The organism is Halococcus salifodinae DSM 8989 (genome assembly GCF_000336935.1).
GTDB classification, from domain to species: Archaea; Halobacteriota; Halobacteria; order Halobacteriales; family Halococcaceae; genus Halococcus; species Halococcus salifodinae.
The window spans coordinates 1-57,481 of record NZ_AOME01000016.1 but is presented as its reverse complement, the minus strand read 5'-3'; the positions used below and the strand labels follow the sequence as shown (position 1 = coordinate 57,481).

Here is a 57,481-nt window from a genome sequence, read left to right as displayed (position 1 = left end):
ATGGTCGCGTCTCATGGTCCGCTGCCGGTACAGTCGCCGGATGCGCTTCGACGTGTACCTTCCGTCGCGGAGCTTCGATTGCAGGCGTGCAATCTCTTGAGTGGTCGAACGAAACCGCTCGAATTGGTCGCGTGCGGCGTACAGGTACTGCTCGCCAGTTGTGGTCGTACAGGCGACGAGATTGTTCGCGCCGATGTCCAGAGCAGCCGATTCGTCGGCTACTGGTGTTCCGAGTCGAGGGTGAAGATCCGCTACCTCGACCGGCTGATAGGCCCTGAACTGGCCGCGTTGCTCGTCGTACTGTATCTCTAACTGGCACTGCTTGCCGTCCCACCGTGGTTCGCCGCGCACTTCCAAGCGGAGCCGCCCGGACAGACCATACTCGTCCTTGAGATCTTTGCCGACTGGGATTTCGAGACGCGAGCGGTCGCCCCACTGAATCGTGTATTGATCGTTTCGACCGTACCAGCGGAGTTCACGCCCTTCGTCCTCGTTGCCCCAGTAGCCGGGCAAGCCTTTGTCGGGTTCGTCCGAATCGAAGAAGCCTTTCCACGCTTGGTCGTTCTTTCGAATGGCTTGCTGTGCCGATGCGGAGCCGAGAACACCGATGTATCGCTTGCGATAGTCTTCGGTCTCCCACACCGTTTCGCCGTCGAAGAGTTGTTGGCGGCGTTCGTAGGTGAGTTCGTTCCACAGCGAAGCGGTCGCATCCATCACGCGGCGAAGTAACTCCTCGTCCGTCTCGGACATCGGAACCACTTCGAACGTGTTGGTCCGTCTCACGGGATGCAGTCACGACCGGAACTAAGATAAACCTATGGTTTCCCATAGAAAACGTGTCGAAGTATATCAACATCGAAGTGCCGGACGAATCGGAGTACGAACGCCTCTCACGTGTGAAGAACGACCACGGGTTGACGTGGCGCGGGATGTTGCTTCGGGCCGCCGAGGAGCTTGAAGACGGTTGAGACCCAGCCATGTAGCCGCCAGTGGCGCTCGGACCCACGACGGAAGTCGGTGAGGCTTCCGCTTGCTTACTGTCACTCGTGGGTAGCTGACGTGCCGAACGCCGGAAGGGCCTTTGCCGCGCCGGGCCTGCGGACGGTATGCGCGGCCTCGACGACACCGACCGCGAGATCCTCGACCTTCTCACCGACGACGCCCGTCGGCCCTACCGCGAGATCGCCGACCGAGTCGATCTCTCGCCACCGGCGGTCTCCGATCGGGTCGACCGGCTCCGCGAGCTCGGCGTCATCCGCGGGTTCACGCTCGACCTCGATCGATCGCTGCTCGACGCCGGACGCCACGTCCTCGTCGAGCTACGCGTTCGGCCCGCGACGCTCGACGACGTCCGGGCGGCTATCGAGGCCGCGACGCCGGTCGAGCACGTCTTTACCACCGCCGACGCACGGATCGTCTTCGACGCCACGCTCGACGGCCGTGACGTTCGCGACCTCCTCGTCGAGACGATCGACCTCGACACAGTACGAGAGTACGACGTCCGGCCGCTGTCGAGCACGTCGTGGACGCCACGGATCGGCGACGCAGTGTTCGCGCCCGAATGCGTCGAATGTGACAACACCGTCGACGAGGAGGGGACGACGGCGCGACTCGACGACGAGCTGTACCACTTCTGCTGTCCGTCGTGTGAGTCGCAGTTCACCGAGCGCTACGAATCGCTCCGCGAGGGTGCGGCGGACTGAATCTCCCGAAGCAGCCTTCAGTCCGCGTGTGCCATCGTCCCCTCGTCGCCGCCGCTCGACTCGAAGAAGGTGACGTAGATCTCCGCGAGGAACACGGCGGAGAAGACGACGTTCAAGATCGTGGCGTACCCGCTCGGGGCCGTCCCACCGGCGCTGCCTGGCTGCGGGATCAGCCCCACGGTGGCCCACGTGTAGTGGATCACGACCCCCGAGACCGCCGCGAGCGTGAAGATCGAAACGAACAGCACGGCGGCGAGGCGCGCGCCGTAGTACTTCCGGTACATGTTCACGATATGGGGGACGATCAGGTCGGCGAAGATGAAACTCATCACACCGCCGAAGGGGATCCCGGCGTTCCAGAGCACCACCGCGAAGGGAATGTTCGCCACCGAGCAGACGAACGTCAGCACGCCGACGGCGACACCGATCACGCTGCCCAGCGCTACCCACGCGAACGTGCCCTCGGGCGCGAGCGAGAACAGGCCAGTCCAGAACGACTCCGGGACGAACGCCGCGATCAGCGCCGCGACCACAAAGCCCGCCGCGATGTCCTTCCAGAGCATGTCCCACTCGCCGATCGCGTTCCGGAAGGCGTTCTTCCAGCCCTCCCTGGTCAAGAGCTTGTCCCGCCACGTGTCGTCGGTGTCGCGATTCCGATAGGTCTCCTTGCACGACTGTGAGCAGAAGTACTCGGTTCCGTCGTCGGTCTCGACCGAGTAGGTGTCCTCTTCCTCGGGATCGACCTCCATCCCACAGACCGGATCGCGGGCTCCCTCGTCGCCGAGGTTCTCGCGCGCGGCCGCGAACCACTCGTCGGGGACGACGTACTTCGTGATCCCCGCGAGCAACAGGATCATCAGAATGCCGCCGAACACGTCGGCGGCGACGAACTGCCAGCCCAAGAGGATCCACATCACGAGCCCGATCTCGATCACGAGGTTCGTACTCGCGAACTGGAAGGCCCCGAAGGAAGCCTCCGGCGAGGCTCCTTTCTTGAAGATCGATTTCGTGGTGGCGACCGCGCCGAACGAACAGCTCGACGAGAGGAAGCCGAAAAACGAGCCGAGGCCGAGCGCGCGCAGGCCCCGCCCGCCGAGGAGATCGGTCATTCGCTCCTCGGTCACGAACGCCTGGACCGCACCCGCGATCGTGAAGCCGAGCACGAGCGCCCACCACGTCTTCCACGTCATCTCGGCGACGAACCGTCCCGCCTCGACGAGACCGTCGACGATAGCCATGTGTGCGGTAGGGCCTCCGAAGTTACGTGGATTCTGCCTTCGAGACCAAACCGCCGGGGGCGAGGGGGATGACCAGCGACAGACCCCCTCACATCAGATCATCGACTTCGGTTCGTTAGCCACAACGGACGAAAGCCGTCCTCCCGAAGAAAAGCCTGCAATGGCGCTCCAAGAGATCGACCACCTCGACGACGACGCGCGCGAGTGTCTCGACAACTGCCTCGAATCCGCACAGGTCTGTGAGTGGTGTGCCGACGAGTGTGCGAGTCACGGCGAGGAGATGGCGGAGTGTATCAGACTCTGTCGAGACGTCGCGGACATCGCGTCGCTCCATGCACGACTGATGGCGCGTGATTCGGCGTACAGCGAGGATCTGGCCGCGACCTGCGCGGACGTCTGTGAGGCCTGTGCCGACGAGTGCGAGAGTCACGATCACGACCACTGCCAGGCCTGCGCGGACGTTCTCCGTGACTGCGTCGAGTCCTGCCGACGGATGGCATCGTAACGACGCCACACACGAGACTAAACTGACACTTTTTCGGACAGATCCCTCACACGGCGTTCAGTCGGTCGGATCGGGGTCGTACTCCGGACCGACGGCCATCGAGAGCGCGCCTGGCCGGACCTGGAGGTCGAGTTCGTCGTGGGTGCTGATCTCGCCGTCGAGACTGAAGTCGATCGAGCGGTCGCAGCCCACGATCTGGAGTCGTCGGGCGAAGAGCCGATCGACGTGTTCGGTGTCTCGGCCGAGGAGCTGCTGGGCGATCGCCTCCGTGACGCGGTCGCTCTGTGGCATTTCCTCGATCACGGTGACGTCGAACAGCCCATCCTCAACGTTCGCCTGGCCGATGCGGTTGGTGAACCGCCGGGAGTTCCCCACCAGCACGCAGAGCGCTTCGCCCGACCACGACCACGTCTCGCCGTCGGCGACCGCCTCGATCGCCACGTCGAGCGGGTCGAACGTCGCCGCCTGCTGGACGCCCGTGATGACGAACGCGAGCGGGCCGAACCGTTCTTTGACGTCGGAGGTGGTCGCAGCGCTCGCGTCGGCGGTCAGCCCCGCGACGCAGGACTTCACGAACGGTTCGCCGTCGGCGACACCGAGATCGAGCGCGCGGACCGCGCCTTCATCGAGCATCGCGAACCCGTGTTCGATCTCCTCGATCCCGAGATCGGTCGCCACGATGTTCGCCGTGCCCGCGGGGAGCACACCGAGGCGAACGTCGTCGAGCGCTTCGGCCGCCACGAGCCCCTCGATCACCTCCTTCAGGGTGCCGTCGCCGCCGCACGCGCCGAGCACGTCGACGCCCTCGGCCGCGGCCTCGTGAGCGAGATCGACAGCGTGTCCTGCCCTGTCCGTCTCGCACACGGTGTAGCCACGCTCGTTGGCGAGGCGGTAGACCGAATCGAGATGGTCGCCCGACCCGCTCTCGGGGTTCACGACGACGCGCTTTTCGAGGGCGTCGGTCGACGCTCCGCCATCGGTTCGAACGGTGGTCGAGGATCCCATCGTGCTGTTCGGCCGCCGGTCTGTGGCCGGGGAAAATAAGTGGACGGACTGCACCCGCAGCGATCTACAGGTCGTCGACTTCGACCAGTTCGCGGATCCCGTCGACGCGATCCCGGATCGCCGCGCGTTCCTCGCTGTCTTTGTCGTCCCAGTGGCTGTAGACGAGCCCCATCCGGTGGTTCTCGCGGAGCGGGTCCTCGTTTCGACCCAGGAAGTCCCAGTAGAGCGCGTTGAACGGACAGGCGTTCTCGCCGACCGTCTTCGTCTTCGCGTATCGGCAGTCCCCACAGTAATCGCTCATGTCGTCGATGTAGTTCGCGGAGGCGGCGTAGGGTTTGGTCGAGAGTCGATCGCTGCCGAACACGCCCATCCCGACCACGTTCGGCGTCGTGACCCAGTGGTAGGCGTCGACGTACGCCGCGTGGAACCAGCGGTTGATCTCGTCTGGGCGGACGCCGTACAGCAGCGCGAAGTTCGAAAGCACCATCAGCCGTTCGATGTGGTGGGAGTACCCCCGTTCTCGAACGCTCCCGACGACATCCGCGAGGCAGGCCATCTCGGTGTCGCCGGTCCAGTAGAAGTTGGGAAGGGTGTGATCGGCATTGAGGAGGTTCGCGGTCGCGAGATCGGGCATCGCGCGCCGGTAGACGTGACGCATGAACTCGCGCCAGCCGATCACTTGTCTGAGGAACCCCTCGACGCTCGCGAGCGGGAGGTCGTCCTCCCGATAAGCGTCGAGCGCGCGCTCGGCGACCTCGCGGGGGTGGAGCAGACCGAGATTCATCGAAGTCGACAGCAGCGCGTGGTTCAGCGCCCACTCCTCTCCGAGCATCGCGTCCTGGTACGGGCCGAACTCCGGAAGACGATGCTCGACGAAATCCGTGAGCGCGTCGAGCGCCCCCTCGCGCGTGACCGGCCACACGAACGCGCCGGGATCGGCCCACTCCCCTCCGTAGGGCGGTTCGTCGTAGCCGCCAGCGAACTCCTCGTCGACCCACGCCGCGACCTCCTCGGTGAGGTCGTCGGGCTCGAATCGCGGTGGATCGGGCGGATCGTACTCGTCGCCAGGGAACTCCCGGTTCGCCTCGTCGTAGTTCCACTCGCCGCCGACTGGCTCGCCGTCCTCGATCAGATAGCCCGTCTCGCGCCGCAGCATCCGGTAGAACCCCTCGTGTTGGAAGCGTTCGTCGTCACCCGCCCACTCGTCGAACCGTTCGATCGAACACAGGAATCGCTCGTCGGCGACGAACTCGATCTCGCCGCCGCGCTCCGTGACGAGGGTTTCGAGCCGGTCGGCCGCGCCGTGTCCCGCGGGTGTCATCGTGACCAGGCTGTCGTCGGGGTGGGCGTCGAAGTGATCGTCGAGTCCGTCGCCGAACGTTTCCACCTGGTGGTATTCGACATCGTGGCCGTCGGCCCGGAGTTCGTCGCGGAACTGTCGCATCGCGCTGAACACCAGCACGAGTTTGTGAGGATGGTACGGCAGTTTCCGGGCGAAGGCGTGGGCTTCGATCATGAGCACCCGCTCGTCGGCGTCAGCGCGGGAGAGCGGGCCGACGTCGCGAGTAAGCTGATCGCCGAGAACCCAAGTCGTCATTTCGATCCCGACCACGACTGCCGACGCAGTGAGTGATTCACACCCACACGAGGCGCACCAACCGCTAAAGCGGCCCGGCCGCGGCGACGGCTTCGGCTTTTCGCCCCGACGTCTGCACTCGGTTCGGTGTATCGAACCCGGCCGGTTTCGGGGCCGACGACGGAATCGGCGGTCTTTTGGGCCGAACGAACGAACACGAAACGACTGATGACTCCCGATACCGACGCCCTCGACAGACGAACCGTCCTCCGTGGCGCGGCCGGCGTGCTGGCCGCGGGAGCACTCGCTGGCTGTTCCGGCGGCGACAGCGGGTCGAACGGCTCCGATGGCTCGGGAACGGACAGCGAGGCAGCCACCGGCGGGGACGCGACGAACGAAACCACAGCAGCCGATGGGGAAGCCACGTCCGAATCGACCGACAACGGGTCGTCGGGCAACGCTTCGAGCGCGAACGGGACCGCGGGAGCGAACGGGACCGGAGAAGCGAACGGTACCACCGGAGCAAACGCCACCACGGCGACGAACGGAACGGCGGGGATGAACGACACGTCCGCGACGAACGGCACGGCGGGGACGACCGTCGGGACGGGAGCCGTCGACGAGTATCTCGCCGAGGCGAAGGGGTACGACGGCTCGATCGCCGACGAGACCGGCTCCGATGCGATCGAAATCGCTGTCGGTGCCGGCGAGAACGGGTTCGCGTTCGGCCCAGCAGCCGTCCGCGTCTCGCCCGGCACCACGATCACGTGGACGTGGACCGGCGAAGGGGGAACACACAACGTCGTCTCCGAGGACGGCCCGCTCAACAGCGGCCAGCCGGAGATGGGCGAGGACGTGACCTACGAGGAAACGCTCGACTCGCCGGGCGTGTATCCCTACTACTGTAACCCACACCGATCGCTCGGGATGAAGGGCGCGGTCGTGGTCGCAAGCGAGTAGAACTCCATCGAGCGTCGCAGCACCGACCGCGATCCGGCCCGTTATGGGGCTCGCGACCCTATTATTTTACACATGGACGACGAGAACGACTTCGATGTCGTGGTGGTCGGCGGCGGGCCGGCCGGCCTCACGACCGCCCTCTACACCACCCGTCTGGGCCACGATACGGTGGTCGTCAACCGCGGCGGCGGGCGCGCCGCGATGATGCGTGACACCCACAACGTCATCGGCATCACCGAGGACGTGAGCGGCAACGGACTCCTCCAGGCCGCGATCGATCAGATTCAGGACTACGGCGCGACGTACCGCCGCGGCGTCGTCACGAACGTCGAGAGTGTCGACGGGCCGCGGGATTTCCGGGTCGAGACGGGCGAGGACGAGCTCGCGGTCGACCGCGTGGTGCTCGCCACCGGCTTTTCCGATGAGCACCCCGACCCGCCGCTGCCTCGTACTGGCCGCGGTCTCCACTACTGCCTCCACTGTGATGCGTACATGTTCGTCGACGAGTCGGTGTACGTGATGGGCCACGGCGAGTCGGCCGCCCACGTCGCGATGATCATGCTCAACTTCACCGACGAGGTCGATCTCCTGCTGCGGGGGCACGACCCCGAGTGGTCCGACGACACCGACCGCCAGCTCCGCGCGCACCCAGTCGAGATCGTCGACAGCGAGATCGAGAGCAAATTTTCGGACGAGCAGAGTCCAGAATGGCTCGGCGGGTTCGAATTCGAGAACGGAACCCGGCGGGAGTACAAGGGTGGGTTCGCGATGTACGGCTCGCAGTACAACAACGACCTCGCGGCGGGGCTTGGTTGTGAGCTCACCGATGACGGGACGGTCGCGGTCGACGACCACGGGCGGACATCCGTCGAAGGAGTGTTCGCGGTCGGCGACCTCACGCCGGGCCACAACCAGATCCCGGTGGCGATGGGCCAGGGCGCGAAAGCCGGGATCGCCATTCACTACGACCTCCGGCGGTTCCCGATGAGCATCGAAGAGCTCGAGGCCGCCGGTGGGGTCGACAGCGAGGACGTACCGGCGGTATCGGCCGATCTGCGATCGAGTTCGGCCTCCCACGCCGCCGGCGACGACTGATCAGCGCGGCGGATCGGACGGGCGCGGTGGATCGAGTCGGTGCGGTGGATCGACACCGCGGGTGGTATGTGGACGGGAGCAGTAAAGGAAATATGCAGGCCGAGTGCGATGACGATCGGAACCCGAGCCGACGAGCGCGCGACGAACGGATCGTGGGACGGTCGCGATGAAACGGATTCGACTCGGTAACGCGGTGTTCGAGGGGCTGAACAACAGCTACGTGATCGGGACGGAGCCAGACGCGAAGACGACGCTGATCGATACGGGCGTCGCCACGCCGGACGTCCGCGAGCAGTTGGCCGAAGGGCTCACCGAACACGATCTCGCCTTTGCTGATGTCGACGAGGTGGTTCTCACCCACTGGCACGAGGACCACGTCGGCCTCGCGGGCACGATCCAGGACGCCGGCGGCGCGACCGTCCGCGTCCACGCCGACGACGCGCCGCTGGTCGAGCAGGACGACGGGGCGTGGTCGGTGATGAACGAGCGCCAGCGCGACCTGCTCGACGAGTGGGGGATACCCGACGATCCTCGCGAGGAACTCCTCGCGTTCCTCGACAGCCACGGGGAGCTGACCGGTCCCGCGCCGACCGTCGAGCCGTTCACCGACGGCGCACGATTCGAGACGGCTGCGGGCACGCTCGAAGCGATCCATCTCCCGGGGCACGCCGCCGGCCTCTCGGGATTCGCCCTCGACAGCGAGCAGGGCCGAGAGCTGTTCAGCGGCGACGCCCTTCTGCCACACTACACGCCGAACGTCGGCGGCGCGGACGTGCGTGTCGAGGGGCCGCTCGCCCGGTATCTCACGACGCTCGAACGGATCGTCGACGGCGAGTTCGATCGTGCATATCCGGGCCACCGCGATCCGATCGACGATCCCGCGGGCCGCGCACGCGAGATCGCCGCCCACCACCGCGAGCGCACGGGACGAGTCGTCGACGTGTTGGCCGAAACGGGGCCAGCCGATGCGTGGACGGTGAGCGCACACCTGTTCGGCGATCTCTCGAGTATCCACATCCTCCACGGACCGGGCGAGGCGTACGCCCACCTCGATCACCTCGCGGCGGACGGCGTCGTCGAGCGGACGGATCGAAAGTACCGCCTCGTGGAATCCGATCCGAATCTCGACGCGCTGTTCCCGTCGATCGCCACCGCGTGAGCCGCCGGCTTGAAACGAGTTTCAGGGATTAGTACTGTTTTCAGAGTTCCCCACAGCACAGGTTGTCGATTCGTTGGAATCGCCGTGCAAGATACAGAGCGCATATTGATCACTGACTAGTCGGGGTCTGGCAAGTGGTCGGAGAGATAGATACAGGTGAATTCGAGCTTGTTTCACACAATTATTGATCGGATGATTTTCGCTTCGATCCGCCGAAGGTGATCCCCGATCGTCCCCCGTGACAGTCCAAGCTCGGCAGCCAAATCACGTTGAGTTGCACGACGAGGGATATCGTAGTATCCGGCGGCGAGTGCTGCCCGGAGGATTTCTTTCTGGCGGTCGGTGAGTTGCCCCGTTGGGTCATCCATCTCCGGTTGATACTCTCCCGCGCGTTTGAGAGTCACGTCCACTTCGTTAGGGAAACCAGCGATCAATTGTTGGAGGGCTGCATCCTCACCGAAGAGCGTGACTTCCAGCCCGTCAGTAGTCTCTCTCATCGGCCAGTTAATACTGATTGCTTCGGTATCGATACGTTCGAGAAGAGCTGTTTCGACCTCGCCAGGCTCGTAGTGCATATACGCCAGCCACGTCTCACCACCTGTCACAGTACAAGATACAATCCTCAGGATTTCGTCTTCTATCGTTGCGAGTCGGCTAGCATCGCCTCTAAACCGGGCAACCCCAACAACGGTACCGTCATCGAGAAGATTGAGATACTGTATCGCTTCCTGTGTCGCAACAAGCGCCCCATCGATCCAGACCTCCCTCGGATCGTTGAGGCCTCTCCGTATCGGTTGGCCGTTCTTTGATCGAATGTGTTCTTCCAAAGCGATGATGACGGTTATATATCTCACCATCGTCATTATTCATGTACTCGGTGGCACTGTCGGACCCGCCTCGAATCGTGCCTCAGATGAAGCGCTATCGTCGCCAACATGCAAATGAGATAGTGTGGTAGCTTATAAAGATAGCGTGCATGCTCGGCGTCATCCCTGAGAATACACGGCCTCTATCCCACTCTGATGGAGACTCGAAATATCAACACGAGAAACGCGAAAGCGGCTGGATTAATGACCGGTGGTGCCATCGTGGCGCTGCTCGGGATGCTATGGCTGGTTCAGGGACTCGGAATCGTCCAGATAGATCCCATTCTGTGTGCCGGAGACTGTGAACCCATCACTGGAAGATCAGTGGAGTGGACGGTCATCGGTGCGATAGCTTCGTTCGTGGGAAGCATCATTGTCCGGGCGGGGCTGAGTCGCGTAAATCGATGATGTTTCCTACCGGGATCCTCAGCGACAGTCACTAACGGGTTTGAAAATAACCCCTTCTTCCAAAACGGGACTGCTGAATACAGCCTCTGTATCTTGTGAAGGGTTTCTGACAGTCATCAGAGAGAATGCAAACCAAGGCACTGTATAGTTAAGGCGGATCGGCTGATTTCGGCGGGCTGAGGGATCAAGCTGATTGGGAGACTGAGCCAAGAACCGATTTGCCGACTGGTGAACTGGAGAGACGATCAGCGGCTTGGTCGAGAATCTCCGTCTGAACCTGAAACAATTCTCCAGAAAGCTACACTCATTCGGTCGAAATCGCTCATATAGACAGCCCCAAACCAAGGTATGGTTTTGGTTCCTAATCCCTATAGAAACAGTCCGTGAAGCGATCGTTCCGGCGGATAGCAAGCAGTTCCGCGGTCGCTTCCGCGTCGAAGCGAAGCGGCCGCCGCCACCACGGTCCCTTGCCCGAATCGCTCGATAGCTCGGTGACGATCCGGTTCGCGTCGGTACCGGCCGCACGGCCGCTCAACGGGAGCGCCGTCTCGTACAGCGCCGATCCGTCGGGATCGCCGGCAAGTAGGACTTCGGCGTCGAACGTCTCTCGCTTGACGTGAGCGTTCGAGGCGAAGAGTTCGCGGTCGGCGGGCGGGAGATCGGAATAGGCCGCGCCGGTCACGGGATCACGGGCGAGTTCGAACCCGCCGATGAGATACGCACCCCACTCGGGAGCCTGCCACGACGCCGGTTCGTCCACAGTCGCGAGTGTCGCGTAGAAGAAGGCGTAATCGCCCGTAGCGAGATCGGCGAGCGGGCGGGCCTTCACCCCGTGTGGATCGCCGTAGCTGTACCGTTCGCCGTAGGGGTACTCCGGGAACTCGGGGTCGAGATGCACAGGAGTGTCGAGAACGTCCGCCGGGAGGTCGGTGGCGAGATCGAGATCCGCGTAGGTCGGCACCGGCTCGGCGACCGGTTCGGTTTCGGGGATCGGCACGTACTCGAACCGACCGTCGGCCCAGACCGGTCCGCGAACGCCCGGGGTGTTGGTGTTGGCACCGACGTTGATCGCCACGGCCCGGCTCATGGCGTGGCCACTCGTTCCGCGGGCAAAAGCCTCGCCCTCGCCGACTGCAACGGGTCTCGTCGTTCGTTCAGTCGAACGAGCGCGGGACGGCGAAGCGAGCCAGCCACGAGAAGAGTGATTTTCGGGATCGATCGAGCTTGGCCGAAGCGTTCCGTCGTTTCGGCACCGGTGCGGTGAACTATTTATTCACACGGAGAGTTCATGGGATTTCTTTATGACGGCTCCCTGTTTCGAATGGAGTGTTAGGTATGACAGGTCGCTCGTCCCCAGCCGCCGGCCACGTAACGGTAGGGAACGGTGCGGAGCCAGTGTCGGTCGAGTCGGAGCCGATCACGACGGCCCGACAGCGGGTCGCGCTTCAGGAGCTCGGCAGGTTCGCGTACCCGGTCGAGCTCCGGACGCTCGCGGCGTACGTCGTGGCGGCACGCGATAACGTCCCCGTCGACACCGTCAGCGACGAGGCGCGCAAGCGGACAGCCATCCGACTTCACCACATCGACATCCCCGAACTGATCGAGGCGGGGTTCGTCGAGTACGACCCCGAAAGCCGGATGACGGTACGCACCGACACGCACACGAACGAGCGATACACCGAGATCGAGACCGAGTCGCGCCGTTTCGACGTCGCTTGAGCGACACTGACCACTCGGACGATGGAGTCGGTTGGCAGTACAACGACGAATCGGGTGTGCGCTCTGTCGAACCACGTCCGCTAAGTGCCCCCGAGACCAAGCGGTGCGTATGCACTACCGCGAACTCGGCGATTCCGGCGTCGAGGTGAGCGAGGTGGGCTTCGGCGCGTGGACCGTCGGCACCGACTGGTGGGGCGATCGGAGCGAACAGGAAGGGATCGAGATGCTGCGACACGCGTTCGATCGGGGCGTGACCTTCTTCGACACCGGCGACGTGTACGGTCACGGCCGCTCGGAGGAGCTCGTCGGCGAAGCGCTCGCCGACGTCCGTGACGAGGTCACCCTGGCCACCAAAGTCGGCTACGATTTCTACAACAACCCGCAAGCGGGCCACGGTGAACTCCCGAAGGAGATGGACGCGGAGTACCTCCACACCGCGGTCGAGCGGAGTCTGGACCGGCTCGACACCGAGTACATCGATCTCCTCCAGCTCCACAACGCGAACGTCGACGAGGTCGACGAGGATATTCTCGAAGCGCTCGACGAACTCCGCGAATCCGGAAAAGTCGAGGCGATCGGGTGGGCGCTCGGCCCCTCGATCGGGTGGCTCGCGGAGGGCGACGCCGCGATCGAGAACGAGTTCGACGCGATCCAGGTCGTTTTCAACCTGTTCGAGCAGGTCCCCGGACAGCACTTCATCGAGACGATCGAGGAGTTGGACGCCGACACGAGCCTGATCCCCCGGGTGCCGCACTCCTCGGGACTCCTGAACGAGCAGGTCACGCCCGAGACCGAACTCGGCGAGGGCGATCATCGGGGATTCCGACCCGACGAGTGGTACGACACGGGCTGGGAGAAGCTCGACAAGCTGCGATTCCTCGAACGCGAGGGGGTCCCCGCGAGCCGGGCGGGACCGGAGGTCCCGCTGGAAACCGGCGGCTCTGCCGCCGGTGACGAAGCGAGCGGACGGCAGGGAACGACCGACGGGAGCGACCGTGAGCGCACGATGGGCCAGGCCACGATCCAGTGGCTGCTCGCCCACGACGCGGTCGCTTCGGTGACGCCGACCTTTCGTACTGCCGCCGACATCGACGAGTGGGCGGCGGCCCCCGAGACGCCGCCGCTGTCGGACGAAGAGTTCGAGCGCGTCGCCGGCCTCTACGAGCGAGATTTCGACATCGAGCGCGACGACGGAATGGCGGGCTTTCGGTCCTCGGTCGAGGGTGCCGATCTCGACGCGGTCGGGGCGAAGTACGCCGGCGACTGAGCTATCGGTCGTTCTCGGCGATGTGTGCCAGTAGTCCTTCGACGAGCGGCGAAGCAATGTATCGAACCGTACTCCGGGCGCAGTCGTACTCGACGAGACCCCAGTCGTCGAGTTTCGGGAGTTCGACGTCGGTGATCGACGTGTGGACGTGCCGGCGGGTCGCTGCGGAGGGGGCTTCCTGCGAGACGACGTGATCGACGAGCGTCTCGATGGCCATGGTGTCGCCGGTGTGCTCGCGGAGCGCGGTGACGACGGTTCGCCGTCGTGGATCGGCAAGCGCCGCGAACGCGTCTTCGGGTGTCACCGATGGCGTCGTGTCGAGGTCGGTGCCGGAGCGACCGTCGGTCGAGTCGAGCGGCACATCGGACATGACGGGCGAATCGTGGTCGTCGACAGGGATGAACGGCCGAGACCGTTTGGCGTCGTTGTCGGCCCTTCCGTCCGTTTTCGTGCGTGAACGGTTTGAACAGCGATCGATGTGGGGCGTTCGGCGGGACGACTTGCGCCTGCAGGGCGGTGCGGTTGCGGGCCTGGCGGATCGAGGGCTTCGGCGGTGCGGGCGCGGTCGTGGGGCGGCAGCGGTCCTGGCGGATCGAGGGCGAGGCCCGGAGGGCCGAGGGCTCGGGCGGTGCTGTGCGATTGCGGAGAGTGCCAGCAGTTCTACCGCGAGCGAACGGTAGTGAGCGAGCGGGTGTTTTTAGTCCAGGTTTTTGCGAGGAGTGGTTCGCGCTCCGCGCGAATCCGACGAAGTATACTCTCGGCCGGAAGTCTCGATAAGCTCCAGCAGCAAACCAGAGCATGACGAAATCCGGAAACAAGATTTCCGGTTTGACGAAGGAACGAGTCCGCGAGCAACTCGCGGACGAGGCCGATCCGAAGGCGATCAAGCGCCTTACCGCTGCACGTGAGTACTTAGAGGGACTTTCTCCAGAGGCAATTGAAAACAAGTACGGCTGGCACCACCAGACCGTCTACAACTGGTTGAACCGCTTCGAAGAGCGCGGCTTCGACGCCGCGCTCTACGACAAGTCTCGCCCCGGGCGTCCTTCCCAGCTCAGCGACGAACAGCTTGAGGAGTTCTCCGCTGTACTCCATGAACCTCCTGAAGAAGCTGGATATGACGACCCAGCGTGGAGTACAGCTCTCGCCCAGCATTACCTCATCGAGGCGTTCGATATCGCTTTCTCCCGCCGTCACACTCGCCGGCTCATGCACAAGGCCGGGGTCTCACCGAAGAGACCCCGGCCGGAGCCCGCCTCTGCGGATGAAGACGAACGCGAGGAGTTCGAAGAGACGGTCGAAAAAAAGTAGGCCACCGTGACGAGGACGCCACGGTCGTCACGATCGATCAGACCCGCAAAGCGGTTGGAGCGGATCTCTATGCGGCATGGTATCCGGTAGGCGAGAGGCCGACCGTGGGCGTGTCGGCCTCTCGCGAGGGAGTGAACCTGTTGGGAGCAGTCACTGAGTACGGCGAGACGTCGGTGCTGGAGTGTGGCGGATCGTTCACCGGTGAGGTGACGATCCGCTTTCTGGAGCATCTCCAAGCGGAGTTCGGCGAGAAGCTGGTTGTACTGTTGGACCAGGCGACGTACTTCACCGCTGGGGCGGTGAAGGACTTCGCCGCCAATGAACCGATTGAGCTGGTGTATTTCCCGACTGGATCGCCGGATCTGAACCCAACTGAAGAATACTGGCGTCGACTCAAATTCGCCTTAGCAAACCGCTACTTCGGCAGTTGTGCCGAAATCCGATCAGCAGTCTGGACAGCACTCGAATCGATTAGTCCGCCAGGTGTCTATCAATACCTCTGTCTTTGAGTATAAAAAAGTGGTTCTTAGGAGAGGAAAACGTGGCGCGGCCGATCCGCGAGCACGTCCTGGCCCCACGAGACGGTGTCGGCGAACGCGTCGCTCCGGAAGAACTCCATCGCGTCCTCGCGCGAGCGCCACTGGCTGGCGATGAACATGTCGTTCTCGTTCTCGCGGTTGACGAGGAGATCGGTGTCGTGGTGGCCGTCCATGTCATCGAGGAGGTCGCCGACGGTGGCGAACTTCTCGACGAAGTCGTCTCGGTGTTCGGGCTTCGTGGTGTAGAACATCCCCATCGTGCCGAAGCCCGCTTCTTCGCCCTCCAGCTCGCCGACGTCCGCGCGCGAGACGACGCCTGGAAGGTCGGTGAGGAAGCCACCGGCGGTCTCGGCGGCGCTCGCGGTGTCCCAGATGCTGACGACGGCCGCGTTCCCCTCGTCCGGATTTTCGTACACTGCAGTCTTGACGTGGGTGTCGTAGTGCTCGAAGTTGCCGCGGAGGCCGTCGACATCGTCGGCGAGGTCCGCGGGATCGGCCTCGGAGTAGAGCACCATCGCGTGGACGTCCTCGCCGTGGGGCTGGCCGGCGTAGATGTCCTCGTCGGCGAGTGCCGCCCGGATGTCCTGTTCGCTTTCGCCATCGTCTCCGTCGCTGGAACGACTGCCGTGATCGCCCTCGTCGTGGTGGCTGTCGCCGTGTGCGCTCGCGTCGCCGTGGTGATGACCGGTGTCCTCGCCCGTGGGGACGGGCTCGCCGGCGAGGAGCGCGCCGAGGTCCTCCGGAGGGAATCGTCGACCGAAGCGGAACCGGCCGAACTCGGCGTAGCGCGAACTCGACGGGTCGAACCGCATCTCGTAGAGGAGTTTCTTGATCTGGGCGGGGTCGTCCGCGAACAGGGTGACGCCCCACTCGTGATCGTCGAAGCCGACGCTGCCGGTGATGATCTGGGTGACGTCGCCGGCGTAGTCGCGGCCGATGTCGCCGTGGCCGCTCATGAGGTCGGCCCGCTCGTCGAAGGGAAGATCGTACCAGTTGTCCTCGGGCCCGCGGCGCTTGTCCATCGGGTAGAAGGAGACGTGCTCCATGTCGGGGATATCGGGCTTCAGCCGGGATTCGATGTAGCGCGCCATCCCGGTGTCCTCGACCTCCTCGCCTTCGAAGTACTCCTGAGACATGTACCCCGAGACTTCCGTGACCGAGAGATACGAATCGGTCTGCTCGGTGAAGTCGGCGAAGGCCGTTCCCTCGAACCGTCGTTCGGCGGTATCGAGATCGGCCATCGACGGCCGGAGGTGAAGCACGAGGAGATCGGCGTCGTGGCCGAGCACGCTGAACGTCGCCGACCCGCCCGCGTCGGCGTCCGCGACGGCCTCGTGGGCCGCGAGGTAGTCGATACCCTCCTCGATGGCGCGCTGGCGCTTGTGATCGGGAGCCGCCCGCCACGCGTCCCAGTCCACCGTCCGAAAGTCGTGGAGCACGTACCACCCTTCCTCGGTCCGCGGTGGCTCTCGTCGGTCCATGTCGCAACTACGGGCCGAACGACAAGGGCGTTTGTGTTTCGACGCCGGCACAAGCAGTCCCAACCGTTTAGCGCCCGTGGGTATCCACGGACAGTAGTTCGATGAGTGCAAACGAGGACGGTCCCACCGGCGCGACGCTCTCCTATCGCAAGATCCTCGAACGCGAGATGGAGAACGCCCTGAAGGAGATGGACCGGCCCGCGGTCGGGACGTTCATCTCGGGCTTTTCGGCCGGTCTCAACCTGAGCTTCGGCGCGCTGTTCATGGCGATGGTGCTGACCTTCGCGGGCGGGTTCGACTCGACGCTCACCAAACAAGTCACGCTCGCGGGCGTCTCCTCGATCGCGTTTCTGTTCGTCGTCATCGGCCAGACCGAACTGTTCACCGCCCACTCCACGATGGCCGTCCTCCCGGTGCTCGATGGCCGGGCCTCGCTCCGCGACCTCGGGCGCATCTGGAGCGTGACCTACGTCTCGAACTTGCTCGGCTGTGCGGCGTTCGTCGCGCTCATCGCGGCGATCGGCGAACCGATGGGGATCGCCGATCCGAGCGCGTTCGGCTCGCTCGCGGGCGCGCTCGTCGGCCTTCCGTGGTGGACGATCACCCTTTCGGGAGTCGTCGCGGGGTGGCTGATGGGGATGGCAACGTGGCTGTCGGCCGCCAGCCGCGACACCGTCGGTCGGATCATTTTCGTGTTGCTCACGACCGCCGCCATCGGGTTCGGTCCGTTCCACCACGCGATCCTCGGCACGACCGAGGTGCTCTCGGCGATCGTACTCGATGCGGGCGTCGCGCCGGGCGCGTTCGTCCCGTTCATCGTCTTCACGACCATCGGCAACGTGCTCGGTGGGACGGTCTTCGTCGCGCTCCTCAACTACGGCCACATCGCCCTCGCGGGCGAGGAGAAGGATGTCGACTTTCAGGCGAACGGTATCGAGGATTCCTGACCCCGGCGACTGTCCGCACGCGTCGACACACCCCTTCAACACACCTTCAGTCGGAACGCGATCGACCGATGGCGAAAACGCCACGCCTGTCGAGTGCCGCGTCGGTCAGGAGGAGCAATCGCTGGATCACGACGAGAACGACCACGGCAGCGACGATCAGGACGCCTTCGAGAGGGTTCGATAGCAGCCCGAGCGCGACGATCAGCGTGGTCGCACACGCCGGCGGATGGCGGACACCGAGATGGATCATCCCCATCACGGTGAGCACGATGGCTCCGACCCCGCTGGCGGCGAGTCGGAGGCCGAGGAGCGAGAGCGGCGCGATCTCGCTCGTCACGACGATACCGCCGGCGAAGAGATGGTACGCAGCGAGGCCGGCGACGACACCGATCGCGTGGCTCACGACCACTCGCCGGGTGTCGCTCGCCTCGCTCTCGGGGAAGGTGGCGAGAACGAACGCCGAGGGGCCGAGGCTCGGAAACAGCGCCGGCAGGCCCGTTGCCCACGCGAGCACACCGATAACGGCGATGAGCAGCCCCGTATGGAGGCCCGTGGCGAGCCGATCGTCCATCGTCGGTGGTTCGATGGCCGCGCCTAAAACGCCCCTGAATCCCGATCGGTGGCGATCGATGGTGGCTGCTCCGCCGAGATTTTCGGTACGGGAATCAGGGAACGACAGTCACCGGAACGGACGAATCCTGCACGACCGTTCCCGCGACGCTTCCCAACAGAACGCGCGAGACGCCGGAGCGCCCGCGACTGCCCATGACGATCGCGTCGATATCGTGATCGTCGGCGTACGCGGTGATGGCATCGGCAGGACGACCCTCCACGACCGCCGTATCGAGCGTCGCGCCGTACTCCGCCGCCAGCTCGTCGGCCGCCGCGAACAGCTCCTCGGCAGCCGTTTCGGCGGTGTCGGCGTCCGATTCACTATCGCCGGATCGCTCGCCGTAGCCCGCTCCCGTGGGGTCAATGACGTTCAGTACGGTGACGTCGGCCTTCGGGAAGACCGTGAGTGCGTGGTCGAGTCCGGGCCACGAGTGTGTCGAGTCGGTCAGCGGGACGAGCAGTCGTCGGCCCATGATCGAACCAGTCCACGGCCGGTGATAAGCCTGCGGCAGCACGTCCCTATCAGCCGGTCAGCAACGTCGGCCCGAAGATCATCACGACGAGCGCGCCGACCATCGTGAGCGTCACCGCCGTCGTCACTGCGCCGGCAAGCGCCTGGCGACTTCCGATCGGGAGTCGGGAGACCACCGCTTCGGTGCTTGCCCGGAAGATGTGGCCGCCGTCGAGCGGGAAGGATGGAATGCAGTTGAACAGCCCGAGGTTGACGTTGATCCAGCCGGTCCAGAACAGCACGTTCGCGAGGGTGAACACGCCACCGCCGAGGAACGACAGCGGCCCCGTGACGGTGAAATACTGCCGAACCGGGCCGACGAAGCCCGCAAAGCTGACGAGCCCGCCACCTCCTGGGACCGCCCCCGCGAACGGCAGCGAGATCACCACGAGGAACTGGGCGATCAGCGAACCACCCAGTCCACCGGCTCCGCCCGCTCCGTCGCCACCCGCACCGTCGCCGCCGAGCAAGCCGAGATACTGCGAGGCGGGATACGACCGAATCCCGAAGTCATCGACCACGAGCCCGGTCGTGCCCGGCGAGATTCTGACGCCGAGGAACCCACTGCCGGTGTCGGGGTTCTCGCCCAACCGCACCGAGTAGTTCCCGCGGTCGCCGTTCACGGCCGCCGTGACGCGCACCGTCTCGCCCGATTCGGTTCCATCGAGCTCGTTGCTCAGCGCCGTTCGATTCGGCGTGCGCTCGCCGGCGATGTGGGTGATGACGGCCGACTCACCCGCGAGGCCGTCGCTCACGTTCGCCAGCGGGCCACCGGGCGTGACGGTCGCGGCCGCGCCGACGGGGATCGTCACGGTCCCGTTGTCGGTCGAAAGCTGTGCCGTTGATCGGTTGTCGAGCGCCGCGCGGAAGGCGCGCTCGGTGCCGACGGTGGTGCCGTTGACCGCCTCGATCGTCGTCCCCTTGGCGAGCGGACCGTCCGCGACCGCGCTGGTGACGACGACTGACCGCTGTACCGTGGTGGTGTTGCCGTCCTGCAACGAGACGTCGACTGTGCGGTTCGCGTCGGCGAGGGCAGCGTCGAACTCGCTCGCGTTCGCCACCGCTTGACCGTCGACACCAGTAATGACGTCGCCGCGATCGATCCCGGCGTCGGCCGCAGGAGTGCCGTTGAGCGCGCCGCCGACCGCTACGCCGGGCGCGACTGCGATCGAGCCGACCACCGGACCGAAGAGGAGGGCGAACGTGATCACCGTGATCGCGAAGTTGTTGGTGACGCCCGCGGCGAACATCCGGGTCCGGCCCCCACGGTCGGCGGTCGCCTGGCTCTCTTCGTCGGGTTCGACGAACGCGCCCATCGGGATCACCGCGAGCAGCGCGAGCCCCATCGACTCGATGTCGATGTCCTCGACCCGACAGAGCAGGCCGTGGCCGCCCTCGTGGACCACCAATCCGACCAGGAGGCCGAACACGATCTCGGGGGCGACCGACAGCGGCAAAAACTGGTTGACGCCGGGGATCACCAGCGCGTCCTGTGGCTGTCTGATGACCGTGGACTCGGGCCGGTTGAAGATCTGGACGGCACTCACGATCACCGCGAGGAAGGAGCCGACCATCACTACCAGCGCGATCCCGACGCCGACGTTGGCCCACGCCCGCCAGAACCGCTTCGGCGTCGCGAGCCAGTCGAGAAACTGCTTCCCACGCTGAGTGTGGATCGTCGTGATCGGGCCCGACACCCGGACCGAACTCGGCAGGACGCCCCAGGACTGGAGCGCCGTCGCAACGAGCGTATAGAGGAGAAACCCCGAAAGCACCCATACCAGCGTGCTAACCATCACCCGTTCGGACGGTCCTCGCGGCCATGAGGGTTTGGTTTGCCCGTGCGATGCCGGGCCAGCCCCACGCCGAGCAGCGCTTCCGTCTCGGTGCTACGCTTCGCGCCGGAGGCGACGGACCACGAACGCGCGGTCGAGATCGGCGAGGAAGGTGCCGAGCTGTGGCCCCTGGTCGGTGTCGAAGAAGAGTCGGTAGCCAGCGGCGAACAGGTCGCCGGGGTCGAGGTCGTGTCGCCGTGCTGTCTCGAAGATATGGCTCTGGATCGCCTCGCCATCGTGGCCCGCCTCGACGAAGTCGGCGAGGTCGTCGAGCGCGGCCGCGGTGGTGGCGTCGAACTCCGTGGTAGGGAGGTCGGCCGCGAGGCGGTAGTTGTAGGCGTTGTCGACGCGCTCTGCCCACGTGCGTGCGTATTCGACACGCCCGAGAGCCTCCTCGACCGAACGCTTTGGGGCACTCTCGGGAATATGGTCCTGACGACGAGCCATCTTCTCACGGAGTTCGATGTCGTCGGTCATGCCGAGCACGGCGGCGAAGGTGTACGGAAGGCGAATCGGCTGCTCGGCTGTGGATTCGACGAGCAGTGGGTAGGCCGCTTCGGCCTCGCCCTCCATTTTGTGTCCCGATGCAAACTCACCGAAGTACGTCCGTTCGAACTCGTCGAACTCGTCCACCAACTGATCGGCGCGCTCGATGGAGAAATCCCGTGCCCTGCTCGGGTCTTTGGTGAAGAAATACCGGAGCACCTCGGGTTCGAGGAACTCCAGGGCGTCCTGAACCATGATGACGTGGCCCGTCGAGGACGAGAACGGCTCGCCGTCGAGCGTGAACCACTCGTAGGCCATCGGGACTGGTGGAGTGTCGCCGAGGACGTTCCGGGCGATATCGGCCCCGCTCGGCCACGAGCCCTCGGCGTGGTCCTTCCCGAACGGCTCGAAGTCCACGTCGAGCACCTGCCACTGGGCGGGCCACTCGAAGCGCCACGGGAGCTTTCCCTCGCGGAAGGTGGCGGTCCCTTCGTGACCGCAGCCCTCGATGATCCGATCGCCGGCCTCGACGTCAGTACAGACGTACTCGACGGTTTCAGCGTCGAGATCGACGCTCTGGACGGCGTCCGTCTCGGTGACGTGGCCACACTCGGCGCAGATAGGCCGGAAGGGAACGTAGTCGTCGTCGACTTTGTCCTGGTACTTCGCGAGCACGCTCCGTGCCTGTTCGCGGTGTTCGAGGAGCTGGTGAATCACGTCGTCGAACGCACCCGACTCGTAGCGCTCGGTGTTCGAGACCGTCTCGACGGGGATGTCGAGCAACTCTGCGCTCCGTTCGATGAGGTTCGAAAAGTGTGCTCCGTACGAATCACAGCAGCCGAACGGGTCGGGGATCGCGGTGTAGGGTTTGCCGAGATTGCGACCGAGCGCGCCGGCGTCGACCTCGTCGAGTCCGACGACGTTGCCGTCGAGGTCGGCGAGCTTGCGGGGAACCTTCCGAAGCGGATCACGGTCGTCGGCGGTGAAGATCTGTCGCACCGTCCGCCCCCGGTCACGCAGCGCCTCGGCCACGAAGTACCCCCGCGCGATCTCGTTCATGTTCCCGAGATGGGGTACTCCCGACGGCGAGATCCCGCCCTTGATGACGATGGGATCGTCCGGGTTGCGTTCGATGATTCGCTTTGCGACCGACTCGGCCCAGAAGTCGTGTGGCTGCGAACCACTGAGGACGTACGGGTCGTCGACGGCGTCGTCGGGCGTTTCGCTGCCGGTTGACCTCTCGTCAGTCATCCATCGCCCAGTAGGTGGGTTCGTCCGCGGCTTGGGGGATGATGTCGGTGCCGTCGTGGCTGCCGGTGTCGACGACCTCCGCGACCCGGTCGGGGTCGGTGCCGTCGAGCACGACAGTCCGAACGCCCGAGCGCTCGATGATCTTCGCCGCGAGCAGATCCACGGGAGCGCTCGCGCCGGCCGTCATCTCGATGTCCGCGATCACGTCGACGAGTTCGGTGGCCGAGAGCTCCTCGAACCGATGCGCACTGTCGTCCTCGGCGGGATCGGCGTCGAACACGCCCGGAACGCTAGTGGCGTACACCAGCAGATCCGCGCCGGCGTACTCCGCGAGCGCGGCGCTCACCGCATCGGTGGTCTGGCCGGGTGCGACGCCACCCATGACCGCGATCTCGCCGCGTCTGAGCGCCGCGCCTGCGGTCTCGTAGTTGCGTGCGGGGCGTGTCGCTGCGCGCTCTGAGAGCGCCGCGATCAGGAGGCGGGCGTTGAGCCGGGTGGTGTCGACGCCGAGCTGATCGAGTTCGATCTCGTTCGCGCCGAGCTCGCGGGCGGTGTGGATGTACTCGCGAGCGACGGTGCCGCCGCCGACGACCGCACCGACGGTGTGGCCCGCCTCGACGAGATCCTCGATGACGGCAGCGTGTGCGCCGACGCGTTCGGGATCCCTCGGTGCGAGAACGCTCCCACCGAGCGAGAGAACGAGTTTCATTGCTGCCGGATTGCCCGGACGCACGCATAAGGGTTGTCAACCCCGCCGAAGGGTACAAGCGCGTCGCGGCCTCCCGATCCGGTATGAAAACCCTTGCCGTCGTCGGCCCCTCGGACTCGGGGAAGACGACGCTGATCGAGCGACTCGTCGACCGCCTCGACGAGCGCGGATCGGTCGCCACGATCAAACATCTCGATCACGCGCCCGACATCGACACCCACGGCAAGGACACCGATCGCCACCGCAGCGCGGGCGCAGCGGTCACCTACGGCGTCAGTGAGGATGGTTGGTTCGCCACCGGCGACGCACGCGACCTCGACGAGATCCTCGACGATCTCGCACCTGACCACGACTACGCCATCGTCGAGGGCTTTTCGGGCCGTCACCTCCCGGCAGTGGTCCTCGGCGACCGCGACCACGCCGGCCACGAACTCGCGGCGGCCGCCGATTCGGATGGGATCGATCTCGACGCGGTGTGTGCGGCGATCGACGACCTCGAACCCCGTGTCACGCTCGAATCGCTGGTCACGGAGGTCAAATCCGCACCGAACGCGGACCGCTCGGGCGCGATCGCCACCTTCACCGGCCGCGTCCGGACGAAAGACGCCGACGACGACGCACCCACCGAACACCTCGAGTTCGAGGCCTACGAGGGCGTCGCCGACGAGCGTCTCGCGGCCATCATCGACGACCTCGAAGCCCGTGACGGCGTCCAGCGCGTGCTCGCCCACCACCGCACGGGTGTCATCGCCGCGGGCGAGGACATCGTGTTCGTGGTGGTGCTCGCGGGCCACCGTGAGGCGGCGTTCACGGCGGTTTCGGACGGTATCGACCGACTCAAGGACGAAGTCCCGATCTTCAAGAAGGAGGTCACGGCCGACGAGCAGTTCTGGCTCCACGAGCGCGCGTAAGCCATCACGACGCACTCTATCGACCACAAATCGGCAATTTTCTCCGGCATATGGCCGAACACGTCGTGTGACGCGCTCCCGGCCCGCGGAGGACGGCGAGTGCGCCGAAAAAAGAATCGAGAAACGTAGCGTGGCGGATAAAACGTCTCGCGCCCTCTCGAAGCGTCGTGAAACGAGCGTATGGACCGATCACATCGTGAAGGGACCCGAAGCTACGCGAAGCATCTGTCGGGTATAATACATTGGGGTTGTACATCCTGGATGGAGGCCGACAATGAGCACGACACAGCCCACGGTCGATGCGAACCCCAAAGAACAGCGGCTGAAGGCGTATCTCGAACGCAACGCTGCCGACGGCGAGCTCTACTTCAAGAGCAAGTTCATCGCGGACGAAGTGGGACTCTCGCCGAAGGAGATCGGCGCGCTGATGTGCAAGCTCAGCGACGCGGCGACCGATCTGGAGATCGAGAAGTGGTCGTACACCAGCGCGACGACGTGGCGCGTCGAGCCGGCGTAATCGTCCGGGTAGGCTGTTCGCGCTCCCGCTCTGAATCGGGTCCCCGTTGGCGCATCCCGCTCGACGAACGGTCTGTAGGCTTATCCCTCCCCGTCACGAGAAATGGATGATGGACGACAGCGAGCCGCGCGCCGAGGGACCGCCGCCCGAGGCGTTCGCGGGACTCTTTCGCGTCGCCGAAGTCACCGTCGACGACGGGCAACTCCGATACTACGGCGAACCACTCGTCTCGGGAGAACGGCTCGAACGCCGGCTCTGGCCGGTGTTCCGTGATTGGGGTTACGAGGTCCGGCTGACGAACGAACCTCGGCGAGACCCGCTGACTGGCGTCGAGACCGGCGGCAGACGATACGTCCTCGTCGCCACACCGCGCTCGACCGGGATCGACGGGGTACCGTGGACCAACCTCCTCTTCGCGGCGCTCACGGTGCTTTCGACGCTCGTTGCGGGCAGCCGGTGGTACGGAGCCGACCTCAGCGATCCCACGAACCTACTGACAGGCTGGCCGTTCGCGCTCGCGGTGCTCTCGGTGCTCGGAGTTCACGAACTCGGCCACTACGCGCTGAGTCGGTATCACGGCGTCGACGCGAGTCTGCCCTATTTCATCCCGCTGCCGAACGTGATCGGGACGATGGGCGCGGTGATCCGGATGCGCGGCCGGATGCCCGATCGAAAGAGCCTGTTCGACATCGGGGTTGCCGGGCCGCTCGCCGGCCTGATTGCGACCTGCGTCGTCACGGTCGTCGGGCTGTATCTCGATCCGGTGCCCGAGCCGGCGATCCCGATCACGTTCAACTACCCGCCGCTGGTCCAGATACTCGCCGATCTCACCGGGCAGCCACTCACGTATCCGGGCGGCGATGTCGTCAACCCCGTGGTGTTCGCGGGCTGGGTCGGGATGTTCGTCACCTTCCTCAACCTGATCCCGGTGGGCCAGCTCGACGGCGGCCACCTCGTGCGCGCGATGGTCGGCAAGCGCCACGAGACCGTCGGCGCGCTGGTCCCGGCCGCGCTGTTCGGGCTCGCAGCGTACCTCTACTACGTCCGCGAGGCCGCGTTCAACGCCGTCTTCCTCTGGGTTCTCTGGGGCGTGTTCACCCTCGGCTTTGCGTACGCCGGTCCCGCAACCCCGATCTACGAGGACGGACTCGACGCGAAACGGACTGCGCTCGGCATCGTCACGTTCGGTCTCGGCGCGCTCTGTTTCACGCCGGTGCCGTTCGAGCTCGTCATGCCGTGAAACGGCCGCCGGCCGCCCGTGCGCCGGAACGCTTTCGACGGTCGGCGGTCGTGTTCGGGCATGAGCAGCATCGACGAGAAGCGGGTGTACGGGCCGGATAGCGATGAGACGGCGCTGTTCGTCGCCAGCGAGACGGGGCTGGCTCGCGTCGCGGTCGTCGGCGCACGGATCGGCGAGATCGAGCTCCTCGACCGCGACGCGACCAACGATCTCGCGGTCCACGACGATCGACTCGCGGCCGCGACCGACGAAGACGTGTTCCTCGGCACCGGCGAAGACGCTGAGTCGACCGGGTTCGGTCGGGCAGCGGCGGTCGGCTCGGACGGAACGCTCCTCGCCGCTGCCCCTGACGGGACCGTGGCGCGCCGCATCGACGGCGAGTGGGAAATAGCCGGAGCTGTCGAGGAGCCGCACGCAATCGACGGCAGCCTCATCGCGGCCGCCGATGGCGTCTATCGATGCACCGGCACCGATTGCCAGCACGTCGGACTCGACGACGCCAACGATGTCGCCGCCGCGGGAACGCCCCACGCCGCGACCACCGACGGTCTCTATCGACTCGGCAACGGCTGGCTGCCAGCTCTTGATGGAACATTTTCGATGGTGAGCACGGATCGCGGGACGGCCGAGCTGGGGGCGATCGGTCGGGCACACGCCGCGACCGCTGAGACGCTGTATCGCCACACCGAGGGCGAGTGGTCGGCTGTGGATGGCGTCGATCGGGCGGTCGTCGATGTCGCATACGGCAGGGCGAAATCAGCGTCCGGTGGCGGTGTCTATGCCGTCACGGCGGACGGAACGCTACTCTCTGAAACCGACGACGGCTGGCGCGATCACCCACTGGGGCTACGCGGCGTCCGGGCGGTCGTCGCACGGCCGGATCGAAAACAGGTTTAGGCGGCCCGCGAACACACGCGCATGATCGTTAGCGCCTCGACGTCCCAATCGCTCGCGAGTTCGCTCGCCGCCGAGCTCGACGAGCCGCTCGCGGCCACCGAGTACGAGCGGTTTCCCGACGGCGAGCTCTGTGCCTCGGTTCCGGAGTTCGACGCCGACCGCGCCATCGTGGTCTGTGCGACCACGACGAGCGACGCCCACCTCGAAGCCCTCCAGCTCCAGGACGCGGTGCGCGAGGCGGGCGCGAGCGAGGTCGTCACCGTCCTGCCGTACATGGGCTACGCCCGCCAAGATAGCGCGTTCGCGGCGGGCCAGCCCGTCTCGGCCCGTGCGGTCGCCCGCGCGATCAGCACGGGCACCGACCGCGTGCTCACCGTGAATCCTCACGAAACGAGCGTCAGCGAGTTCTTCGACGTGCCGTGTGACACCGTCGACGCCGCCGGCCAACTCGCAGCTCCCCTCCCCGCTCTCGACGATCCCGTGTTCCTCGCGCCCGACGCCGGCGCGCGCGAGCTCGCGACGACCGTTCGTGACGCGTACGGTGAGGGATCGGCCGATCACTTCGAGAAAACCCGCCACAGCGCCACCGAGGTCGAGATCGAACCCCACGCGGCCGACGTCGCCGGGCGCGACGCCGTGCTCGTCGACGACATCGTAGCCACCGGCTCGACGATGGCGACGGCCATCTCGCATCTCCGCGAGCGCGACGCCGCCCGCGCGTTCGTCACCTGCGTTCATCCTGTGCTCGCGGGCACGGCTCGAACCCGTCTCGCCCGCGCCGGCGTCGAAGCCGTCCACGGCACCGACACGATCGAACGCGCCGAGAGCACCGTGAGCGTCGCGCCAGCGCTCGCCGACGCGCTGTCGGAATAGTCCGAGCTACGCTCGCACGTCGGCGAGCGGCTTGACCGCGATCTCCACCGTGGTGTCCTCGACGTCCCACTCGCGGCGGTGGCCGTCCTCGACCGCCCCGAACTCGTCGGCACGGACCTCCTCGGCGATCAGGGCCTCGTGCTCGCGGACGAGATCGCCGACCCGGTCGTCGGCGACGGCGAACTCGACGCGAATCCGCTCTTCGAGATCGAGATCGAGCTCCTTGCGCATCTCCTGGATTCGGCGAATGACGTCGCGAGCGTAGCCCTCGCTCTCGATGTCCTCAGTGAGTGCGGTATCGACGTAAACCGTGCCGCCGCCCTCGACATCGAACCCGGCCGCGGCGACTCCGTCCGGCGTCTCGGTCACGATCGTCACCATCTCCTCGGTGAGATTAACCGTCTCGCCCATTTGCTCTGCGACGGCGGTTTCGAGTGCCGCGAGCGTGGGCTCCTCGACACGGGCCTCGTTGAGCGCGGTCATCACTTCTCCCGCACGATCCCCGAACTCGGGGCCGAGCAGGCTCATGTCGGCCTCGGCGCTGTATGTGAGTTCGTCCCACCGGTTTTCGGGGTCGATCAGCTCGACCCGACGGGCGTTCAATCGGTCGGCGACGAGATCGCGCTGGTCGTCGACCGCGCTCGCGACCGCCTGGCTCTCGGCGTCGACCACGACCCGAGTGACGGGCCACCGGAGCTTGCGTTCGGCCTGCTGGCGGGCGGCCGAACCCGCCTCCTCGACGGCGCGCGCGACCGCCACCGTGCGTTCGAGATCGGGGTCGCGGAGGTCGTCGTCGGGTTCGGGCCAGTCACACATGTGGACGGTGTCGAAGCCCGCATCGCCGGTGAGCGTGCCATAAATCTCCTCGGCAACGAACGGCGCGTACGGCGCGAGCAGCGCGACGACTTCCTCCAGCACGCGGTAGAACGTGGCGTACGCCGCGCGCTTCGAGTCGCTGTCCGATTCCTCCCACATCCGCTCGCGGACCCCCTGGACATAAAATCTGGAGACGTCCTCGACGACGAAATCGAGCAGGGCGTCGAGCGCACGGTCTTGGCGGAAGTCGGCCCATGCGTCGGCCATCTCCGCTTTCACAGTCTGAAGTCGCGAGAGCACCCACCGATCCTCGCGTTCGAGCGCATCCTCGACAGCAGCCAGGGTCGTCTCCTGGGGATCGAACCCGTCGAGGCGCATGTACGGCAGCGGGAATCGGAAGACGTTCCAGAGGATGTTGAGCGTACGCTCCATCTCCTCCGTTTCATCCCACGAGAAGCGCATGTCGTCGCCTTGCGGGGTGACCGACAGCAGGAACAGCCGCATCGCGTCGGCCCCGTGGCGCTCGACGATCTCACCGGGCTCGATCGTGATACCCTTCGACTTCGACATCCCGCGCCCGTCGGGCATGTTGGCGTAGCCGTGCATCAACACCTCATCGTAGGGAACCTCGCCGAGCGCCGCGGTGCCCATTCCCAACTGGGACCAGAACCAGCCACGGGTCTGGTCGTGGGCCTCCATGATGAGGTCGGCGGGCCAGAGTTCGTCGAACGCCTCCGTCTCGCCGGGGTAGTCGAGAGTGCCCCACGACGCCACCGACGAGTCGAGCCAGACGTCGAACACGTCCGGGACGCGGGTGTACGTGGTGCCGTCCTCGGTGATCGTCAGGTCATCCACGGTGGGCCGGTGGAGGTCGATCGCGTCGGGATCGACGTCCTGATCGACCCGCTCGGCGAGCTCCTCGCGCGTTCCGACCACGACCATCTCGCTTTCGTCGTCGGTCACTCCGTTCTCCGAGCGGTCCTCCTCACCCTCGGGCGTCCAGATCGGGACGGGGATGCCCCAGTAGCGCTGACGGGAGACGTTCCAGTCGGGCGAGTCCTCGACGAAGTTCCGGAAGCGCTCGTCGCGCGCTTCGGGGGGATGCCACTCGCTGTCCTCGATGTTGGCGAGCAGTTCGTCTTTGATGTCGGTGACGGTGATGAACCACTGGTCGGTAGCGAGGAACACGATGTCCGTGTCGCATCGCCAGCACTGGCCGTAGTCGTGGACGTAGGTCTCCTCGGCGAGCAGCAGTCCCTTCTCGTCGAGGTCCGCGATGATCCCGTCGTTGGCGTCGCGGACGAACTCGCCGGCGTATTTTCCGGCCTCGTCGGTGTAGACGCCATCGCCCTCGACCGGACAGAACACGTCGAGGCCGAGCTCCTCGCCCCGCTCGAAGTCTTCCTGACCGTGACCGGGGGCGGAGTGGACCAGACCAGTTCTGTCGACCTCGACGTAATCGGCGTGGTACACCTGTCCCGCACCGTCGCCGTCGGCGTGGTCGGGCACTTCCTCGGCCAGCGGGTGGTCGTACTCCCAGCCGAGCATCTCGCTCCCGTCGAACTCGTCGAGCACCTCGTAGTCCTCATAGCGGCCCTTCTGCAGGACCTCCTCGACCACGTCGGCCGCGAGATAGAGCACCTCGCTCTCGCCGTCTCTTTCGGCGCGGACCTCCTGATACGTTACGTCCTCGTCGACCGCGACGAAGGCGTTCGCGGGGACCGTCCACGGGGTGGTCGTCCAGATCACGAGGTTCCCCTCGCGCTCGCGGAGCGGGAGCTCCACGTAGATCGAGGGGTCCTCGACCTCGTGGTACTCGACCTCGTTTTTGGCGATCGCGGTCTCACACCGCGGACACTGGGTGATCGAGCGCTTCCCCTGCTCGACGAGGCCCCGGTCGGCGGCCTGTTCGAACCCCCACCACGCCGCCTCCATATACTCCGGAGAGACAGTTTTGTAGGGGTTTTCCCAGTCCATCCAGACGCCGAAGGACTCGAAATCGGACTGGAGGCCTTCTAACTGGGCCTCGGCGTACTCCTTGCACTCCTCGATGAACGGCTCCATCCCGAACGCCTCGATGTCCTTCTTGTTCTCGAAGCCGAGGTTCTCCTCGACCTTCGTCTCGATCGGGAGGCCGTGCATGTCGAACCCGGGACGGTCGGTCACGTCGTAGCCCCGCATTCGGTGATACCGGATGTAGGCGTCCTTTAGCGTCTTGTTCCACGTCGTGCCGAGGTGGGCTGCACCCGAAGTGTAGGGGGGACCGTCGACGAAGAAGAAGGGCTCCTCGTCCGCGCGGTGGTCTTTCGTCTGCTGGTAGGCGTCGGTCTCGTCCCAGTGGTCGAATACCCGCTCCTCGACCGTGTCGGGATCGTACCGATCCGCGACGTCCTCGAACCTGCTCATGGCAGTGGTATCCGTCCCGGGGACTAAAGCAGCCTCGGTTGGGCAGACCGGCCAGCGGGATCGCGACCGGAGCCAGGGACCAGACTCAAGCCCGCGCCGACCGCTGATCCGACCGTGCCCGAGTTCCCGGATCCGGAGTCGAGGAACGCCCTCGCCGCCGACTGCCGGCGCTGTCCCGCGCTGGTCGACTCTCGCGAGTGCATCTCGTGGGGCAACGGCTCGCTCGACGCCGATCTCGTGGTGGTCGGCGAAGCGCCAGGGGCCGGCACGCCCGAGGCCGATCGCTGGCAGGGCGGGAACTGGACCGGGATGGCCTACACAGCACGTCACTCCGGCCGGAAAATTCGGGAACTGTTCGCCGATCTCGGCTACGACCCCGACGAACTCTATTTCACGAACGCTGTGAAGTGCTTCCCTGAAGGTGAGGACGGTTCGAACCGCGAACCCACCGCCGACGAACGCACGAACTGCCGACCGTACCTCGAACGCGAGATCGGAAGGGTCGAGCCGCGGGCCGTAGTTGCGACGGGTAAGCACGCGACCGAGAGTCTGCTGGCGACCGAAAACCGGGCGATCGACGGATTTCTGGAATCGGTGCTCGAACCCGTTTCGTTGCCTGGTCTCGACACCACACTGGTCCCGGTGCTCCACCCCTCCTACCAAGAAGTCTGGGTGTCGCGGCTCGATTATACCTACAAATCGTATCTCGCTGCGATCGACGAGACGCTCACCGGGATCGGCTGACGCCCGCAGAACGACCCACGGCAGAACGTTCTTGCCTCGTGCGCGCGATGGATCAGCCATGTCCGCCGACTGCCCCTTTTGTGGAATCATCGCCGGCGAGATCCCCGGCCGCATCGTCCACGAAACCGACACCGTGACCGCCTTTCTCGACGCGAACCCACTCGCGCCGGGCCACACGCTCGTCGTTCCCAACGACCACCACGAGCGCCTCGACGACCTCTCCGAGGACCTCGCTAGCGATGTCTTCGCTGCGCTCCACCGGCTGACGCCGGCAGTCGAGGCGGCGGTCGACGCCGACGCCACCACGGTGGCGTTCAACAACGGCTCGGCCGCCGGCCAGGAGGTGCCACACGTCCACGGCCACGTGATCCCGCGGTTCGAGGGCGACGGCGGCGCGCCGATCCACGTCGTCGCTGGCGACCGGCCCGATCTCGCCGACGACGATCTCGATCGGATCGCCGACGACGTTCGCGATTCGCAGTAATCGGTCATCGAACGACTCGAACGACAAATCATAAACTATTAAGTTCATAGAATGTAGTTATCTACGAGTATGAAATCAAGCGGTGGCTGTCCGGAATGCAATGGACGGCTAGTCGCTGTCGGTGAGGAGACGGTCTGCACCAAGTGTGGTCTCGTCGTCGCGGTCGACGAGATCGACCGCGGTCCCGAGTGGCGGTCGTTCGAGCGTGAGACACGCAAGCGAACCGGCGCACCGCTGACGCGCTCGCGCCACGACCGTGGCCTCTCGACCGAGATCGGGCGCTCGACCAGGCTCACCGGACGGAAACGCCGACTGTTCGCGCGACTCCGCCGCCAGCACACCCGTTCGCGGATCGCCTCGAAAGCCGAGCGCAACCGGGTGTACGCGTTCACCGAGATCCGCCGTCAAGTCTGTGCGCTCGGGCTGTCGGACAGCGTGCGGGATCGGGCCTGCGTGCTGTTCGAGTCGGCTCAGGACGCCGACCTCCTTCGAGGGCGCTCGTTGGAGGGGTTCGCCGCCGCCACGATCTACGCGGTCTGTCGAACCGACGGCGTCTCGCGCACGCTCGCGGAGATCGTCACGGTCGCGAAGGCATCACGGGACGAACTCACCGCGGCCTACGACGCGCTGAATCGCGATCTCGGCCTCCCGACCGGGCCGATCGATCCCAGCGAGTACCTCGCTCGATTCGCCAGCCAGCTCGACTTACCTCACGGAGTCGAGGCCCGGGCTCGGGAACTCGTCGCCGAGGGTCGCGACCGTGGCCTCGTCAGCGGTCGGAACCCGAGCGGGGTGGCTGCGGCCTGTCTCTACACCGCAGCGACCGAAACCGACCACGGCCTCACCCAGCAGGCGGCTGCGGAGGTCGCCGACGTGACGCCGGTGACGCTCCGGGCGACCTACCAGGCGCTGCGCGCGTGACTCGGTCCGCGGCTCACGCCGCCGGTCTCAGGTCGTCCGGAGATGGTCGGTCTGTGGCTCGTACACCTCGCCCTGCCGCCGGAGCTTTTCGAGTTCGTGTTCGGCCTTCGAGCGCTCGGTTCCGGTCTCCTCGGCGCGATCGAGCACCTCCTCGATCGGCGCGCCAGCGTCGTACTCCTCTTCGATCTCCGCGATCAGTGCCTTCACGTTCTTGATCCGGTCGCGCTGGGTCTTCGAGGTCCCCGTTTCGACGATATCGGCATCGAACTCCCCGGTTTCGGGATCGACGCCGATATCCTGGAGCTGGGTGCGGACGACCTCGATGACGCGCTCGGCGTCTTCGATCTCGACCGTATCCGCGAGCCGCACTCGCGCCGATGCCTCCGCGAGCCGGACGAGCGCCTCCAGCTTCCGTGCCGTGACGGGGATCGGCGCGTCCTCGTCGGCCCCCTCGGCCCGAAGATCGACGTAGAAATCGCTGATCGCCTCTTTCGCCTCTTCGGTCATCGTCGGGAAGCAGTTGCGCTGGGCGTAGGCGACGTATTTTCTGAGCAAGTCGGGCTCGATCGCGGGCGCGACCGTATCGGTGACCGCATCGACCTCCGCCTGACTGACGTTCGCCGCGGTCTGTTCGGTCCGCTGGGTGTTGAGCTCGCCAGCGTAGTTGGTTCTGAGAATGTGTTCGGCGAGCTCTCTATCCCGATCGGGGTCGGGGTCGTCGGTCACCGTGAAGATCAGGTCGAACCGCGAGATGAGGGCCGGTTCGAGGTCGATCTGCTCGCCGATCGATTCGTACTGGTCGAATCGCCCGTACTTGGGGTTCGCCGCACCGAGCAGCGAACACCGCGACTGGAGAGTGGCGTTGATGCCCGCCTTGCTGATGCTGATGGTCTGCTGTTCGAGCGCCTCGTGCATCGCCGAGCGGTCGTCGGAGTTGTGGACGATCATGCCGTTCGCAACGAAGTTGTGTGTCCCGTCCACGGTCAGGTCGTACACGCTGGGTCGTTCGCGTTCCTCGATCTCCTCCAGTTTGCGGACCGCCGCAGAACGGACGATGTCGGCCCGATCCAGAACAGCGTCCCTGACAGTCTCGAACTCATCGGTCGAAACGTGGCCGTTGAACCAGCGAGAAACCGTCGCCTGATCGACGCCCAGATCGTCCGCGGCTGCCGTCATCGAGATGCCGTATCGCTCGAGAACCGTGCGTAGTTCGTCCCACCCCGCGGGCGAGGGATCGTCCGTGCGGAACGCGCGTGCTCGTTCGCGGGCTTCGTCGGTCGAACAGCCCAAGACGTCCGCCAAATCTTCCTCCAGCAGGCGAATACGGTCGTCGTCGACCGTCGCAGGAACCGTTTCGACGGTCTCGACGCGTCGCCATTTGACGTCGCCGTCGACCAGTTGCGTGAACCGACTGAGGTCCGTATCGGCGACCGACCCGAGGACCGATCGGAGCCGGTCGGCGACGGTCTCCTTCATCCCCTCGTCCTCTCCCCAGCGCCGGGACACCTGTTGCTGGCTGAATCCCGTCCCTTCGGCGAGCCCCGACTGCGAAACGTGGAACGTGGTCCGAATCCGCTCCAGATCGTCCCACCCGGCGCTGTCGAGTTCGTCGAGTGCGAGCGACGCCCGGCGTTTGCGATCTTCGAACGCCACCAAGACGACACGCGCCAGACGGAACGAGATATCGGCGTCGCCGTTCTCGAAGTCACAGTACGTGGCGTCGTCGATCCCGCATTCGGACTGGTGGAGGCGAAGCGACGTTCGACACGTCTCAAGCACGGCCCCGCAGTCGGGGAGGACATCCAGAATCGTTCGATCGCCGCTGACCGTCTCGACCGTCTCCGTCAGGGCCGTCTGTTTTCGATCCAGGGTGAAGCCGATCTGCCGGTCGAACGCGGCCAGCGAGTCGGCGTCGGTGATGACGAGCAGATAGATATCGCGTTTTCCCTCCCGCACGCGGTGTTGGATCTGACAGGAGATACCGAACTCCAACAGGAGGTGTTTGACGCCCAGTAGCAGTTGGTGGCTTGCCGAGCAAAGTTTCACCATCCGGCCGTCGACGTTCCCCTCGCTGTCGGCGAACGCACGCACGAACGCCGCCTTCGCAGCGCGGGACGCTTCGGTGACCCCCTCGGGCACGCGTTTGCCGTCGTACGTCTCCAGATTCATCCCCGCTTCGAGGACGACGTCGGCGTACTCCCGGCCACACAGTCGAACCGTCTCGACGCCGTCCTCACGCCGTTCGCTCGGTGGTCGAACCGTCTCCGCGTCGAACGCGCCCTCACAGGCTCGTTCGAAGTCCGCCAGTAGCTCTTCTTCGGTGTTCGTGAACCGAATGCCGTAGACGCCGGCATCACGCTGGTAGTACAGGTTCCCATCGCCGGCGAGGTAGCCGAGCACTCTCCCCAGGGATGGCGAGACGCCATCTTGTCCGGGAGTTTCGTCCGAGAACGAACGCCGAACGGCGTTCGAATCGCCGCGCTGACTTAGCGTCCCGCCGTCCGTCGCCGGTGCCTCGATGGACCGGGGGACGTACACCCAGTCCCCCGATTCGACGTCGGCAGCGGCTTTCTCGACGCGCTCGCCGTCCTCGAAAACGAAATACGGGTGATCGGCGGTCGCACTCAACCGTTCGCCCGTCGAGAGCGAGACCTCGACGAGCGACTGGGGTGCATCGTACTCGTGGATGGCCGTCACGGGACGCGTCACCAGCCGCCCGTCATCGGTCATCGTCCACGCCTCGAGGTCGACATCACGGATGCTCCGGCCGTTCTCGAGTGACTCGATGGTGCCGTCTCGAACCGCTTCGTGGGCGATGTCCCGGATTCGAGCGATTCGATCACCGAGGTGGACCAGCGTGTCGCCAGTCACGCATTTCATCTTGTCGAGTTCGTCGACCGCCGCGATCCCCTGGTCGGCGAGCACCAGCGCCCCTGCTTCGAGGGTCCACTGCTGGCCCTCGCCGAAGTCGTCCTGGACCGCACTCGCCGTCAGCCCTGCCGAACTGCTCCCTTTCCCCGAGGTGTACACCGATCGGGGCGCGATTTGTCGGATGTACTGAAGGAGTTGGGAGTTGTGCGAGACGACACCGTTCGAGAGATACGTGTGGGTGTCGTCGACTTCGAGGTCGTACACCCAGTCGTACTCGGGTGTGAGTTCCTCGATGGAGACGATCCGATCCCACCGGACATCGTTTTCGGCGAGGTCCCGGAGGCGCGCCACGCTATCGACGGCATCGAGGGCCGACGCGATGCGTTCGAGGATCGCGTTCTTCCCGGCCATCGTTCGCCCACCGTCGGGGACCACGTCGTTCCGTTCGTAGTAGCTCACCGCGGTCTGCTCGACGCCCATCTCGTCGGCAAGATCGGTCTGTGAGACGTTCAGTTCGTCCCTCACCGATTCGATGTCTTCCCAACCGCCGGTCTCGATTCGTCGTTTCGTCTCGCGAAGCCACTCGATCCGTTCCTCGAAGGCCTCGACGACGGTCAGCAGCGAGTCGCGGCTCGGGTTCCGATCGCCACGTTCGTAGTGCTGATAGGTCGTCCGTGCGACACCGCACTCGAACTGCGAGAGCGCAAGCGCTTCCCGGACGCGTCGGAGTTCGTCGCCCACGTCTGGCACGATGTCGCGGTTCGTATTGTGGGGGCTGTCATCGAAGTCGTGAGCCGCGTCCGCCTTTCGGTCGGTGACGAAGCCGACGCGTTCGACGTATCGTTCGAAGGCCGCGCCACTGATACGGACCCGGTAACTCCCGTTGTTACGTGGTTCGATGGACGACTGAACGCCGACCGACACCAGCAGTGACTGAACCCCATCGAGAAGCTCGCGGCTCATCGAGGCGATCGCCAGCTCGCGCTGGCTCGTCGAGACGTGGCCTTCCGCGTCGACGTACGCACGGAGGAACGCACGTTTCGTCTCCGCCGTTGCACGCAGTACCGCGTCGGGCACCCGCTGTTCGGCCGAGCGTTCGAGAATCGCGGGTTCGAGAGTTTCGAAGAAGCTGACCAGTTCGCCGGACGAGGATCGGATGCGCTCCGCCGATTTTCCGTCACGAGGTTCGTCGACCGAGTAGTTCACCCCGAGCGAGTCGTACGCGGCCGCGACGTCCGCGATGATCTCTGGATCGTTGTTCGTGATGTAGACGCTGCCGGTGTGATCGTCACGGAGCTGGACGTGTCCTTCCGCGATGACGTAGCCGAGAAGGCGGGCGAGCAATGGCGTCCAATCAGCCGGTAGATCCAGCCGAACGGCATTGGGCGACGCCGACCGGCGATAGTCGACATCGAGCGCGTCGTCCCCGGCGGTCGGCACTGTCCGTGGCGTCGCAACGAAGACCCCTTCGTGTAGCTCCGACGCCCTCGTTGCGGAGAACTGTCCTTCCGATTGAACGAACAGCGGATGGGAGGGTGTGATTTCGATCTCTTTGCCGCTCGTCGTTCGGAGACGGTACATCCTCTCCGGTGCTTCGCGCTTCCACACCTTCGTCGCCCGTCCTTCGGTGATGGTCCCATCCGGCCCCATTGTCGGCAGCGAAAGGTCGACCTCGTCGTAAACGCCGTCCTCGATCGCGGTCGGTGCGTCGAGGTTCGATTCGACGACGTCGCGGATCGGTCGCTCCGAGCCGTCCGCGAGCGTCACGCTGGTATCACCCTTGACACACTTGCCTGTACCAGGATCCCCGATCAGAAGCATATGCAAGTCACCGCGGATCCGCGAGCCGTCGGGGAGGTGTTTCGCAACGCCCGAGAAGAGCTGGAGCGTCATGGCGAGTTTGGCCTGCTCGTAGCCGTAGATCGAGGGCGCGATCGAGGCGACCATCTGCTCGTAGATGTCGTCGGCGGTCGAGAGGTCGACGATCGCGCGCTTGTCGGCCTCGTCGATGTCCATGTCCTCGAACTGCTCGTCCTCGATCTCGACCGACACGCCGTCCATGAACACGTCGAACATCGCCGTCGACTCGCGGCCGGATTCCTGCTGATCGAGATGGAGCACGCCCGTCACGCGAACGTGGTCGCCTGCGGTCACCTTCCCGGTGATGTCGTCCTCGATGTGGACATCGATATCCTGGGGCGTCTCGCCGCCGCGCAGTCCCTCGGGGCTCTCCTGGACCCGAATTTTCTGAGCGTCGACGAACTCCGACTGGTCGAAGTTGATGTCGAAGGGGCCCTGGCGCTCACACCCCTGGCACTCGTGAGGCTCCTGGAAATCGCCACCCGTCTGTGGGATCCGGGTGAGCGTCCCGCAACGCTGGCACTCGAAGGCGGCCTCGGTGATCTTCGGACGTACGTCGGTTGCCTTCTGGACCGTTCCCTGGACCGAGAGGAGCTGGCCACGATGTCGTGCCCGGATCTCCCGGATTTCGGTGTTCTCCTGAAGCCCCCTGATTCGGACGTGTGCGCGCCCGAGCCCCACGTCCACGGGGAGGTCGTACAGTCGAAGCGCCTCTTCTGCGTACTCCTGGAGCTGGCCCGGCTGCGAGCGGTAGTCGTCGGCGAGATCCGAGTCGAACCGATAGAGATCGTCCCAGTCGATGAACAGCGACCGCTGCTCGTTGGGGTACTGCCGCGCGAGCTCGCCGATCTCGTTCCGGTAGTAGTTGCGGTAGAACTCCTCGAAGTCGTCGATCAGTTCGGTGTTCTCCGCACGAGCCATCGTTGGCCTCGGGTAGTGCGCTTCCGGGTAAGAACCTTCGCAACGTGGGGAGTGAAAGTGGACGAGACGGCGTGGAGATTCTTCGCCGCCCGAGTGCGGCGTGGGTCACGCCGGCGGCCAGTTCGCGTCGAACTCGTACTCTTCGGGCCAGTTGGTGCTCGGCTTCACCTGTTCGGGCTCTTCGACTCACAGCGACATCTGCGTCCGGAATTCGTTTTCGTGGATCTAGTACATCCGTTCGAGTTCGTGGCAGTACACCAGAAGGAAATCGACATCACCGTCGTACGTCTCATAGACGTTCCCGCTCGCGTTCGTGTGCTGTGATTTGCCGTGGAACGTCACTTTTCCGTCGGCCATCTAGCCGGTCTTGATCTGCACCTTCAACAAACTACCGTCAGGGTTCTCTGCTACAACGTCGTACCGTTCGTTGTCCCCAAACGGGATCGAAACCGGGATCGCTCGTTTCTTGAGCTCGGCGATGACGACGGCTTCGGTGAGGTCGCCCTTCCGATGAGTCTCCATTCAGGATCGAGTAGTTCCGTCTTCGAATAAGAACGGTAGTGGGACCGCCCGGATTTGAACCGGGGTCGGCAGCACCCAAGGCTGCAAGTATACCAGGCTAACCCACGGTCCCGTGTCTCTTCTACCGTCCGGCAGCGAATAAACCCTTCCGTTCGATCGCAGAAGGGATACGTCACGGCCGCGGAGTCCGGGTATGGTTACAGGAATCGAAATCGCGGCGCTCGCGGTCGCGGTCGTCTTCCTGCTCGGTGCGGCGCGGATCGTTCAAGCCGTTCGACCGCTGCTGATCAACGCGGTCGTCGGCCTGCTGGTCTTCCTCGTCGCGGAGTGGCTCGGCGTCGGGGTCGAGATCAACTGGCTCACGCTCGCGATCGTCGCGATCGGGGGGCTGCCCGGCGCGGTCCTCGTAGTGCTTCTCTCAGTGCTCGGGGTCGCATTCGTTCCCGCGGTCGTCGGTCTGCTGGCCTGAACTCACTCCTCCTCGTCGCGGAGTTCGACGTCTGCCACCACATCGTAGGGATCAGCCCCTTTTCGGATCCCATCGAGCATCGTGAACGCGACGCCGGGTTCGAGGAAGTGACGCGTCACCGCGCGGCCGAGCGGCGTGGGGGAGAGTCCGTCGATGAACCCGTAATCGAGCAGCTTGCCGACCGCGTGTTTCAGCGGCACCTCACCCACCATCCGATCGGTGAGTCCCTTCGCACCCTCGCCCGCGACGGTGATGTTCGCGAGGACCTCTTCCACGGCGCTGGTCTCGTCGTAGCGCATCGCGACCGGCTCCATCTCGCCCTTCAGGAGTTTGAACGCGGTCTCGTCCTCGGAGCCAGGCATGCTCGAATGGTAGCTCCCGTCGGGTTCGACGAGGACGTAGACCACGCCCCGGTCGTGATAGTCCGGCCGGCCCGCGCGCCCGAGCATCTGGTGGAACTCCTGGACCGTGAGCCACTCGATCCCCATCGCGAGCGAGTCGAAGATCACCTGGGAGGCGGGGAAGTCGACGCCGGCCGCGAGCGCCGCCGTCGTCACGACCGCGGCGAGGTCCTGATCGGCGAACTGGCGTTCGACCGTCTTCCGGCGGGAGTAATCGAGGCCAGCGTGATACGGCGCGGCGTCGTACTCCAACTTTCGACTCAGCTCGTGACACCGTCGCCGGGAGTTGGTGAACACGATGGTCTGGCCGCGATACCCCTTCGAGGACTCGCGGTCGAACTCCCGCCTGACGAGTTTGTTCGCCACGCGGGCTTTCTCCTGGCTGTCGGCGAACGTGACGTGGCGCTCGATCGGGACCGGGCGCTCCTCGAACTCCACGAGGTTCGCGTCGAGCCGCCCCGCCAGCCAGCGCGGGTTGCCGACCGTCGCCGAGAGGTAGAGCCACTGTGTTCCCACTGTTCCGGCCGTTCCGCTGCGACCGCCAGAACCGCCACCGCCGGAACCGCCACCGCTGCCGCCGGCACGGCCCTCGCAGTAGCCCTTGAGCCGCGCGATCAGCCCGTCGAGGCGGTGGCCCCGGTCGTCGTTTTCGAGGGTATGAACTTCGTCGATCACCACCGTGCCGATGTCGCCGAGGTCCTGGCCGACCCGGAGCGCGTGATCGATCCCCTCGTAGGTTCCCACCACGATGTCGGCGTCGGGATCGAACCGCTCGCCGTCGCCGCGGACGCGGCTCGCGCCCACTCGGATGGTGACGTCGGCGAGGTGGCCGTACTCGTCGCTGAAGTCCTCGTACTTCTGGTTCGCAAGCGCGACAAGCGGCACCAGAAACAACATCTTCCCCTCGCCGCGCAGCAGCCGATCGACCCCCGCCATCTCACCGATCAAGGTTTTGCCCGTCGCCGTCGCGCTCACGACCAGTTGATCCTCGCCGTCGAGTGCGCCGCCGTGAACGGCGAGGCTCTGCACGGGAAGCAGGGTCTCGAAGCGGTCGTCGAGCAGCTCCTGCATGTCGGGATGGAGGTCGAGATCGCCCACCGGAACGGGGTCCACAGCTTCAGTAGTGGCGCTCATCTCGTCGAACTTCGTGAGGTCGGGATCGAGATGCCCCGAGAGCAGATTGACCACGCGATCGAGGTCCTGAACCTCGAGGAGGAGTTCTTCGAGCCGATCGCCCGCGGTCGCGCTCACGTCGTGGTGGGCGAGTTCGCGTTCGAGTTCGGTCCGCGCGCAGTCGGGACAGATGGTCTCGCCGTCGGCCTCGATCGCGGTCTCGCTCGTGATCGGGGAGTAGCGCCCGACCGACGCGCAGTACCGGCAGGTCCTCACTGTTTTCGCGTCGAGCTGGTAGCCCGACAGCATCTCGCGGATCGCGTCGCGGTCGTGGCGGCTCGTCTGTTCGGAGATCCGGATGCGGCCGGCGCGGCGCGCGATCTCGACGAACTGATCCGGGCTGCGCGGCTCCTCGCCCGAGCCTTCCTTGATCCGGAAGGCTGCGGGCCGCGGGCCGGCATCGGTCGTTCCGAGTTCGAGCCGCGCGCGAAAGAGCCGCGTCCCGTCGCGAACCGCGGCTACGAGATACTCGTCGCCCATGCCGTGGACGAACAGCGTCTCGACCCGCCCGACCTGCTGTGACACGCTTGGGTGTACGCGAGTGAGGTATTTCAGTCACTCGAACGATCGTCGAGACCGCCCGAGCCGGCCACCTCACTCCACGAGTTCGATCGCGTCGTCGCCGTTCGGCACTGCGCAGATGAACGCCCCTTCTTCGTTCCCCTCGTTGCGATACCAGTGGACCGTTCCGGCGGGGATCAACAGCGAGTCGCCCGAACTCACGGCGTGTTCCTCGTCGTCGATACCGACGACGTACTCCCCCTCCAGAACGTACTGCTCGTGTTCGACCTCGTTGGTGTGTTTCGGGACCTCAGCTCCGGGTGCGAGCGTGAACCGTCGGATGGCGAAGTTCGGCGCACCGCGTTCCTCGTCGACGAGCACGCCCTTTTCGAGGCCATCAGCCGCATCGACGCTCTCGTACTCGATGTCTTCCACTCGCTGCACCACCGGGGATGACTCGCTCATGGGTCACGGACGATCGGCGCGGGCAAAAGCGTTCGTGGGCGGGGGCGGGCTTAAGATGCCGCCAGCCCTACTCGGGGTATGCCCAGCTTTCGGATCGGCCGCATCGCCGGGATCCCCATCAAGGTGGGTCTGTCGTTCCTGCTCGTCCTCCCCCTGTTCGCGTGGCTCATCGCCACGGACGTGGGACGGTGGATCTCGATCATGAACGACGTCGTGGGGGCGAACCTCCCGGCAGCGTCGCTATCGGCGGGCCAGACCCCGCTCGTGCTCGGCAGCGTCGCCGCCATCGGGCTGTTCGTCGGGGTCGTGCTCCACGAACTCGGCCACTCGCTGGTGGCGATGCGGTACGGCTACCCCATCGACTCGATCACGCTCTGGTTCCTCGGCGGGATCGCCCAGCTGACCGAGATGCCCGAGGACTGGCGACAGGAGTTCGCCGTCGCGGTCGCCGGGCCGATCGTGAGCATCGCGGTCGGTGCGGTCTCGTATCTCGGCTTCCTCGCACTCCCCGAATCGTTCGGAGCCGCACGGTTCGTGCTCGCGTATCTCGCGCTGGCGAACGTGGTCCTCGCGGGGTTCAACCTCCTCCCCGGCTTCCCGATGGACGGTGGTCGCGTCCTGCGTGCGCTGCTCGCGCGCAATCGCACCCACGCTCGGGCGACGCAGCTCGCCGCCGAGGTCGGCAAGGGGTTCGCGTTCCTCCTCGGTCTCGCGGGGCTGCTCTCGGGCGGCATCGTCCTGATCGCGATCGCCTTTTTCATCTACATGAGCGCCGCCGGCGAGGCCCAGCAGGCCACCACGAAAGCCGCCCTGGAGGGCGTCGCGATCGAGCGAGTCATGACACCGGCCGCCGAGATCCACGCCGTCACGCCGGAAACGTCGGTCGCCGAGCTGATCGACCGGATGTTGACCGAGCGCCACACCGGCTATCCGGTTCTCGCTGACGGCGAACTCGTCGGGCTGGTCACGCTGTCCGACGCTCGCGAAGTCCGTGAGGTCGAGCGCGACGCCTACCGGGTCGAGGAGGTGATGACCCGCGATCTCACGACAGTCCCGGTGGACGCCGACGCGATGACCGCACTCTCCACAATGCAGTCCGAAGGCGTCGGCCGACTCCCGGTCGTCGATCTCCGCGGGGAGTTCACCGGTCTCGTCTCGCGGACCGATCTGATGACCGCGCTCACGATCCTCCAGTCGAGCGAGAACACGACATCCGCGCCAGACACACCGCGATCGGCCGACGAAACGATCCGGTAACGGCGATCCGGTGTCGACGGTCCGGCGCTCACTCCGCGGGCGTCGTCACGTCGACGCGCTCGCGCAACCAGTCGGCCGCCGTGTCGAGTTCGGTGGGATCCTCGCCGGTGAGTTTGATTCGGTTGTGGCGGACTGCAGGATCGGGATAACATCCGACGGCGACGTCGAAACGCTCGCCAGCGGTTTCGAGGTCGTCGATAAGGTCGGCCTCCGGCGTCGCGGTGTGGAACGTCCGCGACTCGATGTCGCCCCCGAACGAGTCGGCGACCGATTCGAACATCGCCGTCATCTCGTCGGGAACGCCAGGGAGTACGTAGATATTCTCGATCACACAGCCAGGGGCGAGGCCCGGTTCGTTCAGCAGCGGTCGACTCCCGTCGGGGATCGACGCCTCGGCCTCGCGGTCGAGGTCGATGTCGGGGAACTCCTCGCGGACGGCCTCGACCGTGGCCTCGACGTCCGCGAGCGCACGGTCGTCAGGGGCGAGCGGACGGTCGAACGCCTGCGCTACCGCGGCCATCGTGACGTCGTCAGGCGTCCCACCGAGCCCGCCCGTCACGATCACGGCGTCGAAACTCTCGGCGAACTCACTCACTTTTCTGGCGATCAGATCACGGTCGTCGGGCACCACGAGGATCCGTGCGACCGTCGCGCCGCGATCGGTGATCTGCCCCGCGAGCCACGTCGCATTGGTGTTCTGGGTGTCGCCCGCAAGGAGTTCGTCGCCGACGGTGAGAAGCGCGACCTGCATTCGGCCGAAACGACGAGCCACGGACGGATAACCCGTTCGCGTGCGCTACTCGGGTCACGACCAGACGACCGACAGCGGGGACACGGCGATCAGAACGAGAGGTCGTTTTCCATCCCGTCGGTGGCGTCGTCGAGGCCGTCACGGGTGACGTCCTCGGTGAGCGAGGCGAGATCGGCGTCGGCGAGGATCTCGTCGAACTCCTCGCGGAAGCGATCGCCGACGCGCCGGCGTTCGGCCTGGGTTTCGAGCACCCGACGGTAGCGCCGCACCGTCGACTCCGCAATGTCGAACTCGGTGGCGATCTCGTCGATCGACTCGTCGTTCGCGAGGCGATCCCGGAGGTCGCCGAGGGCGAACGAGGCGTCGGTGTCGGCCTCGCGGACGAGGTGGAGATCCATCCGCGTGCGGAAGACATCGTGGCTGGAGAGCTCGGACGCGTCGGCAGTCGAAGCGTCGTCGAGATCCCCGTCTTCGTCGTCAGCGCCGGTTTCGTCCACCGCGCGTTCCGAGAGGGCGTCGTCGCTCGCGCCGTCGTAGAACCCTTCGACCAGATCGGCGAGCGCCGCGTCCGGAAGGTCGGTATCGAAGTCGTAGCGTTCGCGCATCGAGGCCACGACCCCCTCCACGCGCTCGGCAGCCGGTTCGTCGCGCGCGAGCGAGCCGGGGGTGTCCTCCTGGCGCTCGGTGACCGTCGACTCGTCGGTGACGTCAACGAAGATGTCGCGGAGTTCTTCAGTTTTCTCGTCCATCGTCACGCGAACGAAGCGTCTGACATCGATCGGTAAAAGCCTGCCGGCGATGCAGGGGGTTCGTCGACCGACGAGGCTAAGAGAGTTGACGGCTGGAGGGATGTATCGATGGCCGACCCACGCCAGGACCGACGAGGGAGGGAGCGATGAGCGCCGAAACCGGTGACGTGGAACTCGTTGGCGACGCGACCGCGAGCAACCTCGCGCGCGCTGCGCTGTTCGCCGCCCTGATCGGCGCGTTCGCCTACGTCAGTTTCCCGAACCCCGTCTCGCCCGCCCCGGTCACGCTCCAGGTGCTCGGGGTCTTCCTCGCAGGCATCCTGCTCGGTCCGGTGTGGGGCGGGGCGGCCTGTGGGCTCTACCTCCTCGCGGGCGCGCTCGGCGCACCGGTGTTCGCCGGCGGATCGGCGGGACTCGGCGTCCTCGTCGGTCCCACGGCGGGCTACCTCTGGTCGTACCCGTTCGCGGCGGCCGCGATCGGCGGTGTCGTTCACGGGGGTGCCTCACTCACCGAGCCGAAAGCGGCCGGCCTCGCGCGGCTCGTCGGTGCGATGGTTCTCGGTGTGGTCGTGATCTACACGTTCGGGGTAACGGGACTGATGGTGGTCCAAAATCTCGGTCCTGCCGAGGCGTTCGTCGGCGGTGCGGCCGCGTTCATCCCGGCCGAGGCGCTGAAGATCGCGGCCGGGGTGGGGATCGTCCGGAGCGACGCGATCGCCGCCACGTCATGATCGAGGTCCGCGATCTCGTCTATCGCTACGACGACACCAAGGGATCGGCGGAAGCGGGTCGAGAGTCCACCGCCGACCGGGACGACGCGACCGAAACGGAGCCGCGGCCGGCGGTCGACGATGTCTCGCTCACCATCGACGACGGCTCGTTCGTCGTGCTCGCGGGTCCCAATGGTTCGGGAAAGACGACGCTCGTCCGGCAGTTCAACAGCCTGCTCGATCCCGATTCGGGGGCCGTGTCGGTGAACGGCCAGCCGGTCGGTGGAGACGTGGTGGCCGCGCGGACCGCAGTGGCGATGACGTTCCAGGACCCGCGCGACGGGTTCGTGGCCGCAACGGTGGGCGCGGACGTCGCGTTCGGGCCCGAGAACCTCGGCCTCGACAGGGACGAGATCGATCGACGAGTACGTGAGGCGCTCGCGGCGGTGCGCCTGGACGGCCGGGAGGCAGAGCGCATCGACCGACTGTCGGGCGGCGAGCGGGCGCGGGTCGCGATCGCTGGCGCGCTCGCGATGGCACCCGATCACCTCGTGCTCGACGAGCCGTTCGCGGGCCTCGACGAGCCGGCGCGACAGTCGGTGCTCGACCGGCTCCGGGCGCTCCATTCCGATGGAACGGGGATCGTGGTCGTCACCCACGACCTCCGTGATCTCGTCGATCCCGCCGATCGCGTGCTCGTGATGAACGAAGGGCGGGTCGCGCTCGACGCGCCGCCCGACGACGCGATCGATCAGCTCTCCACGCTCGGCGTGCGCGCGCCGTGTTGAGCTACGAGTCCGGCGACTCGCTCGCCCACCGCCTCGATCCGCGGGCGAAGCTCGCGGTGCAGGTGGGGTTCGCGATCGCGGCGTTCGCCCACACCACGCCGCGCGGCCTCGCGATCCTGACCGTGCTCGCGGGGAGCGTCCTCGCGGCAGCGAGGCTGTCGCCGGCCGCCGCCCTCGCCGAGGCGCGCTACGCGCTTCCCTTCCTCGTCGTCGGGCCGGCGATCGCCGTCCTTACCCTCGGACCGCCGTGGATCGCCCCCTCGCAGGCGGTCGCGCCGGCACTCGCGAGCTATCGCGTGCTGCTCGTGCTCGTCGTGAGCGTCGTCTACGTTCGGACGACGCGTGTGCGCGACTCCCGGGCGGCGATCCAGCGGCTCGTCCCCGGTCGCCCAGGCCGCTTTCTCGGCGTCGGCGTAGCGCTGGTCTTCCGGTTTCTGCCGGTGCTGGTGGCCGATCTCTCGCGGACGCGCGCGGCGATGCGGGCGCGACTCGGGAGCGAGCGCGGACTCGTCGAGCGGATGGAAATCGTCACGAGTGCGGGAATCCGGCGGGCGTTCGGGCGGGCCGATCAGCTCGGCGTGGCGCTCCGCGCACGGTGTTTCGCGTGGAATCCGACGCTGCCACACCTTCGGTTCGCGCGTCGCGACCTGCCGGTGCTCGGTCTGGCTGCGGCGCTCGTCGGCTGGGCGCTCGTCTGAGTTCTCCATAGCGATCACGAATCCCGCGATCCGAGCGGAGAGCAAGCCTCGATCGGATCCGGACAAAACGAAGAATTAGTTGGCAGTTTGTCGCCGACTGCGAACCGATCGCCACGGGTGGGCAAGATTTAACCCCGCTGGTCGGCTCTACAACGATAATCGATGACACTCGTGCTCCAGGCGGGAGACACCGTCACCCGAGAGACGTTCTGGCTGATCGGTCCCGTCGGGAAAGCACTCTTCTATTTCCTCACGGCGCTCGCGGTCACGGTCTTCCTGTATGGCGTCTACGAGCGGTTCTCGCGGTACACCCGCGGAACCGAGGACGCCTTCGCCCGGCTCGACGACCTCCCCAGCCGGATCGTGAGCGCCGCGAAGACCGTCGTCACCAACGAGAAACAGTTCAATCGCGACCTCTACGGCGGACTGATGCACGCGTTCATCATGTGGGGGTTTCTCACGCTGCTGATCGGTACCACCATCCTCGGGATCGACATGGACGGCTACCGGCTCGTGACCGGCCTGCTGGGTGAGGAGCAGTCCTTCTTCGTCGGCGATTTCTACCTCTCGTATTCGCTCGTGATGGACGCGATGGGCTTTCTGTTCGTCGTCGGGCTCGGAATGGCGATCTACCGGCGGTACGTCGTCCGGAACGAGCGGCTGTGGGGCAAGCATACGGATCTCGAAGACGGACTGTTCGTCTGGACGCTGTTTCTCCTCGCTGCCGGCGGCTATCTCGTCGAAGGCGTGCGGATCCTCGCGACTGGCTTTCCCGAGTTCGAGACCGTGAGCTTCGTGGGCTGGTTCGTCGCACTCGTTCTGGAGGGCGTCGGCGTCTCGCCGGAGCTCGCAACCACGCTCTACCCGGCGACGTGGTGGTCGCACTCCCTGCTCGCGCTCGGGTTCGTGGCGTGGGTGCCCTACGCCAAACCGTTCCACATGCTGTCGAGCTTCGCCAACGTCGTCACCCGCGACGAGAAGGCAGGCACCCGGCTGCCGGGCGTGCCCGCCGACGCCGATCCCGACGAGATCGGCTTCACCGAAATCGAAGACATGTCGTGGCGACAGATGCTCGATCAGGACGCCTGCACCAAGTGCGGCCGGTGTTCGTCGGTGTGTCCGGCGAAGGCGTCGGGACGGCCGCTCGATCCGCGCGACGTGATCCTCGATCTCAAGGGGTATCGCGAGTCGGTGAACGCCGGCGGTGAAACCAAAGAAATCGTCGCGGACGGCGGGACGAGCGTCATCGATTCGCGCACGATGGAGTCGTGTATGTCCTGTATGGCGTGTATGGACGCCTGCCCCGTCGATATCGAGCACGTCCCGCAGTTCACCGAGATGAACCGCCGGCTCACCGAATCGGGCGAGATGGACGAGAACGTCCAGGAGACCATGATGGACATCTTCGGCCAGGGCAACTCCTTCGGGGAGCCCGAGCGCAAGCGCCCCGAGTGGACCGAGGAGCTCGACTTCGAAGTGCCCGACGCGCGCGAACAAGCCGTCGAGTACCTCTGGTACGTCGGCGATTATCCTTCTTACGACGAGCGCAACCGGAGGGTGGCGCGGTCGCTCGCCACGATCTTCGAGCACGCGGGCGTCGACTACGGCATCCTCTACGAGGACGAGCAAAACGACGGCAACGACGTCCGGCGAGTGGGCGAGGAGGGACTCTACGAGATGCTCGCCGAGGACAACGTCGAGGCCTTCGAGGACTGCGAGTTCGACACCATCGTCTGCACCGATCCGCACAGCTACAACACGTTCTCGAACGAGTACCCCGAACTCGACGGCGTGGAGTGGAACGCCGACGGCGAGATCGACGTCCACCATTACACGCAGGTCGTTCAGGAACTCGCGGATAGTGGTGCGCTCGATCTCACGGGCACCGAACTCGATCACACCGTGACCTATCACGACCCCTGCCACCTCGGCCGGATGAACGACGAGTACGAGGCTCCCCGAGATCTCGTCCGGCGCACGGGGTGTGACCTGAACGAGATGCCCAGGAATCGGGCGAACAGTTTCTGCTGTGGCGGCGGTGGCGGTGGGCTCTGGATGGACTTCGACGAGGAGCCCAAACCCAGCGAGGAACGCCTTCGGGAGGCCCTGGAGGACACCGACGCGGGGGCTGCTGTCGAGAAGTTCGTCGTCGCGTGTCCGATGTGCATGACGATGTACGAGGACGGCCGCAAGACAGGGAGCTTCGAGGACGACATCGAGATCGTCGGGCTTTCGGAGCTCCTGGCGGAGGCGCTCGATGCGGGCGGGGCAGCGGGAGCGGCGGCAGACACGGACGCGGATGCGGAGACGGGCGCAGCCCCGGCGGACGATTGAGATCGACGACGGCGATCTACCGGACAGCCTGAAAGTATTTCACGCACGACACCTCCGGATCGGTATGGCCGAGTATCGTCCCATCTCGGAGGAGTACGAGGAGCGCCACCACGCGATCACGGGCTACGCCTTCGATGCCGGATCGGGGCCGTACGATCCGGACGAACCGATCGACGAGCGCCGTCGGCGACGGTGGGCGTTCGGCGAGGATCGAGGGATCTTCGACGGCGACGACCTCGTGGCCTGCGGCACCCACATCGAGTTCACCGTCCGGCTGCGCGGCGAATGGCTGCCGATGGCCGGCCTCTCGGGGGTGGCCTCCCCGCCGGAACGTCGACGCCAGGGATTCGTCGGAGAGTTGCTCGAAGCCTCGCTCCAAGAGTACCGCGAGTGGGGCTGGCCGATCGCCGCTCTCCGACCGTTCAAACACGACTTCTACGCGCGCTACGGCTGGGCGACCGGCTGTCGGTATCACACCGCGACCGTCGCTCCCGCGGCGCTGTCGACGGTGCGATCCGCCGCAGCCGGTGAGTTCCGTCGGATCGAGCCCGAGGAGTACGCCACTCTGGAGCCGGTCTTCGAGAAATGGCTCGACGGCGTCAACCTCGCGACCCGCCGGAACGACGACTGGTGGCGCGATCGGGTGTTCCAGGGCTACGATACGGAACGGTACTGCTACGCGTGGCTCCAGGGGGACGAACCCCGAGGCTATCTGGTCTACCGAATCAAGGATGGTGACGACGGCCGACGCCTGGTGGTCGACGAGATGGCGTTCACCGACCACGAAGCGTATCTGAACCTCCTGCGCTTTTGCCACGATCACGACTCACAGGTGAGCGCGGTCGAGCTGTACGGGTACGACCACGACCGGCTCCTCGATGTCGTCACCGATCGGGACGCGATCGAAGTCGAGGTGGCCGCCGGCAAGATGCTCCGGATCGTCGACGTCCCGGCGGCCCTCGAAGCCGTCCCGTACCCCGGTATCGAGGACGCCACCCTCACCGTCGGCGTCGACGATCCACACGCGCCGTGGAACGACGCGACGTTCTCGGTTCGGGTCGCTGAGGGGGTGGCGTCCGTCGAACGAGTCGATGCCGACGCCGAGCCGGACGCGACGACCGACATCGGGACGCTCTCACAGCTTCTCGTGGGCTACTGCTCGGCCGAGCGTGCCAGGACGGTTGGCGGTCTCGACGTTCGAACCTCGGAGACCGTCGACGTGCTGGAGCGGCTGTTCCCCGAGCACGAGGTGTTCCTCCCAGAGAGTTTCTGAGGGGAGTTTCAGTCGCGATCGTCTCGTTCCGCGCGACCCGATCTGCCGTGGTCGACTCTGCCGGTTCCGGACGACGGTCGCTCACGCGGGATCGATCGATACCAAACAATATGGCAACTGGTAACAAGAACTAAGCGAGTCGGCCGACGTAGTGGATCGTGCAGGCGTGTTGCCTGTGCTACGCTCGGCCAACACGGGACCACTGAGCGTGGGAGCATACGCGAACCATGGGCCGGGGGGAGCACGTCCGGCCCATTTTCATCGCCGAGTGCGGATCGGCTGGCTCCGAACCCCTGCGAGCCACGGGTATCGCTTGATCGTTCGGCTCGGTTCGAATCGGGTCGTCAGTCCTCGTTCTCGTCCTCGGTCGAATCATCGGGGCTGGGTTGCTCGGGTTCGGCCCAGCGGTCGTCGGGATCGACCGGCGCGAGCGCGTGCGATCGCTCCGCGTCGCTGTACGAGCGATCGGCGAGGGACAGACCTCGGCGTCGCCACCGCTTGCTCAGCTCGGACTCGCCCGTCGGGCCGACGCGCGCGCCGTGAACGGTGAAGTACCGACCGTCGCGGCCCATCTTCTTGCCGTCGTAGGTGTGCTGGTCGAAGATCACGTCGAACTCGCCACCGGGTTCGAGGTCGCCGACCGGAAAGGTCTCGACCGGCTCGCGGCCCGCCTCGCGCGCTGCGGCGCGTTCCTCGGCCACCCGCTCGAAGTACCCGTTTGCGTACGTCGCCTCCCGGGTCGAGGTGGCCCGGGCGGCGGCGAGTGCCGCGTGGATCCCACAGAGTCGCCCCTCCCAGCCGTCGTCGTCCCACCGTTCGGTGGCCAGACGTTCGTAGCGATCGATAGTGAGGACGACATCCGCGCCCGCCCGCAGGTCCTCGACGACGTAGAGCGCGAGCCGATCCCAGAGGTTCCAGGCGTACCCGGAGCGGACGAGTTCCCACGCCGCCCACGCCGCGCACTCCTCGTCCGAGCGCCGGACGGCCTTCTGGAGCAGGCTCGTGACGTCGTAGCGGTTGTACCCGCCCTTGGTCTCGTGCTCGCCGAGTTCGTCGCCGAAGTCGTTGGTCGCGTGTTCGTCCGGATCGCGCGTGTCGGCCTCGCCGCCGCCGAGCGTGGCCTGTTTCTCGTCGCTCATGGCCGTGGCGGAGGCACGGCGCACACATGTGCATGACCATCCGGACCGACGGGTGCAGTAGATTGAAGGCCCATCCCGTTCGTACACAACCATCGACGATGGCGGACGACGCGCTCACCGCGGCCGATCACCCGTGTCCGGACTGCGGTTCGACCACGGCGACCGACCGCGAAACCGAGGAGTACGTGCTCGAAGACGGGACTCAGCGCCGCATGACGTTCTGCACGGCGTGTGCCACCGATGACGACGGCACGCTCCGGTACGAGGTCATCACCGAGGAGTTCGTTCGGACCGAGATCGGCCGAGCGATGTGCGACGACTCGCGGACCGAGTAGCGCGCGACTGATCGCGGTGGTGAGACGGCACTGGCCAGGAGCCGAAACCGAGCGTGAGTTCGATGCCTGGTGGTGGCGAAACGGCGGAGTCTATGGGGCTGTCGGTCGGTCCTGGAATCGTCCGCCGATTTCCCGAGGTGGACACTCTCGATCGCGTAGTATATTTGCCGGACGCCGACGGGTTTCAGGTCATCACCGACGACCAGTGCTATCCGACTCACTTGCTCCACTGGCACGCTGAGTCGTGGATCGACGAAGACGACCGACCCAATATCAATACGGAAGATGCGCGTGTCGCCATTGATCCCCGATAGCCCGCCTGTCACGCCAGAGCACTACCCTGTCAACAATCGCTAGTTGTCCACTCTATCGATAACGGTGGCAGCAAAATCGCGGCTTCACACCGGAATGACGCCGAAAACGAGACAAAGAATCCTANTCGCTAGTTGTCCACTCTATCGATAACGGTGGCAGCAAAATCGCGGCTTCACACCGGAATGACGCCGAAAACGAGACAAAGAATCCTACGAACGCTGCGGAGGGTCCAGAAGATATCGAATTACATACGGATTCCTTCCGTGACTGTCGCTGAGACCACTCTCAGAACAGAGCTGTCGCTCCTCGCAAGCCTCGCTTCCCCGAAGCGAGGCGGCTCAACCGAGTCCGTGCTCGTGTCCTGCTGGCAGTCCCTCCTTGTTCGTCCGATGCTTCTTCTTCCAGCTGAGCTCATCGTCCAACACCTCCTCGATCCCATGGAGAAACGCATCACTGAACGTGAAATCTGTCGGGAGTGCTCGCCCGCCACGCCGTGGCTGGGCGAGCACTGCCCACTGCAACACGATCCACAACTGCTCTAACAGGAAGCCAACACCCACGTAGAATAGCCGAATTGTCGTGGACGGCGTCGTTGTCAGTGCCCGCGCTTCCCGAAATTTCTCGTAGCTCTTCTCGATCCGTGACCGGTTGTGGTAGATCCGCGCCACTTGCGTCGGCGTGCGGTCTTCCAGACCGTACGCCGCGTATCCCGTCTGTTTGAGCCCGGACTTCCCGCGATCGTCGTTTTGGTACGTGACGTTCACTGCCAGTGGGTACGTCTGCTCATGCGGTTCTCCTTCACAAATCGTCTCTTCGGTCATGTACGACTTGTTCGTTGTCAGCTTCTCTTCCAGCGAGTCTTTTCCCGTTTTCACCGGAAAGACCGGCGGTGCTGCCTCACGAAGCACACCGATCAACTCGCCTGCAAAGGCTGCTCTGTCGATGAGAATCCGCTTGACCTCGAAGGGGTACGTCTCGACGCGGGCGAGCAGGCGCTCGACCGCGTCGGCCTTGCTGTCATCTCCGTTAACCGGCTCGATCGCCAGCGTCAGCGGCTTCCCCTGTGCAAGGACGAACACTGTGCAGTAGCGATGGCACTTTGTGGTGCCATCACGGGCTTGCATCCGGCGGAACTCGTCTTTATCCTCCGGGTGACCATGGAACGGGTTGTCCATGAAGTCGGTGCAGATGGTTCTCGACCCGCCGCGGTCGAGAACCGTCATCGCCACCAACGCGAGGATATCGTTGACAGCATCGAGCATCGGCTCGTTCTCCAGCGTGTGCAACCAATCCATCACTGTCTCCCGATTTGGTGTGTCCTCGGTGTTCGTCGTGACGCCGTTGACCGATGTCGTGTCAACAGCAGCCCGTAGCACGACTTCCATGATTTCCTCGGAATCGAGGCCAGAGCCCTCGATTCCTTCCAACGGTATCAGCTCAAGCAATTCCATGCTAAGAGACTTCAACTGACCGTTCGAAATGAACTCGTCCGGATCTGTGAGGATGCGCTTGAGCTTTGGGAGCTTCATCACACAGAAATCCGGACAGCGGCTGAATCAGGCGACTGATTCAGTCGCATCATTCTGACCACTACATGTCAGTAACTGGGCTGTTGAGCCAGAGTGGACAACTAGCGANCGGCTGAATCAGGCGACTGATTCAGTCGCATCATTCTGACCACTACATGTCAGTAACTGGGCTGTTGAGCCAGAGTGGACAACTAGCGACAATCAAATGGCTACTGGCAGGGCACGCACTGATTCGCTGTGGAGGGACGGGGACTGCTGATTAGTTTTCTTGTCTCTCCGGCCGATAGGTGAGGATGACGACGCCCTCACCGACCGTCTTCGTGTCCACGAGTTCCAGCGTCGTTGTATCGCTCGTCCCTCCAAAGAGGCGTTTCCCGCTCTCCAAGACGATCGGGAAGGTCATGAGTCGGTACTCGTCAACGAGGTCGTGTTCCATCAGCGTGTGGACAAGCTGTGCGCTACCGTTGACCAAGATGTTGCCGTCCGACTCCTGTTTCAGCTTCGCGACTTCATCCGCTACGTTCTCTCTGATCAGCGTCGAGTTGTTCCATTCAAGAGGTTCTTCCAAGGTCGTCGAAACGACGTACTTGGGCATGCTGTTGAACTTATCAGCAAAGCCTGCTTCATCCGTCTGATCCGGCCACGCTGCCGCGAACCCCTCATAAGTCGTCCGGCCCAGCAAGAGCGCCTCGCTCTCCAACGCCTCATTGAGTTTGAACTCGTCGCCTTCAGGACCACGGTCGAATTGAAAACTCCAGCCGCCGTGCTCGAATTCTTCTCCTCCACCTGGATCTTCCATGACGCCGTCCAGGGTCATGAACTCCGAGACGATTAGGTTCCCCATGTAATATACCTCACATGAAAGCTACTACAAGCAGAGTCTTTACTTTATCGGCCGTGAAATCACTCACCAATAACCGACAGTATGTCTATTTCTAACGTATAAGCAGAACGTGGTGAGATAAATCACTCTGGTTACTCTCACGACGCCTAAGGGGCCGAAAGGCTGGCAGGGTGAATATGAGCCGCGACTGCGAACCTGCGACCGCAGACCTCATCAAAACCGTGGCGAGCGCCGTGTGGGAAAGCCGGACCCAGCCCTTTCACGTCCGTCCCACCAATCGAAACAACCCACTTCGACCTCAGAACGCGACCTCGATCACGCCGAGCGCGATCGCCGCGAGCGCCGTCTCGAACACCACCGTGCCGGCCGCAGAGAGGAGAACGAACTCCCGGGTCCGCATCTCGGCGAACCCGGCGGGGACGGTGAGCATCCCCCGAGTGAACAGCAGGGCGTTGCTCACCGGAACGACGATCGGTCCCCAGCGGTCGAACCAGCCGTCGAAGGTGGCGAGGCGCTCGTCGCTCACCCGGAACCACCGCTTTTCGAGGAGCCACTCCCGGCCACCGCGTTTCGCGAGGACGAACAGTCCGACCTGACCGATCGTCGCTCCGATCACCGCGACGCCGATGATGGTGGCGACGTCCGTGACTGTACTTCCCATGAGACCGATCGAGACCGGGACGATCGCCTCGCTCGGCATGAAGTACATCAGCATGGCCCCTTCGAGCACGAACACGCAGAGCAGCGCGAGCAGTGCGTACTCCGAGTCGAGCAGGTCCCGGAGGGCGGCGGGCATCTCCGCGATCTGGAGGACCGGAGTGGACATCGGCAGGGAGTTTGCCGGTAGCTCCTAAATCGTTTGCGTCACGCATCGCGCACGAGAAGGGGTTTTGGCGCTCGCGGCCCCAATCAAGGTATGAACCTCACGCGCCGCCCCCGACGGCTCCGCCAGGACGGACTCCGCGACCTCGTCAGCGAGACCACCCTGGAGGCGAGCGACCTGATCGCACCGGTGTTCGTCGACGCCACCACGGAGGAGCGCGTTCCGATCGAGTCGATGCCGGGCCACGAGCGCGTGCCCGTCGACGAGGCGGCCGCGCGCGTCGAAGAGATCACAGAAACGGGTGTCGAGAGCGTGATCGTCTTCGGTATCCCCGAATCGAAGGACGACCGCGGAACCCGGGCGTGGGCCGACGACGGCGTGGTCCAGCGCGCGCTCCGGCGGATCACTGACGAGAACGATGTCTTCTGCATCACCGACGTCTGCCTCTGTGAGTACACCGATCACGGCCACTGTGGGGTGCTCGCCGAAGAAGCCCGCGAGCGCTGGGAGAACGGCGCTGCGGAGGCCGACGGTGGTGTGGCAGAAGTCGACGGCGGCGCGGCGGGACTGCACGAACAGCACGAAACGGGGCTGACGGTCGACAACGACACGACGCTCGACCTCCTCGGGAAGGTCGCGACGAGCCACGCCGACGCGGGCGCGGACATGGTCGCACCGAGCAGCGCGACCGACGGGATGGTGGGCGCGATCCGGGCGGCACTCGACGACGCGGATCACATGGATATACCGATCATGAGCTACGCCGCGAAGTACGAGAGCAGCTTTTATGGGCCGTTCCGCGACGCGGCCGACGGCTCACCCGCCTTCGGCGACCGGCGGCACTACCAGATGGACCCCGCGAACGCCGACGAGGCGCTTCGAGAAGTGGATCTCGATGTCGACCAGGGCGCGGACGTGCTGATGGTCAAGCCCGCGCTGCCGTATCTCGACGTCGTCCGCAGGGTCGACGAGCGGACTGACCAGCCTGTGGCGGCCTACAACGTCTCGGGTGAGTACGCCATGCTCCACGCCGCCGCCGAGAAGGGGTGGCTCGACCTCGATTCTGCCGCCGACGAATCGCTGCTCTCGATCAAACGCGCCGGCGCGGACCTAATTCTGACCTATTTCGCTGAGGACGTCGCCAAACGACTCTAACACACCGATACAGGATCGAGCCAAGACGGACCGAGCAGTTATGCCGTGAGCGGCGGATGTGACGACATGACACGCGAGGCCATCGACTACGGACAGTTCGAGGCCGGTCGGGACGTGAACTACTGGACCCTCGATCGCACCCTCCAGTACGAGGCGCGACGGGCCTATCCCGACGAGGAGTTCGCGTGGGCCGAGCCTCGACTGGAGGCGTTCGGTGACGTGGTCGGGTCGACGATCGCCGACAACGCCGATCGGATCGACCGCCACGGCCCCGAACTCCACACCTACGACCAGCACGGCGAAGTGCGAAACGAGGTCGAGTACCATCCCGCTCAGGACGAAAACGAACGGATCACCTATGAAAAATTCGGGCTGACCCACGACGCCTTCCACGCGCCGCCGGGCCGCGACGAGCCGCTCGGACTCACGCACACCTTGACCCAGCAAGCGCTGCTCTCGTACGCCGATCCCGGATTCGTCTGTCCGGTATCGATGACGACCGGCGTCGCGCTCGTGCTCGATGAATTCGACGACGGGAGCCTCGACGGCTATTTCGACCGCCTCACCAGCCGTGATGCCGACGAGCATATCGAGGGCGCGATGTTC

General features: G+C 65.2%; 51 protein-coding genes, 1 tRNA gene and 2 pseudogenes (1 of these 54 cut by a window edge). 29 read left to right on the top strand and 25 right to left on the bottom strand.

Annotated elements, in window-relative coordinates:
• A protein-coding gene (locus tag C450_RS04260; protein ID WP_049909826.1) for an IS200/IS605 family transposase crosses the window boundary here: on the bottom strand, positions 1–783 show its 5' portion. The gene continues 528 nt to the left of window position 1, outside the view; only the first 783 of its 1,311 coding nucleotides appear in the window; its start codon is at positions 781–783; its stop codon lies beyond the left edge, outside the window.
• Between the two features lie 53 nt (positions 784–836).
• Here C450_RS04260 and C450_RS23160 point away from each other — a divergent pair, with 53 nt between their 5' ends.
• Both C450_RS23160 and C450_RS04255 read left to right on the top strand, forming a co-directional pair.
• Positions 837–968 carry a hypothetical protein gene (locus C450_RS23160; protein WP_005040430.1) on the top strand — a complete coding sequence of 44 codons (132 nt, stop codon included), beginning with the start codon at positions 837–839 and terminating at the stop codon, positions 966–968.
• 138 nt (positions 969–1,106) lie between these two features.
• Positions 1,107–1,703: a winged helix-turn-helix transcriptional regulator gene (locus C450_RS04255; RefSeq protein ID WP_005040428.1), complete on the top strand. Its 597-nt coding sequence runs from the start codon at positions 1,107–1,109 to the stop codon at positions 1,701–1,703.
• 17 nt (positions 1,704–1,720) lie between these two features.
• Here C450_RS04255 and C450_RS04250 read toward each other — a convergent pair whose 3' ends face one another.
• Positions 1,721–2,941, bottom strand: coding sequence for a permease (locus tag C450_RS04250; RefSeq protein ID WP_005040426.1), 1,221 nt, complete (start codon positions 2,939–2,941; stop codon positions 1,721–1,723).
• Positions 2,942–3,101: 160 nt separating this feature from the next.
• Between C450_RS04250 and C450_RS04245 the strand changes: the two genes are divergently transcribed.
• A complete protein-coding gene (locus C450_RS04245; RefSeq protein ID WP_005040424.1) occupies positions 3,102–3,446 on the top strand; it encodes a four-helix bundle copper-binding protein in 345 nt (114 codons plus the stop codon).
• 57 nt (positions 3,447–3,503) lie between these two features.
• Here C450_RS04245 and C450_RS04240 read toward each other — a convergent pair whose 3' ends face one another.
• Together C450_RS04240 and C450_RS04235 are read right to left on the bottom strand one after the other, a co-directional pair.
• Entirely contained in the window at positions 3,504–4,451 is a 948-nt protein-coding gene (locus tag C450_RS04240) for a diacylglycerol/lipid kinase family protein (protein ID WP_005040422.1), read from the bottom strand.
• 64 nt (positions 4,452–4,515) lie between these two features.
• Positions 4,516–6,048: a cryptochrome/photolyase family protein gene (locus C450_RS04235; protein WP_049909825.1), complete on the bottom strand. Its 1,533-nt coding sequence runs from the start codon at positions 6,046–6,048 to the stop codon at positions 4,516–4,518.
• A 207-nt stretch (positions 6,049–6,255) separates the two neighbouring features.
• Between C450_RS04235 and C450_RS04230 the strand changes: the two genes are divergently transcribed.
• The 3 genes from C450_RS04230 (at position 6,256) to C450_RS04220 (ending at position 9,241) form a co-directional block, all read left to right on the top strand.
• Positions 6,256–6,987, top strand: a complete 732-nt coding sequence (locus tag C450_RS04230; protein ID WP_152424393.1) for a halocyanin domain-containing protein — start codon at positions 6,256–6,258, stop codon at positions 6,985–6,987.
• A gap of 72 nt (positions 6,988–7,059) precedes the next feature.
• Positions 7,060–8,082: an NAD(P)/FAD-dependent oxidoreductase gene (locus C450_RS04225; RefSeq protein ID WP_005040415.1), complete on the top strand. Its 1,023-nt coding sequence runs from the start codon at positions 7,060–7,062 to the stop codon at positions 8,080–8,082.
• Positions 8,083–8,248: 166 nt separating this feature from the next.
• Positions 8,249–9,241, top strand: coding sequence for an MBL fold metallo-hydrolase (locus C450_RS04220; protein WP_005040413.1), 993 nt, complete (start codon positions 8,249–8,251; stop codon positions 9,239–9,241).
• A gap of 173 nt (positions 9,242–9,414) precedes the next feature.
• On the opposite strand, the gene C450_RS04215 is transcribed toward C450_RS04220, so the two are convergent.
• A complete protein-coding gene (locus C450_RS04215; protein ID WP_005040411.1) occupies positions 9,415–10,104 on the bottom strand; it encodes a helix-turn-helix domain-containing protein in 690 nt (229 codons plus the stop codon).
• A gap of 772 nt (positions 10,105–10,876) precedes the next feature.
• Positions 10,877–11,602: an Nmad3 family putative nucleotide modification protein gene (locus C450_RS04210; protein WP_005040409.1), complete on the bottom strand. Its 726-nt coding sequence runs from the start codon at positions 11,600–11,602 to the stop codon at positions 10,877–10,879.
• A 248-nt stretch (positions 11,603–11,850) separates the two neighbouring features.
• On the opposite strand from C450_RS04210, the gene C450_RS04205 reads away from it, so the two are divergent.
• Together C450_RS04205 and C450_RS04200 are read left to right on the top strand one after the other, a co-directional pair.
• Positions 11,851–12,234: a DUF7344 domain-containing protein gene (locus C450_RS04205; protein ID WP_049909824.1), complete on the top strand. Its 384-nt coding sequence runs from the start codon at positions 11,851–11,853 to the stop codon at positions 12,232–12,234.
• Between the two features lie 109 nt (positions 12,235–12,343).
• Positions 12,344–13,501: an aldo/keto reductase gene (locus C450_RS04200; RefSeq protein WP_005040404.1), complete on the top strand. Its 1,158-nt coding sequence runs from the start codon at positions 12,344–12,346 to the stop codon at positions 13,499–13,501.
• 1 nt (position 13,502) lies between these two features.
• On the opposite strand, the gene C450_RS04195 is transcribed toward C450_RS04200, so the two are convergent.
• Complete coding sequence (locus tag C450_RS04195) at positions 13,503–13,871, bottom strand: DUF7344 domain-containing protein (RefSeq protein ID WP_005040401.1); 369 nt, start codon at positions 13,869–13,871, stop codon at positions 13,503–13,505.
• Positions 13,872–14,299: 428 nt separating this feature from the next.
• Between C450_RS04195 and C450_RS20545 the strand changes: the two genes are divergently transcribed.
• Positions 14,300–15,321, top strand: a protein-coding gene (locus C450_RS20545; RefSeq protein WP_085945721.1) for an IS630 family transposase whose coding sequence is annotated in 2 segments (ribosomal slippage) — positions 14,300–14,791 and positions 14,794–15,321 — 1,020 coding nt in all. Because the reading frame shifts where the segments join, the coding sequence is not laid out codon by codon here.
• 17 nt (positions 15,322–15,338) lie between these two features.
• On the opposite strand, the gene C450_RS04180 is transcribed toward C450_RS20545, so the two are convergent.
• Complete coding sequence (locus tag C450_RS04180) at positions 15,339–16,832, bottom strand: heme-binding protein (protein WP_005040392.1); 1,494 nt, start codon at positions 16,830–16,832, stop codon at positions 15,339–15,341.
• A gap of 101 nt (positions 16,833–16,933) precedes the next feature.
• Between C450_RS04180 and C450_RS04175 the strand changes: the two genes are divergently transcribed.
• A complete protein-coding gene (locus tag C450_RS04175; protein WP_005040390.1) occupies positions 16,934–17,779 on the top strand; it encodes a formate/nitrite transporter family protein in 846 nt (281 codons plus the stop codon).
• A gap of 46 nt (positions 17,780–17,825) precedes the next feature.
• On the opposite strand, the gene C450_RS04170 is transcribed toward C450_RS04175, so the two are convergent.
• From C450_RS04170 to pyrH, 5 genes are all read right to left on the bottom strand, one after another.
• Positions 17,826–18,350: an HPP family protein gene (locus tag C450_RS04170; protein WP_005040388.1), complete on the bottom strand. Its 525-nt coding sequence runs from the start codon at positions 18,348–18,350 to the stop codon at positions 17,826–17,828.
• Positions 18,351–18,444: 94 nt separating this feature from the next.
• Positions 18,445–18,864: a universal stress protein gene (locus C450_RS04165; protein ID WP_005040385.1), complete on the bottom strand. Its 420-nt coding sequence runs from the start codon at positions 18,862–18,864 to the stop codon at positions 18,445–18,447.
• Positions 18,865–18,913: 49 nt separating this feature from the next.
• Positions 18,914–20,698, bottom strand: a complete 1,785-nt coding sequence (locus C450_RS04160) for a site-2 protease family protein (RefSeq protein ID WP_005040382.1) — start codon at positions 20,696–20,698, stop codon at positions 18,914–18,916.
• Between the two features lie 93 nt (positions 20,699–20,791).
• Positions 20,792–22,474: a lysine--tRNA ligase gene (lysS, locus tag C450_RS04155; RefSeq protein ID WP_005040381.1), complete on the bottom strand. Its 1,683-nt coding sequence runs from the start codon at positions 22,472–22,474 to the stop codon at positions 20,792–20,794.
• On the bottom strand, positions 22,467–23,183 hold the full coding sequence (gene pyrH / locus C450_RS04150; RefSeq protein ID WP_005040378.1) for a UMP kinase: 717 nt from the start codon (positions 23,181–23,183) through the stop codon (positions 22,467–22,469). The genes lysS and pyrH overlap by 8 nt, the downstream gene beginning before the upstream one ends.
• A gap of 83 nt (positions 23,184–23,266) precedes the next feature.
• Here pyrH and C450_RS04145 point away from each other — a divergent pair, with 83 nt between their 5' ends.
• The 5 genes from C450_RS04145 to prs all read left to right on the top strand — a co-directional run bounded on the left by C450_RS04145 (position 23,267) and on the right by prs (position 27,621).
• Entirely contained in the window at positions 23,267–24,094 is an 828-nt protein-coding gene (locus C450_RS04145) for a molybdopterin synthase (RefSeq protein ID WP_005040377.1), read from the top strand.
• 274 nt (positions 24,095–24,368) lie between these two features.
• On the top strand, positions 24,369–24,611 hold the full coding sequence (locus C450_RS04140) for a DUF7123 family protein (protein ID WP_005040375.1): 243 nt from the start codon (positions 24,369–24,371) through the stop codon (positions 24,609–24,611).
• Between the two features lie 109 nt (positions 24,612–24,720).
• The gene (locus C450_RS04135) at positions 24,721–25,851 is read left to right on the top strand and encodes a site-2 protease family protein (protein WP_005040373.1); all 1,131 of its coding nucleotides are present in this window, start codon (positions 24,721–24,723) and stop codon (positions 25,849–25,851) included.
• Between the two features lie 60 nt (positions 25,852–25,911).
• Positions 25,912–26,748, top strand: coding sequence for an HVO_0234 family beta-propeller protein (locus C450_RS04130; protein WP_005040371.1), 837 nt, complete (start codon positions 25,912–25,914; stop codon positions 26,746–26,748).
• A gap of 21 nt (positions 26,749–26,769) precedes the next feature.
• Entirely contained in the window at positions 26,770–27,621 is an 852-nt protein-coding gene (prs, locus tag C450_RS04125) for a ribose-phosphate diphosphokinase (protein WP_005040369.1), read from the top strand.
• Positions 27,622–27,627: 6 nt separating this feature from the next.
• Here the strand turns inward: prs and ileS are convergent, their stop codons facing one another.
• A complete protein-coding gene (gene ileS / locus C450_RS04120) occupies positions 27,628–30,843 on the bottom strand; it encodes an isoleucine--tRNA ligase (RefSeq protein ID WP_005040366.1) in 3,216 nt (1,071 codons plus the stop codon).
• 114 nt (positions 30,844–30,957) lie between these two features.
• On the opposite strand from ileS, the gene C450_RS04115 reads away from it, so the two are divergent.
• From C450_RS04115 to C450_RS04105, 3 genes are all read left to right on the top strand, one after another.
• Positions 30,958–31,587, top strand: a complete 630-nt coding sequence (locus C450_RS04115) for a uracil-DNA glycosylase (protein ID WP_005040363.1) — start codon at positions 30,958–30,960, stop codon at positions 31,585–31,587.
• Between the two features lie 58 nt (positions 31,588–31,645).
• Entirely contained in the window at positions 31,646–32,071 is a 426-nt protein-coding gene (locus C450_RS04110) for an HIT family protein (protein ID WP_005040362.1), read from the top strand.
• Positions 32,072–32,140: 69 nt separating this feature from the next.
• The gene (locus tag C450_RS04105; protein ID WP_005040360.1) at positions 32,141–32,992 is read left to right on the top strand and encodes a transcription initiation factor IIB; all 852 of its coding nucleotides are present in this window, start codon (positions 32,141–32,143) and stop codon (positions 32,990–32,992) included.
• Between the two features lie 27 nt (positions 32,993–33,019).
• Here C450_RS04105 and C450_RS04100 read toward each other — a convergent pair whose 3' ends face one another.
• From C450_RS04100 to C450_RS04095, 3 genes and pseudogenes are all read right to left on the bottom strand, one after another.
• Positions 33,020–38,644: an LAGLIDADG family homing endonuclease gene (locus C450_RS04100; protein WP_005040358.1), complete on the bottom strand. Its 5,625-nt coding sequence runs from the start codon at positions 38,642–38,644 to the stop codon at positions 33,020–33,022.
• Positions 38,645–38,869: 225 nt separating this feature from the next.
• A pseudogene (locus C450_RS22810) lies at positions 38,870–39,166 on the bottom strand (group I intron-associated PD-(D/E)XK endonuclease).
• Between the two features lie 39 nt (positions 39,167–39,205).
• Positions 39,206–39,278: transfer RNA gene (locus C450_RS04095), tRNA-Pro, on the bottom strand.
• A gap of 81 nt (positions 39,279–39,359) precedes the next feature.
• Here C450_RS04095 and C450_RS04090 point away from each other — a divergent pair.
• Positions 39,360–39,635: a pro-sigmaK processing inhibitor BofA family protein gene (locus C450_RS04090; RefSeq protein ID WP_005040354.1), complete on the top strand. Its 276-nt coding sequence runs from the start codon at positions 39,360–39,362 to the stop codon at positions 39,633–39,635.
• 2 nt (positions 39,636–39,637) lie between these two features.
• Here the strand turns inward: C450_RS04090 and C450_RS04085 are convergent, their stop codons facing one another.
• Together C450_RS04085 and C450_RS04080 are read right to left on the bottom strand one after the other, a co-directional pair.
• Positions 39,638–41,734, bottom strand: coding sequence for a DEAD/DEAH box helicase (locus C450_RS04085; protein WP_005040352.1), 2,097 nt, complete (start codon positions 41,732–41,734; stop codon positions 39,638–39,640).
• Positions 41,735–41,803: 69 nt separating this feature from the next.
• Positions 41,804–42,175, bottom strand: coding sequence for a cupin domain-containing protein (locus C450_RS04080; protein ID WP_005040350.1), 372 nt, complete (start codon positions 42,173–42,175; stop codon positions 41,804–41,806).
• A 78-nt stretch (positions 42,176–42,253) separates the two neighbouring features.
• On the opposite strand from C450_RS04080, the gene C450_RS04075 reads away from it, so the two are divergent.
• A complete protein-coding gene (locus C450_RS04075) occupies positions 42,254–43,432 on the top strand; it encodes a CBS domain-containing protein (protein ID WP_005040348.1) in 1,179 nt (392 codons plus the stop codon).
• A 28-nt stretch (positions 43,433–43,460) separates the two neighbouring features.
• On the opposite strand, the gene C450_RS04070 is transcribed toward C450_RS04075, so the two are convergent.
• Together C450_RS04070 and C450_RS04065 are read right to left on the bottom strand one after the other, a co-directional pair.
• Complete coding sequence (locus C450_RS04070; RefSeq protein WP_005040346.1) at positions 43,461–44,183, bottom strand: competence/damage-inducible protein A; 723 nt, start codon at positions 44,181–44,183, stop codon at positions 43,461–43,463.
• A gap of 89 nt (positions 44,184–44,272) precedes the next feature.
• Positions 44,273–44,932, bottom strand: a complete 660-nt coding sequence (locus C450_RS04065) for a hypothetical protein (protein ID WP_049909822.1) — start codon at positions 44,930–44,932, stop codon at positions 44,273–44,275.
• A 146-nt stretch (positions 44,933–45,078) separates the two neighbouring features.
• Between C450_RS04065 and C450_RS04060 the strand changes: the two genes are divergently transcribed.
• The 5 genes from C450_RS04060 to C450_RS04040 all read left to right on the top strand — a co-directional run bounded on the left by C450_RS04060 (position 45,079) and on the right by C450_RS04040 (position 50,735).
• A complete protein-coding gene (locus C450_RS04060) occupies positions 45,079–45,663 on the top strand; it encodes a biotin transporter BioY (protein WP_005040341.1) in 585 nt (194 codons plus the stop codon).
• Entirely contained in the window at positions 45,660–46,430 is a 771-nt protein-coding gene (locus C450_RS04055; RefSeq protein WP_005040340.1) for an energy-coupling factor ABC transporter ATP-binding protein, read from the top strand. Before C450_RS04060 ends, C450_RS04055 begins: the two co-directional genes overlap by 4 nt.
• Entirely contained in the window at positions 46,424–47,128 is a 705-nt protein-coding gene (locus C450_RS04050) for an energy-coupling factor transporter transmembrane component T family protein (protein WP_005040337.1), read from the top strand. Before C450_RS04055 ends, C450_RS04050 begins: the two co-directional genes overlap by 7 nt.
• A 162-nt stretch (positions 47,129–47,290) precedes the next feature.
• Positions 47,291–49,462, top strand: coding sequence for a (Fe-S)-binding protein (locus C450_RS04045; RefSeq protein ID WP_005040335.1), 2,172 nt, complete (start codon positions 47,291–47,293; stop codon positions 49,460–49,462).
• Positions 49,463–49,526: 64 nt separating this feature from the next.
• Positions 49,527–50,735 (top strand): GNAT family N-acetyltransferase, encoded by a 1,209-nt coding sequence (locus C450_RS04040; RefSeq protein ID WP_152424392.1) that lies wholly within the window; start codon positions 49,527–49,529, stop codon positions 50,733–50,735.
• Between the two features lie 344 nt (positions 50,736–51,079).
• On the opposite strand, the gene C450_RS04035 is transcribed toward C450_RS04040, so the two are convergent.
• Entirely contained in the window at positions 51,080–51,874 is a 795-nt protein-coding gene (locus C450_RS04035; RefSeq protein ID WP_005040329.1) for a hypothetical protein, read from the bottom strand.
• A gap of 98 nt (positions 51,875–51,972) precedes the next feature.
• On the opposite strand from C450_RS04035, the gene C450_RS04030 reads away from it, so the two are divergent.
• Positions 51,973–52,209, top strand: a complete 237-nt coding sequence (locus tag C450_RS04030) for a hypothetical protein (protein WP_005040327.1) — start codon at positions 51,973–51,975, stop codon at positions 52,207–52,209.
• Positions 52,210–52,271: 62 nt separating this feature from the next.
• Entirely contained in the window at positions 52,272–52,523 is a 252-nt protein-coding gene (locus C450_RS04025; RefSeq protein WP_152424391.1) for a hypothetical protein, read from the top strand.
• 339 nt (positions 52,524–52,862) lie between these two features.
• Here the strand turns inward: C450_RS04025 and C450_RS04020 are convergent, their stop codons facing one another.
• The 3 genes from C450_RS04020 to C450_RS04010 all read right to left on the bottom strand — a co-directional run bounded on the left by C450_RS04020 (position 52,863) and on the right by C450_RS04010 (position 55,723).
• Entirely contained in the window at positions 52,863–54,053 is a 1,191-nt protein-coding gene (locus C450_RS04020) for an ISH3 family transposase (RefSeq protein ID WP_005040323.1), read from the bottom strand.
• Between the two features lie 259 nt (positions 54,054–54,312).
• Positions 54,313–54,897 carry a dihydrofolate reductase family protein gene (locus C450_RS04015; protein WP_005040320.1) on the bottom strand — a complete coding sequence of 195 codons (585 nt, stop codon included), beginning with the start codon at positions 54,895–54,897 and terminating at the stop codon, positions 54,313–54,315.
• A gap of 298 nt (positions 54,898–55,195) precedes the next feature.
• Positions 55,196–55,723 (bottom strand): DedA family protein, encoded by a 528-nt coding sequence (locus C450_RS04010; protein ID WP_005040318.1) that lies wholly within the window; start codon positions 55,721–55,723, stop codon positions 55,196–55,198.
• 90 nt (positions 55,724–55,813) lie between these two features.
• Between C450_RS04010 and hemB the strand changes: the two genes are divergently transcribed.
• Both hemB and C450_RS04000 read left to right on the top strand, forming a co-directional pair.
• Positions 55,814–56,875, top strand: coding sequence for a porphobilinogen synthase (gene hemB, locus C450_RS04005; protein WP_005040316.1), 1,062 nt, complete (start codon positions 55,814–55,816; stop codon positions 56,873–56,875).
• A 66-nt stretch (positions 56,876–56,941) separates the two neighbouring features.
• Positions 56,942–57,481 (top strand): annotated as a pseudogene (locus C450_RS04000) (acyl-CoA dehydrogenase family protein); the annotation flags it as partial.

Coding starts and splice junctions, on each gene's coding strand:
- C450_RS04255 (WP_005040428.1), top strand. CDS start 1,107: ATGCGCGGCCTCGACGACACCGACCGCGAGATCCTCGACCTTCTCACC.
- C450_RS04250 (WP_005040426.1), bottom strand. CDS start 2,941: ATGGCTATCGTCGACGGTCTCGTCGAGGCGGGACGGTTCGTCGCCGAG.
- C450_RS04245 (WP_005040424.1), top strand. CDS start 3,102: ATGGCGCTCCAAGAGATCGACCACCTCGACGACGACGCGCGCGAGTGT.
- C450_RS04240 (WP_005040422.1), bottom strand. CDS start 4,451: ATGGGATCCTCGACCACCGTTCGAACCGATGGCGGAGCGTCGACCGAC.
- C450_RS04235 (WP_049909825.1), bottom strand. CDS start 6,048: ATGACGACTTGGGTTCTCGGCGATCAGCTTACTCGCGACGTCGGCCCG.
- C450_RS04230 (WP_152424393.1), top strand. CDS start 6,256: ATGACTCCCGATACCGACGCCCTCGACAGACGAACCGTCCTCCGTGGC.
- C450_RS04225 (WP_005040415.1), top strand. CDS start 7,060: ATGGACGACGAGAACGACTTCGATGTCGTGGTGGTCGGCGGCGGGCCG.
- C450_RS04220 (WP_005040413.1), top strand. CDS start 8,249: ATGAAACGGATTCGACTCGGTAACGCGGTGTTCGAGGGGCTGAACAAC.
- C450_RS04215 (WP_005040411.1), bottom strand. CDS start 10,104: ATGACGATGGTGAGATATATAACCGTCATCATCGCTTTGGAAGAACAC.
- C450_RS04210 (WP_005040409.1), bottom strand. CDS start 11,602: ATGAGCCGGGCCGTGGCGATCAACGTCGGTGCCAACACCAACACCCCG.
- C450_RS04205 (WP_049909824.1), top strand. CDS start 11,851: ATGACAGGTCGCTCGTCCCCAGCCGCCGGCCACGTAACGGTAGGGAAC.
- C450_RS04200 (WP_005040404.1), top strand. CDS start 12,344: ATGCACTACCGCGAACTCGGCGATTCCGGCGTCGAGGTGAGCGAGGTG.
- C450_RS04195 (WP_005040401.1), bottom strand. CDS start 13,871: ATGTCCGATGTGCCGCTCGACTCGACCGACGGTCGCTCCGGCACCGAC.
- C450_RS04180 (WP_005040392.1), bottom strand. CDS start 16,832: ATGGACCGACGAGAGCCACCGCGGACCGAGGAAGGGTGGTACGTGCTC.
- C450_RS04175 (WP_005040390.1), top strand. CDS start 16,934: ATGAGTGCAAACGAGGACGGTCCCACCGGCGCGACGCTCTCCTATCGC.
- C450_RS04170 (WP_005040388.1), bottom strand. CDS start 18,350: ATGGACGATCGGCTCGCCACGGGCCTCCATACGGGGCTGCTCATCGCC.
- C450_RS04165 (WP_005040385.1), bottom strand. CDS start 18,864: ATGGGCCGACGACTGCTCGTCCCGCTGACCGACTCGACACACTCGTGG.
- C450_RS04160 (WP_005040382.1), bottom strand. CDS start 20,698: ATGGTTAGCACGCTGGTATGGGTGCTTTCGGGGTTTCTCCTCTATACG.
- lysS (WP_005040381.1), bottom strand. CDS start 22,474: ATGACTGACGAGAGGTCAACCGGCAGCGAAACGCCCGACGACGCCGTC.
- pyrH (WP_005040378.1), bottom strand. CDS start 23,183: ATGAAACTCGTTCTCTCGCTCGGTGGGAGCGTTCTCGCACCGAGGGAT.
- C450_RS04145 (WP_005040377.1), top strand. CDS start 23,267: ATGAAAACCCTTGCCGTCGTCGGCCCCTCGGACTCGGGGAAGACGACG.
- C450_RS04140 (WP_005040375.1), top strand. CDS start 24,369: ATGAGCACGACACAGCCCACGGTCGATGCGAACCCCAAAGAACAGCGG.
- C450_RS04135 (WP_005040373.1), top strand. CDS start 24,721: ATGGACGACAGCGAGCCGCGCGCCGAGGGACCGCCGCCCGAGGCGTTC.
- C450_RS04130 (WP_005040371.1), top strand. CDS start 25,912: ATGAGCAGCATCGACGAGAAGCGGGTGTACGGGCCGGATAGCGATGAG.
- prs (WP_005040369.1), top strand. CDS start 26,770: ATGATCGTTAGCGCCTCGACGTCCCAATCGCTCGCGAGTTCGCTCGCC.
- ileS (WP_005040366.1), bottom strand. CDS start 30,843: ATGAGCAGGTTCGAGGACGTCGCGGATCGGTACGATCCCGACACGGTC.
- C450_RS04110 (WP_005040362.1), top strand. CDS start 31,646: ATGTCCGCCGACTGCCCCTTTTGTGGAATCATCGCCGGCGAGATCCCC.
- C450_RS04105 (WP_005040360.1), top strand. CDS start 32,141: ATGAAATCAAGCGGTGGCTGTCCGGAATGCAATGGACGGCTAGTCGCT.
- C450_RS04100 (WP_005040358.1), bottom strand. CDS start 38,644: ATGGCTCGTGCGGAGAACACCGAACTGATCGACGACTTCGAGGAGTTC.
- C450_RS04090 (WP_005040354.1), top strand. CDS start 39,360: ATGGTTACAGGAATCGAAATCGCGGCGCTCGCGGTCGCGGTCGTCTTC.
- C450_RS04080 (WP_005040350.1), bottom strand. CDS start 42,175: ATGAGCGAGTCATCCCCGGTGGTGCAGCGAGTGGAAGACATCGAGTAC.
- C450_RS04075 (WP_005040348.1), top strand. CDS start 42,254: ATGCCCAGCTTTCGGATCGGCCGCATCGCCGGGATCCCCATCAAGGTG.
- C450_RS04070 (WP_005040346.1), bottom strand. CDS start 44,183: ATGCAGGTCGCGCTTCTCACCGTCGGCGACGAACTCCTTGCGGGCGAC.
- C450_RS04065 (WP_049909822.1), bottom strand. CDS start 44,932: ATGGACGAGAAAACTGAAGAACTCCGCGACATCTTCGTTGACGTCACC.
- C450_RS04060 (WP_005040341.1), top strand. CDS start 45,079: ATGAGCGCCGAAACCGGTGACGTGGAACTCGTTGGCGACGCGACCGCG.
- C450_RS04055 (WP_005040340.1), top strand. CDS start 45,660: ATGATCGAGGTCCGCGATCTCGTCTATCGCTACGACGACACCAAGGGA.
- C450_RS04045 (WP_005040335.1), top strand. CDS start 47,291: ATGACACTCGTGCTCCAGGCGGGAGACACCGTCACCCGAGAGACGTTC.
- C450_RS04040 (WP_152424392.1), top strand. CDS start 49,527: ATGGCCGAGTATCGTCCCATCTCGGAGGAGTACGAGGAGCGCCACCAC.
- C450_RS04035 (WP_005040329.1), bottom strand. CDS start 51,874: ATGAGCGACGAGAAACAGGCCACGCTCGGCGGCGGCGAGGCCGACACG.
- C450_RS04030 (WP_005040327.1), top strand. CDS start 51,973: ATGGCGGACGACGCGCTCACCGCGGCCGATCACCCGTGTCCGGACTGC.
- C450_RS04025 (WP_152424391.1), top strand. CDS start 52,272: ATGCCTGGTGGTGGCGAAACGGCGGAGTCTATGGGGCTGTCGGTCGGT.
- C450_RS04020 (WP_005040323.1), bottom strand. CDS start 54,053: ATGAAGCTCCCAAAGCTCAAGCGCATCCTCACAGATCCGGACGAGTTC.
- C450_RS04015 (WP_005040320.1), bottom strand. CDS start 54,897: ATGGGGAACCTAATCGTCTCGGAGTTCATGACCCTGGACGGCGTCATG.
- C450_RS04010 (WP_005040318.1), bottom strand. CDS start 55,723: ATGTCCACTCCGGTCCTCCAGATCGCGGAGATGCCCGCCGCCCTCCGG.
- hemB (WP_005040316.1), top strand. CDS start 55,814: ATGAACCTCACGCGCCGCCCCCGACGGCTCCGCCAGGACGGACTCCGC.